The 57,671-nt window shown below is 26.9% G+C and carries 51 protein-coding genes (2 of these 51 cut by a window edge); 33 read left to right on the top strand and 18 right to left on the bottom strand.

Annotation, left to right across the window (positions count from 1 at the left end; genetic code table 11):
• Positions 1-579 carry the 3' portion of an OmpA family protein gene (locus BINT_RS08290; protein WP_014488124.1) on the top strand. 21 nt of this gene lie to the left of the window's left edge, so the window shows 579 of its 600 coding nt (coding positions 22-600); its start codon lies off the left edge, out of view; its stop codon occupies positions 577-579.
• A 2-nt stretch (positions 580-581) separates the two neighbouring features.
• On the top strand, positions 582-1,256 hold the full coding sequence (locus tag BINT_RS08285; RefSeq protein ID WP_014488123.1) for a hypothetical protein: 675 nt from the start codon (positions 582-584) through the stop codon (positions 1,254-1,256).
• Positions 1,257-1,317: 61 nt separating this feature from the next.
• Here the strand turns inward: BINT_RS08285 and BINT_RS08280 are convergent, their stop codons facing one another.
• The 4 genes from BINT_RS08280 to BINT_RS08265 all read right to left on the bottom strand — a co-directional run bounded on the left by BINT_RS08280 (position 1,318) and on the right by BINT_RS08265 (position 4,681).
• On the bottom strand, positions 1,318-2,433 hold the full coding sequence (locus tag BINT_RS08280; RefSeq protein ID WP_014488122.1) for a M24 family metallopeptidase: 1,116 nt from the start codon (positions 2,431-2,433) through the stop codon (positions 1,318-1,320).
• Positions 2,434-2,453: 20 nt separating this feature from the next.
• Positions 2,454-2,897 carry a type II 3-dehydroquinate dehydratase gene (gene aroQ, locus BINT_RS08275; protein ID WP_014488121.1) on the bottom strand — a complete coding sequence of 148 codons (444 nt, stop codon included), beginning with the start codon at positions 2,895-2,897 and terminating at the stop codon, positions 2,454-2,456.
• Between the two features lie 143 nt (positions 2,898-3,040).
• The gene (gene truB, locus BINT_RS08270) at positions 3,041-3,928 is read right to left on the bottom strand and encodes a tRNA pseudouridine(55) synthase TruB (protein WP_041177354.1); all 888 of its coding nucleotides are present in this window, start codon (positions 3,926-3,928) and stop codon (positions 3,041-3,043) included.
• Between the two features lie 9 nt (positions 3,929-3,937).
• A complete protein-coding gene (locus BINT_RS08265; RefSeq protein ID WP_014488119.1) occupies positions 3,938-4,681 on the bottom strand; it encodes a hypothetical protein in 744 nt (247 codons plus the stop codon).
• 88 nt (positions 4,682-4,769) lie between these two features.
• Between BINT_RS08265 and BINT_RS08260 the strand changes: the two genes are divergently transcribed.
• From BINT_RS08260 to thrB, 5 genes are all read left to right on the top strand, one after another.
• Positions 4,770-5,399, top strand: a complete 630-nt coding sequence (locus BINT_RS08260; RefSeq protein WP_014488118.1) for a hypothetical protein — start codon at positions 4,770-4,772, stop codon at positions 5,397-5,399.
• Between the two features lie 121 nt (positions 5,400-5,520).
• Entirely contained in the window at positions 5,521-6,330 is an 810-nt protein-coding gene (gene uppP, locus BINT_RS08255; RefSeq protein WP_014488117.1) for an undecaprenyl-diphosphatase UppP, read from the top strand.
• 24 nt (positions 6,331-6,354) lie between these two features.
• Entirely contained in the window at positions 6,355-9,945 is a 3,591-nt protein-coding gene (locus tag BINT_RS08250) for a DNA translocase FtsK (RefSeq protein WP_014488116.1), read from the top strand.
• A gap of 237 nt (positions 9,946-10,182) precedes the next feature.
• Positions 10,183-11,238: a threonine synthase gene (gene thrC / locus BINT_RS08245; protein ID WP_014488115.1), complete on the top strand. Its 1,056-nt coding sequence runs from the start codon at positions 10,183-10,185 to the stop codon at positions 11,236-11,238.
• Positions 11,235-12,179, top strand: coding sequence for a homoserine kinase (gene thrB, locus BINT_RS08240; RefSeq protein WP_041177353.1), 945 nt, complete (start codon positions 11,235-11,237; stop codon positions 12,177-12,179). The genes thrC and thrB overlap by 4 nt, the downstream gene beginning before the upstream one ends.
• Before the next feature lie 63 nt (positions 12,180-12,242).
• On the opposite strand, the gene BINT_RS08235 is transcribed toward thrB, so the two are convergent.
• From BINT_RS08235 to BINT_RS08215, 5 genes are all read right to left on the bottom strand, one after another.
• Positions 12,243-12,446: a TM2 domain-containing protein gene (locus tag BINT_RS08235; protein WP_008726867.1), complete on the bottom strand. Its 204-nt coding sequence runs from the start codon at positions 12,444-12,446 to the stop codon at positions 12,243-12,245.
• A 74-nt stretch (positions 12,447-12,520) separates the two neighbouring features.
• Positions 12,521-13,375, bottom strand: a complete 855-nt coding sequence (locus BINT_RS08230; RefSeq protein ID WP_041177352.1) for a prephenate dehydrogenase — start codon at positions 13,373-13,375, stop codon at positions 12,521-12,523.
• 34 nt (positions 13,376-13,409) lie between these two features.
• The gene (locus BINT_RS08225; RefSeq protein ID WP_014488112.1) at positions 13,410-14,507 is read right to left on the bottom strand and encodes an NYN domain-containing protein; all 1,098 of its coding nucleotides are present in this window, start codon (positions 14,505-14,507) and stop codon (positions 13,410-13,412) included.
• 84 nt (positions 14,508-14,591) lie between these two features.
• Entirely contained in the window at positions 14,592-16,754 is a 2,163-nt protein-coding gene (locus BINT_RS08220; protein ID WP_014488111.1) for an ATP-binding protein, read from the bottom strand.
• Positions 16,755-16,787: 33 nt separating this feature from the next.
• A complete protein-coding gene (locus BINT_RS08215; RefSeq protein ID WP_014488110.1) occupies positions 16,788-17,858 on the bottom strand; it encodes a metallophosphoesterase family protein in 1,071 nt (356 codons plus the stop codon).
• A 455-nt stretch (positions 17,859-18,313) separates the two neighbouring features.
• Here BINT_RS08215 and BINT_RS08210 point away from each other — a divergent pair, with 455 nt between their 5' ends.
• Both BINT_RS08210 and BINT_RS08205 read left to right on the top strand, forming a co-directional pair.
• Positions 18,314-20,011 (top strand): hypothetical protein, encoded by a 1,698-nt coding sequence (locus tag BINT_RS08210; RefSeq protein ID WP_014488108.1) that lies wholly within the window; start codon positions 18,314-18,316, stop codon positions 20,009-20,011.
• Between the two features lie 85 nt (positions 20,012-20,096).
• Positions 20,097-20,774 (top strand): N-glycosylase/DNA lyase, encoded by a 678-nt coding sequence (locus BINT_RS08205; RefSeq protein WP_014488107.1) that lies wholly within the window; start codon positions 20,097-20,099, stop codon positions 20,772-20,774.
• Here the strand turns inward: BINT_RS08205 and BINT_RS08200 are convergent, their stop codons facing one another.
• A complete protein-coding gene (locus BINT_RS08200) occupies positions 20,775-22,019 on the bottom strand; it encodes a tetratricopeptide repeat protein (RefSeq protein WP_014488106.1) in 1,245 nt (414 codons plus the stop codon).
• A gap of 179 nt (positions 22,020-22,198) precedes the next feature.
• On the opposite strand from BINT_RS08200, the gene BINT_RS08195 reads away from it, so the two are divergent.
• From BINT_RS08195 to BINT_RS08185, 3 genes are all read left to right on the top strand, one after another.
• A complete protein-coding gene (locus BINT_RS08195) occupies positions 22,199-22,969 on the top strand; it encodes a hypothetical protein (protein WP_014488105.1) in 771 nt (256 codons plus the stop codon).
• Positions 22,970-23,072: 103 nt separating this feature from the next.
• Positions 23,073-24,188, top strand: coding sequence for a sialidase family protein (locus BINT_RS08190; protein WP_014488104.1), 1,116 nt, complete (start codon positions 23,073-23,075; stop codon positions 24,186-24,188).
• A gap of 72 nt (positions 24,189-24,260) precedes the next feature.
• Entirely contained in the window at positions 24,261-24,695 is a 435-nt protein-coding gene (locus BINT_RS08185) for a hypothetical protein (protein ID WP_014488103.1), read from the top strand.
• 515 nt (positions 24,696-25,210) lie between these two features.
• On the opposite strand, the gene BINT_RS08180 is transcribed toward BINT_RS08185, so the two are convergent.
• Positions 25,211-26,278 carry a M42 family metallopeptidase gene (locus tag BINT_RS08180; RefSeq protein ID WP_014488102.1) on the bottom strand — a complete coding sequence of 356 codons (1,068 nt, stop codon included), beginning with the start codon at positions 26,276-26,278 and terminating at the stop codon, positions 25,211-25,213.
• 223 nt (positions 26,279-26,501) lie between these two features.
• Between BINT_RS08180 and BINT_RS14690 the strand changes: the two genes are divergently transcribed.
• From BINT_RS14690 to BINT_RS08155, 6 genes are all read left to right on the top strand, one after another.
• A complete protein-coding gene (locus BINT_RS14690; protein ID WP_148258787.1) occupies positions 26,502-26,783 on the top strand; it encodes a hypothetical protein in 282 nt (93 codons plus the stop codon).
• Positions 26,784-26,793: 10 nt separating this feature from the next.
• Positions 26,794-28,596, top strand: coding sequence for a hypothetical protein (locus BINT_RS08175; protein ID WP_049783502.1), 1,803 nt, complete (start codon positions 26,794-26,796; stop codon positions 28,594-28,596).
• 271 nt (positions 28,597-28,867) lie between these two features.
• Positions 28,868-30,520, top strand: coding sequence for a phytoene desaturase family protein (locus BINT_RS08170; RefSeq protein WP_148258786.1), 1,653 nt, complete (start codon positions 28,868-28,870; stop codon positions 30,518-30,520).
• 106 nt (positions 30,521-30,626) lie between these two features.
• Positions 30,627-31,127, top strand: a complete 501-nt coding sequence (locus BINT_RS08165) for a DUF2147 domain-containing protein (protein ID WP_014488098.1) — start codon at positions 30,627-30,629, stop codon at positions 31,125-31,127.
• A 320-nt stretch (positions 31,128-31,447) separates the two neighbouring features.
• Positions 31,448-32,155, top strand: a complete 708-nt coding sequence (locus BINT_RS08160; RefSeq protein ID WP_014488097.1) for a hypothetical protein — start codon at positions 31,448-31,450, stop codon at positions 32,153-32,155.
• A 149-nt stretch (positions 32,156-32,304) separates the two neighbouring features.
• Positions 32,305-32,814: a DUF2147 domain-containing protein gene (locus tag BINT_RS08155; RefSeq protein WP_014488096.1), complete on the top strand. Its 510-nt coding sequence runs from the start codon at positions 32,305-32,307 to the stop codon at positions 32,812-32,814.
• Positions 32,815-32,878: 64 nt separating this feature from the next.
• On the opposite strand, the gene BINT_RS08150 is transcribed toward BINT_RS08155, so the two are convergent.
• The 3 genes from BINT_RS08150 to BINT_RS08140 form a co-directional block, all read right to left on the bottom strand.
• The gene (locus tag BINT_RS08150; RefSeq protein ID WP_014488095.1) at positions 32,879-33,805 is read right to left on the bottom strand and encodes a DMT family transporter; all 927 of its coding nucleotides are present in this window, start codon (positions 33,803-33,805) and stop codon (positions 32,879-32,881) included.
• A 75-nt stretch (positions 33,806-33,880) separates the two neighbouring features.
• A complete protein-coding gene (locus BINT_RS08145; RefSeq protein ID WP_014488094.1) occupies positions 33,881-35,017 on the bottom strand; it encodes an MFS transporter in 1,137 nt (378 codons plus the stop codon).
• Positions 35,018-35,260: 243 nt separating this feature from the next.
• On the bottom strand, positions 35,261-36,031 hold the full coding sequence (locus BINT_RS08140) for an HAD-IIA family hydrolase (RefSeq protein ID WP_014488093.1): 771 nt from the start codon (positions 36,029-36,031) through the stop codon (positions 35,261-35,263).
• A gap of 849 nt (positions 36,032-36,880) precedes the next feature.
• Between BINT_RS08140 and BINT_RS08135 the strand changes: the two genes are divergently transcribed.
• Genes BINT_RS08135 through BINT_RS08120 form a run of 4 tightly spaced genes read left to right on the top strand, consistent with a single transcriptional unit; the run spans position 36,881 to position 41,445 of the window.
• Positions 36,881-38,857: a lysozyme inhibitor LprI family protein gene (locus tag BINT_RS08135; RefSeq protein WP_041177350.1), complete on the top strand. Its 1,977-nt coding sequence runs from the start codon at positions 36,881-36,883 to the stop codon at positions 38,855-38,857.
• 2 nt (positions 38,858-38,859) lie between these two features.
• Positions 38,860-40,029 (top strand): O-antigen polymerase, encoded by a 1,170-nt coding sequence (locus tag BINT_RS08130; protein ID WP_014488091.1) that lies wholly within the window; start codon positions 38,860-38,862, stop codon positions 40,027-40,029.
• 46 nt (positions 40,030-40,075) lie between these two features.
• The gene (locus BINT_RS08125) at positions 40,076-40,759 is read left to right on the top strand and encodes a hypothetical protein (RefSeq protein WP_041177348.1); all 684 of its coding nucleotides are present in this window, start codon (positions 40,076-40,078) and stop codon (positions 40,757-40,759) included.
• Between the two features lie 8 nt (positions 40,760-40,767).
• The gene (locus BINT_RS08120; RefSeq protein ID WP_014488089.1) at positions 40,768-41,445 is read left to right on the top strand and encodes a hypothetical protein; all 678 of its coding nucleotides are present in this window, start codon (positions 40,768-40,770) and stop codon (positions 41,443-41,445) included.
• A gap of 80 nt (positions 41,446-41,525) precedes the next feature.
• Here the strand turns inward: BINT_RS08120 and BINT_RS08115 are convergent, their stop codons facing one another.
• Together BINT_RS08115 and BINT_RS08110 are read right to left on the bottom strand one after the other, a co-directional pair.
• Positions 41,526-42,530 carry an aldose epimerase family protein gene (locus BINT_RS08115; RefSeq protein WP_014488088.1) on the bottom strand — a complete coding sequence of 335 codons (1,005 nt, stop codon included), beginning with the start codon at positions 42,528-42,530 and terminating at the stop codon, positions 41,526-41,528.
• Positions 42,531-42,808: 278 nt separating this feature from the next.
• Positions 42,809-43,204, bottom strand: a complete 396-nt coding sequence (locus BINT_RS08110; protein WP_014488087.1) for a secondary thiamine-phosphate synthase enzyme YjbQ — start codon at positions 43,202-43,204, stop codon at positions 42,809-42,811.
• Between the two features lie 93 nt (positions 43,205-43,297).
• On the opposite strand from BINT_RS08110, the gene BINT_RS08105 reads away from it, so the two are divergent.
• From BINT_RS08105 to BINT_RS08085, 5 genes are read left to right on the top strand one after another with little or no spacing between them, the layout of a single operon-like run.
• Positions 43,298-43,792, top strand: a complete 495-nt coding sequence (locus BINT_RS08105; RefSeq protein ID WP_041177347.1) for a pyridoxamine 5'-phosphate oxidase family protein — start codon at positions 43,298-43,300, stop codon at positions 43,790-43,792.
• Positions 43,793-43,825: 33 nt separating this feature from the next.
• Positions 43,826-45,214 carry a TldD/PmbA family protein gene (locus BINT_RS08100; RefSeq protein ID WP_014488085.1) on the top strand — a complete coding sequence of 463 codons (1,389 nt, stop codon included), beginning with the start codon at positions 43,826-43,828 and terminating at the stop codon, positions 45,212-45,214.
• Entirely contained in the window at positions 45,215-46,570 is a 1,356-nt protein-coding gene (locus BINT_RS08095; protein WP_014488084.1) for a TldD/PmbA family protein, read from the top strand. It abuts the gene before it with no gap.
• 50 nt (positions 46,571-46,620) lie between these two features.
• Positions 46,621-47,802, top strand: a complete 1,182-nt coding sequence (locus BINT_RS08090) for a two-component system sensor histidine kinase NtrB (RefSeq protein ID WP_014488083.1) — start codon at positions 46,621-46,623, stop codon at positions 47,800-47,802.
• Positions 47,803-47,805: 3 nt separating this feature from the next.
• Positions 47,806-49,155 carry a sigma-54-dependent transcriptional regulator gene (locus BINT_RS08085; RefSeq protein ID WP_014488082.1) on the top strand — a complete coding sequence of 450 codons (1,350 nt, stop codon included), beginning with the start codon at positions 47,806-47,808 and terminating at the stop codon, positions 49,153-49,155.
• A 55-nt stretch (positions 49,156-49,210) separates the two neighbouring features.
• On the opposite strand, the gene BINT_RS08080 is transcribed toward BINT_RS08085, so the two are convergent.
• Entirely contained in the window at positions 49,211-49,675 is a 465-nt protein-coding gene (locus BINT_RS08080) for a PTS sugar transporter subunit IIA (protein ID WP_041177346.1), read from the bottom strand.
• A 269-nt stretch (positions 49,676-49,944) separates the two neighbouring features.
• Between BINT_RS08080 and nagE the strand changes: the two genes are divergently transcribed.
• From nagE to BINT_RS08060, 4 genes are all read left to right on the top strand, one after another.
• Complete coding sequence (nagE, locus tag BINT_RS08075) at positions 49,945-51,405, top strand: N-acetylglucosamine-specific PTS transporter subunit IIBC (protein ID WP_041177345.1); 1,461 nt, start codon at positions 49,945-49,947, stop codon at positions 51,403-51,405.
• A 121-nt stretch (positions 51,406-51,526) separates the two neighbouring features.
• Positions 51,527-52,018, top strand: coding sequence for a PTS transporter subunit EIIB (locus tag BINT_RS08070; RefSeq protein WP_014488079.1), 492 nt, complete (start codon positions 51,527-51,529; stop codon positions 52,016-52,018).
• A 335-nt stretch (positions 52,019-52,353) separates the two neighbouring features.
• Positions 52,354-53,352 (top strand): PTS transporter subunit EIIB, encoded by a 999-nt coding sequence (locus BINT_RS08065; protein ID WP_014488078.1) that lies wholly within the window; start codon positions 52,354-52,356, stop codon positions 53,350-53,352.
• Between the two features lie 509 nt (positions 53,353-53,861).
• Complete coding sequence (locus BINT_RS08060) at positions 53,862-54,977, top strand: ABC transporter ATP-binding protein (protein ID WP_014488077.1); 1,116 nt, start codon at positions 53,862-53,864, stop codon at positions 54,975-54,977.
• Between the two features lie 88 nt (positions 54,978-55,065).
• Here BINT_RS08060 and BINT_RS08055 read toward each other — a convergent pair whose 3' ends face one another.
• Positions 55,066-56,037 carry a tRNA dihydrouridine synthase gene (locus BINT_RS08055; RefSeq protein WP_014488076.1) on the bottom strand — a complete coding sequence of 324 codons (972 nt, stop codon included), beginning with the start codon at positions 56,035-56,037 and terminating at the stop codon, positions 55,066-55,068.
• Between the two features lie 505 nt (positions 56,038-56,542).
• Here BINT_RS08055 and BINT_RS08050 point away from each other — a divergent pair.
• Positions 56,543-57,157 carry a TetR/AcrR family transcriptional regulator gene (locus BINT_RS08050; RefSeq protein WP_014488075.1) on the top strand — a complete coding sequence of 205 codons (615 nt, stop codon included), beginning with the start codon at positions 56,543-56,545 and terminating at the stop codon, positions 57,155-57,157.
• An 18-nt stretch (positions 57,158-57,175) separates the two neighbouring features.
• Positions 57,176-57,671, top strand: the 5' portion of a protein-coding gene (locus tag BINT_RS08045; RefSeq protein ID WP_014488074.1) for an ABC transporter ATP-binding protein. The gene runs 389 nt beyond the window's last position; 496 of the gene's 885 nt are visible here — the first part of the coding sequence; its start codon is at positions 57,176-57,178; its stop codon lies off the right edge, out of view.

Genomic DNA, 57,671 nt, shown 5'->3' with positions numbered 1-57,671 from the left:
TTTATTTTATTAATTCCTTTTATTTTAACTGCCTGCTTCATACCAGAAAGAAGATTATATTTTTCTTGGAATAGACCAACTGAACAAAAAGATCCATGCAATTATGAATTTAATATAAGCAGTAATATGAATTTGATTGAAACTGAAAGAGGAATGATGATAGATACAGATAAGGAAATATATTATAGATTGAATGAAGAGAAGCCTTATAATGTAGAAGACTATGTTTATGTTATGAATGAAATTATAAGTTTTATGAGTAATAATAAAAGCTGCATTTTAGTTGTAGAGGGGCATGCTGATATTATAGGGCAGGGTAAAGGAGATCGTAATTTAAAATTGTCAGAGAGAAGGGCTAGCGTTATAAGAGATGTTATACTTTCTTCAGGCTTTTCTCATAATAGAGTTAAAATTTTTCCATATAGTGATATAATGCCAAAATATACTAATGATATTAATAAAAATAGGAGAGTTAATTTTATAGCGCTTAAATGTGAAATGGATCTTGACAATTATGAAAAATACTATAATAATTATTACACTAATATTATTAATCAGTCAAACTATATGGAGAAATGATTATGTTTAAATCATATAAAATAATATTTATAAGTATTTTGTTTATTGTTTTAAGTCAAATTTCTTATGCCAATATTGGAGGCTTCGAGCTAATAGCCAATGTACCTATAGGAGCAGGTATAACACTTTATGAACCAGCTTCAAAATTTAAGGCAAACGGAAATTTTCAAATAGGAGTAGAAGCTAATATAGGATACATGTTCAATATAAAAGAAAATATGGGTATGAGTTTGCTTGGCTCTTTGGGGTATGGTTTTACAGGATTTAGCTATTCAAAAAATAATGATGCTAATTTTAAAAGTTCTGTACATGATATTTATATAGGGTTCTATCCTAAATTTAATATACAAGGATTTTCTATAGGTATAAATTCTGGAGTAAAATTTGATCTAGCTTCAACTTCTTCAATAAAAACTTCTAGTTCAGATTCAAAACTAGAAACTAAAATTCAGCCTAGAACATATATAAAAGGTACTTTTGATTATTCTTTATTTTTCGATGATAATAATGCTTTGAATATAGGACTTTATATCGGTTATGATTGGGGCTTTGCATGGGGACAAACTATAACAGATTCAAGTATTTCATCAGGTGATAAATATGGAAATTTAGATGTAGGTGCTCAAATAGGCTATAGATTCGGACCTAGATTTGGAGCGAATATATTGAATAAATAAATTTAAAACAATTAAGGCATATAGAAAAAACTATATGCCTTTTTTATTATATTTTTATAATTTATAAAACTATTAAATCTGTAGGAGTGTCATTTATAGAAACTCCTCCGTTTTTAGTTACTATTGCCATATTTTCTATTCTCACACCTCCTAAATTAGGTACATATATACCAGGCTCAACTGTAACTACACAGCCGCCTTCTAAAACATGATCAACAAGAGGTGAAAGTCTAGGAGATTCATGTATTTCAAGTCCTACACTATGTCCTAATCCATGACCAAAATATTGACCGTATCCATTATTTTTTATTATTTCTCTTGCAGCATTATCTACTTCTTTACCTGATACTCCGGAATGTATTGCCTCTATGCCTTTATGATGAGCTTCTCTCACTATATTATATATTTTACTCATCTCTTCAAAATTATTTCCTTTTCCGAAGAAGAAAGTTCTTGTTATATCGCTTTTATATCCATCTCTTGATAATCCAAAGTCCATAAGTATATTGTCACCTAATTTTAATTTTCTTTCAGAAGGTACACCATGAGGAAGGGAAGTTCTTTCTCCGAAAAGTAAAATTGTATCGAATGCTGTTTTATCTCCGCCTTCCTTACGCATTTGATATTCTAATTCTGCAGCTAGTTCCTGTTCAGTTACTCCTTCTTTTACGAATGCTAACATTTTAGTCATTGCTTTTTCTGCTCTGTTAAGATTATCTTTTATTATTTTTATTTCTTCTTTTTCTTTTATATTTCTTATTGTATCTATATCAGCCTTACTTATTCCTATTTTTATAGAATTATTAACCATTGAAGCTACTATATTTTCATAATCAGAAAGATAAAGTCCGTTTTTAGCAGTGTATATTTCTTTGATATTATTTTCTTTACAGAATTCAGCTAAAGCATCATGATAAGTTCCTGCTACAAGTATAACAGTAGTTTTATGAGTAACTTTAGATGCATGTTCACAGTATCTTGAATCTACAAATAAATATTTCTTGCCTTTGCTTATAAGAAGCCAGCCAGCACTGCCTTTAAACCCTGTCAGATAGAATATATTTTCATTTTTAGTGATAAGAAGATTTTCATTTGTTAATTTTAATAATCTTTCTAATCTTGCATCATAATTAAATTTTTTATTTTCTCCGCTTTCAGTTAAAGTTAATTTACACATTTTCAAACTCCGTAATATATTTAATTATTATTTCTTTTCTCTACTGATAATAAATGAGCCAAAGCTAATATATAACTATTATCACCAAATCCAGTAATTACTCCCAATGCTATATCTGATAAATAGCTTTTGCTTCTAAAATCTTCTCTTGCATAAACATTGCTCATATGCACTTCTATAAATGGTATATTAGTTGCTAAAAAAGCATCTCTTATAGCTATAGAAGTATGAGCATAAGCACCGGCATTTATTATTATATAGTCTATACTTTCATCATAAGCTCTATGTATTCTGTCTATAATAGCACCTTCATGATTTGACTGAAAGAATGATACTTTTGCACTTCCCAATGCTGCTTCTTTAATCTTATTTTCTATATCGCCTAATGTAATATTTCCAAAAATTTTAGTTTGAGCTACTCCTAACATATTTGTATTAGGGCCGTTTATAACTAATATATTCATATATGCTGACAGAAACCTTTGTTATAGAATTTTTATTAAATAATATAATATACCTATTACAAAAAAAATCAAATGTTGATTTTGTATTATGTTAATTCATTTTAAGTTATTGGAATATGAATATTGTTTTTTATAATTAAAATTTAATCAATATCTATGAATGCATATTTATTATTTTTATCAGTGCAGTTTTTTTCTATTATTGCAAGAAGGTTATTTTTATTATCTGTTAATGCCATATATTTATTATTAATTTTTATATCTTCTATTGTTTTTGTATTACCGCATAATATCTGCTTTATATCTGATTCATCTTCTATTATTGTTTTATCGAATTTTTTAAACATATCGAAGAATGATAATATTTTATTTTTATTTATATCTTCAATATTGCATGACATATCAATATTATAATTTCCTATTGAAACTCTTTTTAATTCTTTTGTGTAGGCTAGATTTCCTGTAATTTCTCCTATATCTCTTATTATTGATCTTATATAAGTACCTTTGCTTACTGAGGTTTTTATTTTGAAATAAGGATAATCATATTCTAATAATTCAATTTTTTCTATACAAACATCAACATCTTTTAATTCAAAGCTTTTATTATCTCTAGCTAAATCATAAGCCCTTTTACCATTTATTTTTTTAGCACTATATATAGGAGGCTTTTGCTTTATATTGCCTTTGAAATTTGTTTTTATAATACTTTCTAATTCTTCAAAACTTAATTTATTATTATTATCTGATTTTTTTATTGTATTACCTTCTATGTCATCAGTATCTCTGCTTTCTCCGAATATTCCTGATGCTATATATTCTTTATTTAAATCATCGAATAAGAAAAATAATTTAGTATATCTTCCAAATGCTAATATTAATACTCCGTCAGCAAAAGGATCTAATGTGCCTGCATGTCCCACTCTTTTTTCTAATATATTTTCTTTTTGCTTTAACATCGTTTTTGTTTGTTTTATGGCATCAAAAGAAGTTATGCCCACTGGTTTATTTAAAATACAAAATCCTTTCACTATATTTAATTATCCTCTTATTATCTGAAGTGAGTTAAAATATATATTCAAAATGTTTTCTGATATATTAGAAAGATTGCTGTATTTCTTTGAAAACAAATCATTTCCTATTGATTTAACTAAATCATCTATGGTTTCTATATTATGTTTCAAAGTTCCAAGTTGCTGCTGAGATAGATGAAGAAGATGAATATTACTTTTGTCAAATTCTGATATAGTAGTTTTTACAGCATCATCAAGAAGATAATATACCACTATCAATTTTTCTTCCTCTTCGGGTGAAAGTGTAGTATTAGAACCTGCATATATTTTTGAAAGCTCTCCGATTCTATATGCTATTTTATATATTGAGTTTAAATTGTCAAAAAACCAATTAACATTATTTCTTTTTCTCAAATCCGAAAGTACATATTTAATATCATGCAGTATAGAATATCCGGCACTTTCATCTTCTTTGCTTGATATATAATAATGTGATCTTATAAGTATATCCTGCAAAGAATCAAAATCTGCTTTCCATTGAGGATCTTCTGTATTTGAATTATAGTACTGTTTTTTAAAATCATTCCATATAACTATAAATTTTTCTATAGCTTCTTTTCTATTTGGATTATTAACATCTCTTATTATCAATAATGTATCCATATACGCTTTATCTAAAGAAGCCATATCTTCTAAAAAATTATCCTCTTTTTTCTGACATGATGAAAATATGAATACAGTTAATAACAATATAAATATCTTTATATTCAATATGAAATCTCCATATATTTATTTTACAATTATTAATATAATAAAGTTAAAATAATTAATATTATAAAGGGATAATTTATTATAATTTATGGAAAAAAACAAGCTCTATTTTATCATTATTTTATTATTATTTTATTTAATTTCATGTTCAAAGAATAATGTACAAAAAGGTAATTTCTATTCAAAAGTTTATACGGATGTAAGTTTTGAAGCCAGCAAATCAAAGGCAATAGATTCTATATACTATTATATAGCCAAGGAAACTTCATCAATAATCAATAGAACTGATTTTAATATAGTAGCAGTATCTTTAAAGGATAATAATTTGATAGATTTTGATAATAAGGATATAGCTAATATAAAAGAATACAAAAAAGATGATAATTTTTATGTTGAGATAAAGGTAAAAGACATAGATGTATATAATAGAACTTTGGCAATATTACAAAAATTAAAAAAAGAGGGAAGCGTAGAAGATAAATTTTTCAGAGCTAATGCTTCAATACAAATGCCTGATGCAGGAAATCTTAGTGCTTATACAAAACAAATGCTTACTCAAAATGCTTTAAAAAGGGCTTATGAATCATTATTTAAAATATTGAGAAGCAATGATATAGATGTTAACAGAGCCGTACAATTAACAAATGAGGCTTATATACTAGAAGAAAGCTATAGTTCTAATGAATATAATGTGGTTGTTGAAACTATTTTGGAGTGATGTTCTAATTATAAGCCATTATTCTAGATTATCATAATATAGTTGACATAATTTTTTACTATTGCTTTTTTTAAACTATCCGAAAATTATACAGATATTATGTAAACAACGGGGTAGTTTAATGATAAAAGCTGTAATACTTGGTTTTGTTCAGGCTATAACAGAATTTCTGCCGGTTTCGAGTTCCGGTCATTTAAGAATAACAGAATATTTTCTAAATTTTCATGCGGAAAACATATTATCATTTGAAGTTGCACTTCATTTCGGTACATTCTTAGCTACATGTTTAATATTCCGTAAAGATATAATAAATGCCATTGTGGGATTCTTTTCAGGACTTAAAGATGTTAAATATGCAAGCAAAAATAGCGAAGGCTTTAGAATATCTTTAATGGTGATAATAGCTTCTATACCTGTTGCTATAGTAGGCTTATTATTAGAACAATATTTAAGTAATTTGGATTTACAAAGAATAGGACTTAATCTTATTATAACAGGTTCTATACTTCTTCTCACTAGAAAATTAGATAAAAATACTTACAGCAATGATTTAAAAGATGTATTTACTATGACTTATAGGAATGCATTTATAATAGGATTAGCTCAGTCAGTTGCAATATTTCCGGGTATATCAAGATCTGGTATGACTATAAGTGCCGCTTTATTTTTAGGATTAAATAGAGATTTAGCAGGAAGATTTTCTTTCTTAATATCATTACCTGCAATATTCGGAGCTTTATTGTTATCAATAAAAGATATTGCTAATTTTGATATTACTTATGCTTTAGTAGGATTCTTTACAGCATTTGTATTTGGTATTATAGCATTGAAATTTCTTCTTTCATTTTTGAAGAAGGGAAAACTTTTCTATTTCGGATTCTATTGTCTTATAGCCGGAATGGCAGTTTTCTTCTATTTTTTGCAGGTATGATTTATTAGGTATTGGAGTTTTATTATGGGATTATTTAAAAGAAAATTAACAATACAAAAAAGAGCAGAACAAAAGAAATTTGAACAGAGATCAGAGAATCAAAATTTCGATGATTATATTCAGGAAGAATATGAGAATAGAAATCCTTTTTTTGATATAATGGGTTTCTTATGTCTTTTATTTGCAGGTATACTTCTTCTTTCATATTTTAGCATGAATATGGAAGATTTAAACTCCAATAATGAAATTAAAAATTTATTAGGTATATTCGGTGCTTATATATCAAGCTATTCATTTTTGGCATTTGGATTCGCATCTTATGTTATACCTGCATTTTTCATATATGCCGGAGTTAATATAATATTAAAGAACTCCACTGACAGAATATTAATATCGGCACTATCATCTTCTATATTGATGATACTTCTTAGCATACTATTAAATATATTCTTGGGAAGTTTAGATTTTTATAATAAGGGCGGTATGTTGGGTGAGTTTATAGGAGGTTCTTTAGTATCAATATTCGGTAAGACTGGTGCTGTTATGATCGTAATTGCAGGACTTGTAATAACTGCTATTATATTTGCTAAACTTTCTATAATGGATTTAGTTAATTATTTCAGAAATATGATGAGAAATGTTGATTTTGAGAAAATAAAAGATATAGAACAAAAAGTAGTTAATGGAATAAAAGATTTAGAAATAAAATCAATTAAAAATACTGAAACTTCTCTTCAGACTGATAATAAAGAAAAAACATACTCTAGAGATTATATTCCTTTATTTGATACTAAAGAGATTTCAGAATTAGAATTTAAAACTGTACCATTCATAGAAAAAGTAGAAAATAATAATTATAGTTTTGATGAAAAAAAATACAGAGAAAATTTATTGAGAAGAAATAACTCTGTAAATAGTTTCTTTACTAAAACTGATTCATTTAGTAAAGAAGCTGAGAATCTTACAAATGAATTAAAAAACATGCATTTTAATGGCGGAATAAATATAAATGCATTGGAAAATAGAGAGGAAGATTTGGGACTTACTTTGGCAGAAGTTGTTTTCGGAAAAGAAAAAGCCAATAAAAATCACCCTGTTCGCAATAGTAGTATGGAAATGGAAGATGAGTTCTATAGAAATTATTATAATGATTTCATAAATAAAAAAAAAAATGAAGAATTAGAAGAAACAGAAAATAATGATTTTAATGAATTTGAAGGACTCGATTATAATATAAATTATTTAAAAAAGTCAGATTTCAAAAGAGCTGCCTACGATGATTCATTTAATAATTATGCTAAATATAATGTTGAAGATCAATATATAAGAGCCAATAGTGTAGAAAGCTATGAAAATTATATGTATGATTATTCTAATATAAATAATACAAATAAAGAAGAAACAAATATTAATGAAAATGTTGAAGAAGAAGATAGTTTTGAAAAGCTTCAGAGATTAGTAGAAGAGAATAAAAGAAACAAAGAAATTGAATCAAATGAAATTTATGAAGTGCATAATAATATTGACAGCATTGTAGAAACTAAAAAAGAAGAAGAAAAAAAAGAATATGTTTTGACTTCAAATAATGTTGGAAACAGTATAAACAGCAGTAAGAAGAAAAAAGAAGCATTTGAATTTGGTATGGGATATGCTTCAAAAAGAGAATATAACAGAGCAGATCATATACCGAATTATAATAATCATGATAACAACAATTATATTGACAGTAAAATAGATGAGTTTGATTTGGACGAAGAAGAGCTTTATAATGCAGATTCCAATATAGAAGATATAAGATTAAAAACTAGAATTGTAAGTCATGAAAATAATATTAATAATGAAAACTTATTAGAATCTAATAATAATTTGAATAATGCTTTAGACAATAGTATAAAAGAAGATAATAATATAGAAAATCATAATAATATAATTGATACTCCTATACTAAAAGAATCAGAGGAAATAAATGAAACTGATAAAAAAATAGATAATAATGAAACTCATATAAATAATGCACCTCAAGAGGAAGCAGGATTTATAAATATAGAATCTCAAAAAACAGTTGATACATTAAAGCCTATGAAATCAGTTATAGGTACTAAATCAATTAAGAATTTTGACAGCGAGCGTATACAGTCTAATTTTGATACTAAATATGTTGATAAGCATTATAAGCATCCGCCTTTTGATTTATTAAATAGATCAATACCTGTAAATGACGGTGCTATGATGGAGTCTATTAAACAAACAGCAATGCAGCTTGAGCATACTTTATTAGACTTTAATATTGAGGCAAAAGTTACAGGAGTATCAAGAGGACCTGTTATTACTAGATATGAACTTGAAATTGCATCTGGAATAAGAGTTTCAAAGATATCAAATCTTACAGATAATATTGCTTTGGCTTTAGCTTCCGAAAGTGTAAGGATAATAGCTCCTATACCGGGACGTTCTGTTATAGGAATAGAGATACCTAATAAAGTGAGAAATGCAGTTTTCTTGAGAGATGTTTTGGAAAGTACCGATTTCAGACAGTCAAAACTAGATATACCATTCGTGCTTGGAAAAGGTATTTATGGTAATAATGTTGTATCCGATATGTCAGAAGCTCCTCACTTATTAGTTGCCGGTACTACTGGTTCTGGTAAAAGTGTTTGTTTATCTACAATAATACTTTCACTTTTATATAAGTTTAGACCTGATGAGCTTAAATTTATATTTGTTGATAAAAAGAGAGTAGAGCTTTCCATTTATAACGGCATACCTCATTTGATGTCGCCTGTAGTTTCAGATGAAAAGAAAGCTACAATAGTATTGAGATACATTGTAGATATAATGGAAAAGAGATACGAGAGAATGGAAAGATTCTTCGTTAGAAATGTTAAAACTTATAATGAGAAGGTAAGACAATTACTTAAAGAAGGTGAAACAGAATTTAACGGAGAGCCTTTAGAGTTATTCCCATATATAGTGCTTGTAATAGACGAGCTTCATAACTTAATGGTTGTTGCTTCAAAAGAGGTGGAAGATTTAATATCACGTTTGGCTGGTATGAGTAGGGCAGTTGGCATACATTTGATTATAGCTACACAAAGACCTTCTGCTGATGTTGTTACTGGAGTTATAAAGGCTAATCTTCCAACTAGAATAGCATTCCAAGTACCTAATAAAACTAACTCAAGAATCATTATTGATATGTCAGGTGCCGAACAGTTATTAGGTAAAGGAGATGCTTTATTCTGTGCTTCTGGAAGTCAAATGCCGGACAGAGTACAGGGAGCTTTCGTTTCTGATAATGAAGTTAAAAAAGTTGTTGATTATTTATCAGGTCAGATGTCGCCTATGTTTGATGAGAGTTTAATTGCTGCTTTAGAGGGCAGTGATGCTGATGATAAAAATACAGATGAGGAAGATATACTTGATGAAGAGCTTTGGGAGGATGCAGTTCAGTTGGTTGCTAGAACAGGTAAAGCTAGTGCTTCATTCCTTCAAAGACGTTTGAAAATAGGATATAACAGAGCGGCAAGGATAGTAGAGATAATGGAGCGTCAAGGTATAGTAGGACCAGAAAACGGCAGCAAGCCTAGGGAGGTTTTAATAACTTTAGATGAATAATTATTTATATAATAATTATGAATATTAATTAAATTAATTAGAAGCTATCAAATATTTATATATATGTTTATACCTATCTTAAAAACAGGAGAATTAAAAAATATTAATTCTCTTGTTTTTTATTAAATAAGTATTATTATTATATTAATTAATAACTTGAAAAATTATGATTTATATTATATTCTATATCAAATACTATCAAAGATAATTTTTAATTAAATTAAAAAGGATAAAACTATGAAAGCTTGGAAAGGACTTTTAAGAGAATACAGAAAATATTTACCTATTACGCATCAAACCCCATTAATAACCTTGCATGAAGGAAACACCCCTTTAATTAAAGCTGAAAGAATAGGAAGGGATTTAGACATAGAATTATATTTGAAATATGACGGACTTAATCCTACAGGTTCTTTTAAAGATAGAGGTATGGTTATGGCTGTTGCTAAAGCACTTGAAGGTAGAGATACTAAAGCTATAATGTGTGCTTCTACAGGAAATACTTCTGCATCTGCTGCTGCTTATGCTGCTAGAAGCGGTATAGATTGTATAGTGGTTATACCTGACGGAAATATTGCTTTGGGTAAATTAGCTCAGGCTTTAATGTACGGTGCTAAAGTTATAGCTATTAAAGGAAATTTTGATGAGGCTCTAAAGGCTGTGGTTGATATTACCAATAAATATCCTATTACTTTGGTAAATTCTATCAATCCTTTCAGACTTCAGGGACAAAAAACTTCCGCATTTGAAATTTGTGATGTTTTAGGAAAAGCTCCTGATTATTTAGCTATACCTGTTGGAAATGCTGGTAATATATCTGCATATTGGATGGGCTTCAAAGAATATAAAGAAAATGGAAATATAAATAATCTTCCAAAAATGATAGGTTTCGAGGCTGAAGGTTCTGCTGCTATAGTACAAAATAAAATAATAGAGAATCCTCAAACATTAGCTACTGCTATAAAAATAGGAAATCCTGCCAGCTGGAAACTTGCTGTTAATGCTGCTAATGAATCAGAAGGTTTTATTGACTCTGTTACTGATGATGAGATATTAGAGGCTTATAAAATGCTTACAATGGAAGAAGGTGTATTTGCTGAGCCTGCTTCTGCTGCTTCTCTTGCTGGTATAATAAAAAGCCGTAAAGCTGGAAAGATAAATAAAGGTGATACTGTAGTGTCTGTATTAACAGGAAACGGACTTAAAGACCCTGATAATGCAATTAAAATCTGCAATGAACCTATAAAAGTTGACAACAATATAGAAGAAATAAGAAAAGCTATAGGAATATGATAATGAATAAATCTCAAAATAAAAAACTTGTAACTTTTAAAATACCTGCTACATCTGCAAATATTGGTTCCGGATTTGATAGTGTAGGGCTTGCTTTAGATTTATATAATGAAATACATATATATTCTAATGATAATTCTAAAAAGATAGAATTTGAAATAAGCGGAGAGGGTGAAAACGAGATATCAAAAGACAATAATATGATACTCGATGCTATGAAATTAGTATACAAAAGATTAAAATCAAAGCCTGATAAAGGATATATAATAAAATGTATAAATAGAATACCTCTTTCACGCGGACTTGGAAGCAGTTCTGCAGCTATAATAGGAGGACTTCTTTCTGCTAATTATATACTTGGAAATAAACTTTCTATTGAAGATGATATATTGAATATGTCTGTTCAGCTTGAAGGACACCCTGATAATGTATCGCCTGCAATATTAGGAGGCATTATTTCTGGTGTAGTTCGTAAAGATGAAGATTTCAAATATGTAAAAATAAAGCCTCCTAAAGATTTAAAGGCAATAGTTGCAATTCCTAACTTTTATTTAAGCACTGAAACTGCTAGAAATGCACTTCCTAAAGAAATAACTTTTAAAGATGCTATATTTAATATTTCAAGGGCTGCACTTCTTACTTCTGCATTATCATCAAATAGATTAGATTTACTTGAGGTTGCTACAGATGATAAACTTCATCAGGATTACAGAGCTAAATTCATACCGGGGCTTAAAGATTTATTTAAGAATACTAAAGCTGCCGGTGCATATTCTGTTACAATAAGCGGAGCAGGTTCTTCAATACTTTCTCTTGTTAAGAACGATGAAAAGATAATCAAAAAAGTTTCTGAAGCTATGAAAAGCAGTTTCAATAAAAAGAAAATAGACTGTGAGATAAAAGTGTTGAATATACCTCAAAAAGGTGTCATAATAAAATAGATTTTAATTATTTATTTAATATTAAAAAAGGTTAGTACTAAAAATACTAACCTTTTTATTTTATTATTTTCTTAATTTTCTTCCTTCTTTATCAGTAAATTGATCTAATAGTATCATAACAATATCTATAATGTACCATATACCAAAACCGCCTGCTGTGAGCCAGTATAATATACCGGTTCCTATTTTTCCTACATAGAATCTATGAACAGGTAGGAATATTGCAAAAAGCAATGTAACAACCCAGCTTCTATCTGAAACTTCCATATGTTCTCCTTAAAAATTATTTATTTTAAATTATATATTAAGTTATAAAAAATATAAAGATTTTTTCTTTATATTTATAAACTATTATTTTTTATATCAATCCATTCTTTTTTGGTATTATTTGAATGCTGCATAAGTTTTTTTAATTCATCGCGGTTTTTATCTTTTAATGCCTTTTTAAAATCATCTAAGCATTTTATATATTTATCTAAACTATCATATAAATAATCACTGTTGTACAAAAATAATTCGCTCCACATATTAGCATCTATTGTACCTACTCTTGTATGATCTCCCAAACTGTTTCCCTCAAAACCAAGAGAAGGTAAAAAATGATCATGATTAACGATCCCACATGCTACTATATGCATAAGCTGACTAGTAAAAGCTATCATTTCATCATGTTTTTGTGCTGTTGTTTTTGTTATTTTATTGCAGCCTATATCTTTTGAGAGTTTCTCTATTATATTAATATCATTTTCATTGGCGTTTTCATTATTTACTATTATAGCATTTGAGTTTTTGAAAAGAGTTTCGGAAGAATTAATATAACCCCCTTTTTCTTTTCCTGCCATAGTATGAAGTCCTACATATTTTTTATCTTTTGTATTATTAAAAATATCAGTTTTTACTCCGCAGAAATCTGATAGTATTTTATTATTGTCAATTAAGTGTTTATATTTGTTTATAATATCTATTGCTATTGAGGGGATTGTGCATATCATAATAATATCAGATAATTCAATAAACTCTTTTATATTATCATAATTAGAATATCCTTTTAATATATAACCTTCTTTTAAAGCTGAATCTATGTTTTCTTTATTTGTATCTATGGCGTATATATTATAATTTTGATTGCTGTGTTTTAATGCTTTGATTAAAGAGCCTCCCATCAATCCCATTCCGATAACTGTTATGTTTGACATATTATACCTCTGTATTATTCATTATTATTTATTATTATTCATTGCAGATTGTTTCTATTATTTCCAACACTTTATTTTTATCTTTCATTATGAAAGCGTTTCCTTTATTAGTAAGTTCAATAGGAATATCCTTTTTAATTATATAATCTATAAATTTACTTGGTTTTTTAAATTTTGTATTTTTTACAGCACTAGAATTATTTCCTATTTTAAATTTTTTATTTATTTCATTCATAGTGTTAGCAAGAGAAATAACGGCATTTTCTTCATAATTAGAAATTATTTCTTTGAAAGCTAATATAAAATTTTTCTCACTAATTTCATTGCTGGTTAAATTCAAAATTTTAGACATTACATTTTTGAATGTATTTATTTGATTAATATAAAAATCATCATTATTAATTGCAGTTTCTATTCCATTATTATTTAAATATTTAAGAACATTTTTCATTTTTTTGAATTGTGTTTGTTCTATAGCACTTTTACCTTTTTCAAAATTAAAGTCTTCATTTATTTTATTGCATATATCTGATATTGACATCTTTACTGTTTCTGTATTTTGTATATTATATATTTCTAGTACTCTATTATAAAAGAAAGTTAAAAATTCCATTTTATCTATATTATTTTCTTCTTTCTTAGTTTCATTTTCATGCTTTTCTGCTAATTTATAATCCTCAATTTTGAATATATGATTGCATGAATTTTTAAATATACTTCTTTTAGCATTATCAAATACTGTAACTATTCCAACGATCGCACCATATCTTGAAAGTCTATCCATAACAACAGTATAATCAACATCTCTGCTTACAAATATCACAATATCAATTTTTTTATTTATTACAAAATCTTCAAATGCCTCTATTGACGATATCATATCAGCCATATTTTTTGCTTTATTAACAGGCACAGAATAAATGATATCTATATGCATATCCCTTAGTTTTTTAGAATATTTCTTTATGGATTTTGCATCCCCATAAGCTTTTTTTATAGAGTAAAGTATTTCTTTATCTTTTAAATTATTCTTATAAAAAGAAAATATATTATTAAACATTTGTTCAAAATTAACTTCATAGCTTAAATGAGATACATTTTCTAAGTCTATATATATACCTATTCTTTTCATAATACCGCCAATACTTGTATAAGATTATATATATATTTTATAAAGAAATCGATAAAAATACAATACTATTAAAGATAATAAATATTATTTGGATAATTCATGTATAATGGCTTCTTTATAATTTTTCATAATATCCCTTATGAATACATCTTTAGTAAATATTGCTATAGGAATATTATATTTTTTTGAATATTCTCTCATAAATGATAATGCTTCTTTTGTTCTGTTATTATCGAAAGTTATAAAAGGGTCATCTAATAATATTAATCTTCCTGTTTCATGTATTTTTGAAAGTATAGAAAGACGCATAGCTATATAAACGGCATCCTTTGTGGCTGAAGATAATAATTCTACATTTCTCATTTCATTCTGTTTATCTTTTACCATTATTTTATTTTTATCGAATCCAGACATTGAAATTCCATTATCGGATAAACTTTTACCAGTTATATGATTATATAGAAGTTCTGCATCATTTGAAAGAGAATTGAATATATCATCATTTTTTTTATTTATTTTTGAAAGCATATTTTCAAGAAGTTCTAATGCTTTTTTTCTTTTGTTTAAATTTTTTATCTCTTCATTGTTTTCTGCAAATTCACTCTCAAGATTTATTATTTCTTTATGAACATCATCGCTGCTGTTAAGTTCTCCCTGAATATATGAAGCATTGGATATAACTTTATTCATATTTTCTTTTATAGAATTGATTTCTCTTTCTAATTCTCTTAATTTATTTTCTAATGCTTTCATTTCCATTTCATTAAAATCATCAGGATTGACTCCTTTTTCATCAAGCTCTTTTAATATTCTATTGCAATTAGCTTCTAATGTTTTTATATCTTTGAATCCGAATTTTTTTGCTTCTATCATTAGTTTTTTAAATAATTCTTCAGTACTTTTGTATACATTATCAAAATTACTTTTTATTTCATAATAATTTTCTTTGTTTTTTACATTGAGTTTATTAAAGAAATTATTTAATTCTTTTTGATGATTTTCTAAATTAATTATAGCTTCTTCCAATTCTTTTTTATAATTATCTAATTCTTCATCATCATTTTTTTCTAGTATCAATTCTATTTTAGCTAACTCTCTAAGTAATATATCTTTTAAAGCAGATAGTTCTAAATTATCAGATGCTATATCAAGTTCAGGAAGTGAGTCTAATATATCATTTATAAACTTATCATTTTTACCTTCTTTTATAAGTAAGAAAGGTATAGAAGGAAGTATTATTAAAAACCAATATGGATTTTTAAAATATAAGCTAAGCAATGCTGATATTAAAACAACCGCTGCTAAAAATACTATCTTTGGTATTTTATTATTTTTTTCTTTTAATGCATCTATTTTTTTTATTGCTTTATCTATTCTAAGCATTATACTTTGATAGTCTGTTTTATTTCTTTCTTCTGAAGATTTTTGAAGAGATTCTATTTTTCCTTTTAAATATGATATTTTATTTTCGCTTGCATCTATTCTTCCGCTTAGATCATTAATTGTTTTTGAATGGTCTTTTTGAAGATTTATATTTTCTTTTATAAACTGATCTTTTTTATTGAATTCATTTATCATTGTATTGATATTTAATAAATTATTTTTTTCTTTTGCTTTATTTTTTTCTTCTCTTAAAGCATTTAATTTATTATATTCATCAATTTTTTCTTTTAATATACTATTAGTTTCTTTTAATAGTTCATCAAGTTCTTTTAATTTATCTTTTTTATTAACCTCTGTATTAGCTTTGCTGTATAAATCATTAAGTTCTTCTTTTATTTCTTCATTTCTGTATTTTGTATTTTTTAATTGTGCCGGTATTGCAGTTTGAGATTTTCCGGAATGTTCTGCTTTTATTTCTGATATTATTTTACCTACATCTATATCTGAGGCAAATAATTTTTTCTTTATCTCGCTTTCCCAATCTTTGGAATCTTTTTTACTGTCGGACATTTCAAATATTATTTCGCTTTGTCTTATTGAATATAAATTATTATAAGACTGAGGGTGAAGTTTTATACTTTCATCTATTTCAGGTTCTGTATTTATATCTATATCATCGCCGTATCTTAATTTTATTTGTTTAGCGAATGATGAAGTTTTTTTGTTTTCTGAAAATAACAACATCAAAGAATCAAATATAGTAGTTTTACCTGATTCATTTTCTCCGTAAAACAATGTGAGATTATCAGATATTTCAAAAGATTTATTTTTAAACTTTCCGAATTTATTTAAATTTAATATCATTGTAATTTTCCATTTAATATTTATTTTTAATTATTATCTTTTATTATTTTGTAATGCAGTATATAGTTTTTCTATGCCTATTCTTTTTGCAAGTTCAACTATTTCCAAATCTTCTTCATTATTACTATTGAACTCATATTCATCTGCTATAGATAAAAACTCTTTTATAATGCTTTCATTATAGGCATTTTCGAGTAAAAATATATCCGAAGTTTTTATATTAAAGTCCCTTACATATTTTGAATATTTATTTTTTATATTATTTATCTTTTCATCAAGTTCATTTTCATCTTCAGCTATTCCATAAATATTTATGTCTATAATATCGTTTATATCCCATTCTGATGCTTTTTGTTCTATATTTGATATATTATAAATATTGCTTTCATATACTCTATATACTCCGGCATTTTTTATATTTATAAATGTTTTTTTAATAGAATTATTGGCACTGTCAATAGCTAAACATCTTCTTATACCCATTTCTGATTTAGTTCTTCTCCAAACTCTTGCAGAACCTGTGTATATTATTTCTATATTTTCAATATTAACTTCCATTTGTTTATGTATATGTCCTACTATTGCAATGTTAGGATCTATTTTTTTTATTATATCTATTGGTATGCTTGCTGATTCTTCATTTTCCTCTATAGCCCATAATGTACCTTCAACTATTCCATGAGCTATTACTATTCTATTATCAGCATTTAAACTTTCTATCTTTTTGTTTATGTCATTATCTATAATATATTTTTCACTGTAGGGCAATGCTATAATATCCAAGTTGTCAATATTAAAAAAACTTATATCTTCTATCACTATGACATTTTCAGGAAATTTTAATTTACTTAATGTTATGCCTTTAGCCTTTAAGTTTTCATGATTGCCTTTAAGTAGGTACACATCTTTTTGATAATCTTCCATTTTTTTTGAGAATATATCTTTTAATTCCTGCAAATCTTCAAATGTATTGAAAGTATCTCCAAGAAGCATTAAAGCATCATAATCTTTTGCATATTCTATTATCTCATCTAGCACAGAAAGCGAATATTCTTTTTCCTGAACGCTAAGATGTAAGTCGCTTGATATTAATAATTTAGCCATAAAATTCTCTTTTATTATAGTTAATAATATTATAGTTAATAATGATTAATAATTTTTATTGAAACTGTATCTTTGTATTATAAATTAAATATATCAATTAATCAATATTATTTATTTAATATTATAGTTATTATAAACATATGAATTATATTATTATATATAATAATTAATTCTTAAATATACAAAAAATATAAAATATAAGTTGAAAAAATCATATTTATATTATAAAATGTAATTATGTTTGATTTGTTATTTTTTCATTCTCGCTTAGCTATCACAGCCAAGCCAAGCCAAGCCAAGCCAAGCCAAGCCAAGCCAAGCCAAGCCAAGCCAAGCCAAGCCAAGCCAATAATATGAACTCGGTTTATTATCAATCATTAAAAAAAATTTGCCTAAAATTTTTTCAAATATATAAACAATCAATCAATTATATTTAGCAATAATAGGATTGACATATGATAAAGAACTTAATTAATAAAAAATTATATTTGATACTTCTTTTATTGATTCTTATTATAGTTTTGATGATATCTTGTAAGAAGATAAATATACTAGGTCCAAACAATATACCGCCTCCAACTGATTTTAGATTGCCTGAAGACACAATACCCGGACATATAGATGTAAACCCAGTTCCTGCTAAAAACGGTGAAGTATTCGGAGGATTTAGTAAGAAATTCAAATATCAAGGCAAATGGTATATATTAGCTGACTATATGTATAACTATGACCCTAAAAGCAAAACATTAAATCAAATAGATAAAAATATAATTCTTCAAATAGATGATAACGGCAATATAAATGTATATGCTAAAAATGTTAATTATGATACTTTTAGCAGACTAAAATATAATATATCAGTAATAGAAAATGATAAAATTATATATGAACCTTATACATATGGAGGTTTCTCTATGTTACATATTCCTGTAGATTATGAGTTGATTATTACTTCTATACTGTATGACAGCATATATTATACATCATCAGATTTACTTAATTGGCAGACAAATGGTTCTACTAATAATGTACGATATCAAATGCCTTCTCCAAACCCAAATAATCCTAATGAAAGTTTTCAAGGTAAATTTGGTATGAATGTATCTGATTTTTTTCAATTTAAAGATTATATATATCTAATGGGGTTAAGAGAAACTTTTTTGGAGCAAAATCCAACCGGATATAGAAATGTAGATTTAGGACCATATACAGTAAGCAAAAATTATTATTACAGGATACATAAAAGCAAAGATATTTCTGTAGGTGCTAATTGGGAAAAAATAGATAATACTCCTTGGGGAGAAAGAGACAGTTTTATTATTCGTTATGATAAAGATAAGATATATGTTACAGGAGGAGATAGATATTATTATAAACATAATCCTTCTATTAATAAATGGGAGATAGTAATTGAAAGATTTGTCGATGATAAAAGAATATGGTCAACTACAGATGGTTTGAATTGGACTTTAGAGCCTAATTCAGATGCTTATAATAAATCAGAATTTATTTATTATAATCCTTTTAAAGGATTAGATAGATATTTACAAAACAGAGTAAGAACTCCTGAAGAACCTAATTGGATAAAACTTGATAATGGTATATATTATAAATCAGATAATATATATTCATCTTGGAATATTGACGGAAAAGAATATTATTATCCTGAACCTCCTTATGCAGAAATAGATGCAGCATATAATAGAGGCGAAGAATATTTTACTGTTTCAGAAACTCATTTGAAAGGAGCAGGTAAGAATCAATTTTTTGCAGCAAGAGAAAAACCTAATGAATCTGATAGCTGGAAGCTTATTACTCCAATAGATTATACAGATAATTTAATGGTATGGCAGAGCGGCGGTGAGAAAGTATTGCTTAATATTAATAATAAAGTAATACAGCTTGTAGATTATTATCAAATAGAGCTTATGCTTAAAAGCCCTCCTATTCAATCATATCCTGATGTAATTAATGATATTAGAAGAACAGCTAAAATGTACCGAGACGGAACTCATCCTTATGGTAAAGATATACTTAAAGCTATGTATAATGATGCTAGAGCTGATATAGTAGAGGCTTATATGAAGAATTACAAAGAGTATATTATGCCTGATGAGGCTGTTACGCATTATACTGTGGAGTTTAAATATTAATCTGCATGCAATATTGTATATATTGAAATTTAATTTATATAATAGTATCATCTATATGATTTTATATTCAATATAGGGGCTGATTATGGATAAGGAATACGCTAAACATTTGATGGGAATATACAAGGATAAAGTACTTCATGAGAGAATGAAAAGAAGACTTGAATATTTTGAAAGAGTTTTTAAAAGGGATAATGATAAAAGATTATTTGCTGAATTGGCATTCTGTATATGTACGCCTCAAACAAAGGCTAGAAGCGGTGCTGCTGCTATAATTGATTTATATAATAATAATCTGCTTTTTAAAGGAAGTGCTGAAAAAGTAGCTAATATATTAATAAAGCATGTAAGATTTCATAATATGAAAGCTGAAAATATAGTGCTTGCTAGAAAATTATATTTCCCAAATGAAAAGTTTGTATTAAAAGACAGAATTAATGAAGCTTTAAAAAATGATACTATGGTAGAATTAAGAAATGAACTTGCTAAAGAAGTTAAAGGCTACGGACTTAAAGAGGCTAGCCATTTTCTTAGAAATATAGGATTCGGACAAAAGATAGCTATACTTGACAGACATATAATGCGTGTAATGGATAAATTAAGCATTTTGCCTGAAGGTATGACTCCTAAAACAAGCCTTACAAAAAATAATTATCTTCAATGCGAATCTAATTTAGTGGAATATTCAAAAAGCGAAAAAATCCCTATGGAGTATTTAGATTTCGTATTTTGGTATGATGCCACTAATGATATTTTTAAATAATTAGGATATAATATTTTTAATCCTTTCAAATAATGATTGCTTTTCTTCTTTCTGCTGTAATGATTTATAATCTATATTTTCATTATCGCAGAATAGAATAGCAATTTCTATATTATTATTGGCAAGTTCTATAATGTTTTTTAGTATTAAATTCTTTATCTCATTTGATTTATTATTATTGTATAATGTTATAAGTTCAAATGCACATTTAGTATGATTGTTAACATAATAATAAGCTATTGCTCTGTTATATATTGCATGTGCAAAACTATTATTTAATTCTAAAACTTTATCATAATAAGATATAGAAGTGTTATAATCTTTATTATCGAATGCAGTATTTGCTAAATTATAAAGACTATTTATCTGTAAATTGTTTTCACTTTCTTTTTTTAGTTTTTTAAACTCTATTACTTGTTTTTTCATTGTATTTAATTTTTTATTGTATTCTCTATTAAATTTATTGATTCTTTTTTTGGAAGTTTTTATTATTCTATTATTTATTATTATTCCTACAAGAGTAAATATTATTATTATTACAGATAAAAAAGCAAACCAAAAATTTATAACAGTATTAGATGATTTTATAGTTTCATTTAATGAAGTTTGAAGATTTTTATTATAATTATCGAGTACATTTTTTAATGTTGCTTCTAAGTCATTAATAGAAGAGCTTTTTAGTACTATATTATTAGTAGATGTTTTATTGCTTGATATTTGTCTTATTATAGTGTTAGTATAATAATCTTCTTTTGCTATTATAATATTATCTAATGATGGAGCATAATTTGTAATTGAATAATTCAAACTTTTTTCTATTTCTCTATTATGATTGATGTATATATTTCTGAATACTAATATTGCGACTATAAATAGAATAGAAAAATTAAGTATATAATGCTTATGAAAAAAAATGAATAATCTGCTTATATATCTCTTTTTTGAATGCTCTTTTATTTTATCCATTCCAGCATTAGCCATGTTTTGCAACTTTCCTTTAAAATTTTGTTCATCCAAATATTTTTGAAATTTATCTATATTTTCTGATGTGAAATTTTTAGCCTTTTCAAATCCTTTTCCTGCTGTATCTTTTATTTTTTGTATATTTTCTTCGTTTATATATTCTTTGGCTTTATTTGTAATACTTTCTTGTAAGTTTTTTATTTTATTACTTTTTATATTCTTTTTATGATATTTTTTTCTTCTTTTTATATTATTTATTTTTCTTCTGTTTTTTTTATTCATAGAAGTACCCTAAAAATATTCTTATTACTAAAATGTATTAGATATTTACAATTTATGCAAATAAAATTTAATTTTTTTGATGTTATATAACTATTTTTATATTTAAAATATTATGCATTATTGATTTTTTTGTAATTTAATATATTATTGACTATGAAAATTTATAACGGAGATTTTTTATGAAGAAGTTGATTTTATCAGCAATGCTTATTTTTACTTTAAGCACTACATCATTATTTTCACAAAATATAGGAGAGCCAACAGGAAATGCATTTTTAGATTATATGCATGGCAGAAGTTTATTTGGTATTAACTTTGGGCCTACTTTGTATGCTGGTTTATTCGATATAGGTATTGGTATAATGGAGCCTACATTTCAAAATGTAATAAATGATTTTACAGGAGGTAATGCTGGAGCTTATGTTGATACAAAATTAAAGCATTATGCTTTTGGATTAGGATTCAGCTATGATTTTGCTCCTGTTGATTTTATGACTGTTGGGCTTGATATAGGATTTGCAGTTGGTGAAATAAAAATGGATAGATATAATGTTAGTTTTAGTACAGTACCATGGTCATTGAACGTGAAATTTTTCTTTTGGAGAAATGCCCCATTCGGATTTTTCTTATCTCCTAGATTCGGAGGTACAGCACTTTCTATAAGCGGCAGTGCATTAAAAGAAGGAGGTATTTCTGATATATACTCACATGGCGGTTTTTATATGTCTCTTGAACTTGGATGGAGAATACAGTTATTCCCTAAAACAGGAGCTAATTGGCCTGTACAAGTTGGTATAGATATTTCATTATTTGATATAGGTTACTATGTTGCACCTTGGACTTCTCCATTGTTTGAAATATCTCATCTTGCAAGCTTTAAACAGTATGAACCTTTTGCTAATATAAGAGCTTTACTGCTTCCTAGAATTGGTATAACATTGAGATTTTAATTTAATATATCTATCTATCATATTTTTTTGGGCCTGTATATATTTTTATATATGCAGGCTTTTTTATACCGAAAATTATTTTATAAAAAGATAAGGTATTTTTATGAAAATTAATATTTTAAATGAGAATGTTATATTTGAAAATGAAAATTTATACCCAGCTTTTCCTAGCATTATTAAACTTGATAATCATAGATGTATGGTAAGTTTTAGAACTGCTCCAAAAATAAAAAAGAATTATTCGCATCTGCATTCATTAAGTAAAGCAATGCTTGCAATTATTAATATAAATAAAAATAGTGTAGAAAAAGTATTTGAATTTGGCGAGTATGATGAAGCAGCAAAGCAGGATGCACAGCTTTTTAGAATAGATGATAAAACTATAATGGCATACTATTTTAGATATACATTTCATCCTATGAATGAAAAAGAATTATTTAAAGATTATACTTTTATAGAATATAATAATACAATAGCACTTTTAAGCGGAATAGGTATATGTATAAGCTATGATAATGGAAAAACTTTTTCAAAGCCATATATTATAGAAGCTGATAATATGAAGCATTTTGCCGTTAGAGGAAGTATATGCAAAATTAATAATGAAATACTTCTTCCTATATATGCTTATAAAAAAAATATTAATAAAAATAATTGTAAATATCAATGTCATATAATATCTTCTAAAGATTCAATTAATTGGAAGTTAAAAACTTTTTTATGCGAAACAGAGTTTAAAAAGATAAACGGAAAAAAATCAAGAATAGAATATGTTGAACCTTCTTTGCTTAATTATAAAAATAATATAATAGCATTTATAAGAACTCATATAAATAATGAATACGGAGTTACATCTATAAGCTATTCTAATGATAAAGGTAAAACTTTTTCAAAACCTATGTTTACAGATATTAAAGGATACCCTCTTAATCCTCTTATTTTAAATGATGGAAAATTACTTCTTACTTATGGATATAGATTAAAACCTTATGGAATGAGAGCCATTGTTTTTGATAATGCAGATGATATATTCGATATAGATAAAATTAATTACAAAGCGAATAATGAAGAAATTATAATAGATTCTGATATGAAAAGCACAGACTGCGGTTATCCTTGGTGTATTGAAAATAATGGTATAATATCATGCGTATATTATGGTTATAAAGATAAAAATAAAATTAGAAAAATATATATGAAAAGGTTTACATTAATTTAAAAATATTGTATAAAGTAAATATAACTATATAATAATTGATATTAATAGTGATTTGACAGGAGGTATTTATTTATGGATGATAAAGATATTATGGATCCTAATGTTTATCAAATAAAAGAAAATGATTGGAAAGTAGAAGAAAACGGAAACATTATCACTTATAAACTTTTAGCGTACAAATTATCATCTTGGAGCGAGGATACATATTTAGTTGTTAAAGTTAATAAAGAAAATAATAGTAAAGAAATTATAATAGATTGGAATAGTAAAGATTTTGTATTTGCTGAACATAAAGCATTTTTCAGATTCGATGATGATTTGCCTGATAATTTGGATTGTAAAGCTGGTGAGAATAGATTAAGTTCTATAGTTTTAAAACCTGATTATGTTTATGATAATCTTCTTGATTGCAATATGCTTATAATCAGGGCTTCACTTGAAAAGAGTAAAACTACTAGAATGTTTGATGTTTCAAAGTTTAGGGATATAGTAAAAAATAAATTATAAAATTTAAAATATAAAAATGGTATTAGTTTTAAAAACTTAATACCATTTTTATTTTGTATATACTGAAACGATTTCATTTTTCCGACTACTACACATTATGTAATTATTATCAACTTTTTTGCCGCACAAAAAAGTTGCTGCCATAGGCACGCTTCACGAAAACGCAATTCTTAGAACTTTATATTAAAAATATATGTATTAAATGTATGGTATAACCTAAATTTAGACTACACCTTGCCACAGGCACGCAGAGCGAAGGTGGACTTCGTCAAATGCAGTTCTTCGCCGTAGGCGTACTTTGTATGGTTCTCGCCTGCCGTAGGCACACTTCGTGAGGCGGGCTTCGCCTTATACCAATACCGAAAGGTACCTTTCTTACGGCACGCAGAGCGTCGGTAAAAGAACTGGGGTTACCCTTCGGGTACGCTTCGCGGGGGCAAAGCCCCATATATAAAAACAAAAATATAACTTTATTTTTTGACAAAATATAGTCGTTTAGGTATATTTATTAATTATTAAAATTCTTTTATTTTCTCTTTGTTTAAAGTCTTTATCAATGCTTTTGCTATTTCTACAGAAGCAACTATATCATCATAAGAACAATAGCAGTAATGACTGTGTGCATATCTTGTTGCAACACCCAATACCACGCTTGGAGAACCTAAATTAGTTTTATGATAAACAGCTCCGTTAGTAGAACCTTTTTCACGAACTATAACCTGATGAGCCAAATTATTTTTTTTAGCTATTTCTATTGTGTATTTATTTAATCTAGGATTTGTTATCATACCGCCGTCAATTACTCTAAGCTGAGAACCTCTTCCTATAGCACCATGAGCCCTATCACCATAGTAGAAAGTATCATCTGCAGGAGAACCTTCAAAAACTATAACTAAATCAGGCTTTACTTTATTAGCAGCAACGGCAGCACCTCTAGTACCAACTTCTTCCTGAGCTGTCATCATTCCTACTAAGTTAACATCTAATTTTTCATCCTTTAAAGCTTTTAAAGTTTCTATTACACATAAAGCACCGACTCTGTTATCTATAGCTTTTGCACATATGCTTTTAGTTCTGTCATCATATCTGAAATCAACATCAGGTACAATAGGATCTCCTATTTGTATGCCAAATATCTCTTCAGTTTCTTTTTTGCTTCTAGTGCCTACATCAATATACATGTCTTGCAAAGTAGGTAAGCGTCTTTTATCTTCATCAGTCATAAAGTGAGGAGGTTTTGAGCCTATTACTCCTTTAACATATTCGCCTGAAGAAGATTTTATTACAACAGAATTTGATACTATATTTGGTATATGCCAGCCTCCCAAAGGTATAAAAGATATTGTACCATTATCATTTATATGTTCTGCCATAAATCCTATTTCATCTATATGACAATCCAATCCTACTATAGGTTTAGAGCTGTCTATTTTTTGAAGCCCTAAATATAAATTATTGATTGAATCTCTTTCATTGTCTATAAATGAAGTATTCTTTTTTATAATTTCTATAACATCATCTTCAAAACCTGAAGGTCCGAATGCATTAGTTAAATCTTTCATTAAATTTAAAACATCATTCATAAAAAGTCCTTATATAAAATTAAAATTTAATTGCAAATATAATAAATCATTTGAATAAAATATCAATTATTAAAGTATAAATATTAATTTTTATAATAAAATGTTTCAGTAAAAATTATTGTATAATTATAACTTTTATAAATTATGTTGATTAATATAATATTATTCTCAAAAAATATGCAATATAAGTTGAAAAAATAATATTATAATATAAAATAAAATTATGTTTGATTTGTTATTTTTTAATTCTCGCTTAGCTATCACAGCCAAGCCAAGCCAAGCCAAGCCAAGCCAAGCCAAGCCAAGCCAAGCCAAGCCAAGCCAAGCCAAGCCAAGCCAAGCCAATAATATAAATTCTTTATACGATTATCAATCATCAAAAAAAATTTGCCTAATTTTATTCAAAATATTCTATAACATTAAGAATGTAAATAAGATTAATAAATATAAAATTTTAATAAAATTTATTGATAGTAATAATAAAAAATTGTATAATAATACTTGAGGGTTATATTATGAAAAAGAATTTTATTAACAAAAATAAGAAATTTTATTTTTTACTACTTTTATTAATTTTTATAATAGTGCTGATAATGTCCTGTAAAAAGGTAAATCTCTTAGGGCCGAACAATATACCTCCTCCAACGGCATTTCCAATCATAGATGATGAGAAGCCTGAAATACCAGACTACCCAGACCCAACACCAGTTCCAGACCCTCCAGACGAAGGAGATATTGAAGAGAAACCTATTGAAGTAAAACCTGAAGTAGTTCCAAACGGTACAGTATTCGGTGGATACGGAAGAAGATTTAAGTTTAAAAATGACTGGTATGTTTTAGCTACAAATGAATATGAATATAACCCTGAAACAAAAATGCTTAGACAATTAAATAAAGGTGCAGTATTAAGAATAGAGAAAGACGGAAAAACAATAACTAAAATATATAGTCTTAAATTAGGCGATAATTTGGAACAAGCAGAGTATTGGACTAATCTAAATTCAAAGAAATTGATAATAGAAGCAAATAAAGTATTAATACCATCAAACCCTGAACAAAAAGCATACGGATATGATTTATATGAAGTAAAATTTGAAAAACTAAATTTTGATAGTGTTATTTGTTTATATCCTTACTATCCTTTTGGTGTCTATTCAAATTATACTATAGATTTTATCAGCAGAGAATCAGACAGTCTTATAAATTGGGCATACTCGGCAAATAGAGAAAAGAAAACTTATAATATTCCTCAGCCTAATAAAGATAATCCTACTATACAGGGAAGATATGGTGTACATGGTTTAACTTTTTCATCACTATTTTATCTTAATGGCAGATTATTTCTTTTCGTTCAGGAAAGCCCTATGGATACACATCCTGAAGGGTACAGAGATCCTTCTGCACCTAAATTTTTTCATCCTGGAATGAGATATTATAGTGTTGATGTAAATAAAGATACTTCAGATAATAATAATTGGGTAGAACATGAATTTCCTCTACGCAAAGAAAGAGAATCAGATACATATATTTGGTATTATAAAAATAAATTATATGTATTTGAAACTCTCTATATTCATTATTATGAGTATAATAAAAATAATAATCTTTGGAGCAATGCTTTTGAACTTGCTGCAGATGCCACTAAAAGATGGTCAACAGAAGACGGTATAAATTGGAAGGAAGAAAAAGATGTAGATTTCTCTAAACTTAAAATATATAAAACAATAGATAATTATACAGTTCCTTTATTATCATACGAACCTCCTGACGGTACGCCTTTAGAGCCTTCATACACTGAGTTAAACGGCAAATACTACAGAACATTCAACAGCACTTATCCTATGCCTCCAATAAAAGAGATTATGGAAACTGTTGATAGATTTGAAACTAATTTCACCGTTACAGAGGAGCATATTAAAAAGTCTGGTTATTATCAATTACAAGTATCTTCAGTGCCTCCTGATAAAGCACAAGAGTCTGACTGGGTTAATGTTGTGCCTAATAATCAAACGACTTCCTCTATAGGTTGGGAGAGCGGCGGAGCTGATTTATTTACTTTTAATAATAAAATAGTGCGTTTAGTTGATTATGACAGACAGTTTAAACTTAATACTCAATATGAAACGGCCTTGAATCTTTCACAGAAATATTATGCTTTACTTCAGGCTGCAAAAACTATGGAAGATTATAAAAAATATGATTATTATTTCTTGTACTATAAGGCTATGGCTGATATGTTAAAGATAATTAAAGACAATGGCAGCGATTATTTCCGTCCTGATGAGGCTGTTACGCATTATACTTTTGAAATTAATTAATCTGTTATCTTTATAAAAAAATCATAGTGTATATATTATATTTTATATACATTATGATTTTTTTGTGTAAAAAAAATTAATAAAATTCAAATATATATACTACATTTACTACGATTATTTAAAAAAATGTAAATTTTCTAAAAAAAAATGAACTATATATACGCATTTTTTATAAAAAACGCTTGTATTTATCTCTGTATTTGTTATATTATATATATAAGCGAAAACAAAGAAAAACGCTTATAACTAGAAATAAAAACAATTATTAAAAATTATAAAGGAGTATATAAATATGACTAACAATAACAAATACGATATAGTAATAATAGGTTCAGGATTAGGAGGATTAACTTCAGGAGCTTATTTAGCAAAAAAAGGAAAGAAAGTTTTAGTTTTAGAAAGTCACAATATAGTTGGCGGATGTGCCACAGTATATAAAAGAAAAAATGTTAAGTTTGAAGTAGGTCTTCATGAAATGGATATGGCTAAAAAAAGCAGAGATGGAAAATATCCTATATTAAAACAATTAGGTATTTATGACAGAGTTGATTTTGTTAAATTGCCTCAAACTTGGAGAATAAAAACAGAGTCTACAGATTTAGTTATACCTGAAGGCTATCAGAATGTTATGAATACATTAGAAAAAGAATTCCCAGAGGAGAAAGGCGGTATTAAAAAATATTTCGGCGGGCTTTCAAGAATGATGTATATGATAAGAAGACTTCCTTATGACTTGAAGTTTTTTGATTTCTTATTTTATCCTATAACAACATTCCCAATGAATTTATATCATTTATTTACACAAAAGAAACTTGGAAATGTTTTGGATTCAATCATAAAAAGTGATAAGTTAAAAAGGATATTAAATATTAATATAACTTACTATCATGATAATCCTTATGAATTTACTTGGTATTATCATGCTTGTGCTCAAGGCGGATACTATAATCAAGCTTGTTTTATCAAAGGCGGAAGTCAAAACTTATCAAATGCTTTAGCTGATATAATAAGAGAAAACGGCGGAGAGGTGAGAGTTTCTTCAGAAGTGAAAAAAATAAATGTTAAAGGAAATATTGCTGAAGGTGTTACTTACTTTGACAAAAGAGCAAAAGAGGAAGTTACAGTGAATGCTGATTATGTAATAGCTAATGCTGCACCTAAAGTGGTATATGATGAGCTTCTTCCAAAAGGATATGAGGATAAGAGAATAAATAAACTTAAAAACTCTGTATCATTATACACAGTTTACATAATATTTAAGAAGAAATTTACAGAGCTTTATCCTAACAATGCATACTCTACTTTTATAAGTACAGAAAAAATGTTGAATACTCCATTTAAAGAAGATGCTAAAGGACAAAGAAACATACCAGTAGAAGATAGAAACTTTGTATTTGTTGATTATTCTACAATAGATAGCGGACTTGTAGAAGAAGGCGATGAACGTTCATTTGCGGTATTGACAGGGCCTTCATATTTAGATGAATGGAAAGATTTAAGCGATGAAGATTATAAAGCTAAAAAGAAAGAATTAGCAGAAAAATTGATAGACAGAGCAGAAAAGCATTATCCGGGATTCAGAGATAATATTGAGTATTATGAAGTTGCTACACCAAAAACAATAAAGAGATATATTAAAACTCCAGAGGGTACAGCTTATGGATTTGTTCAAGATGGTTATTTGAAAAAAAGCCGTTCTGTGAGAGTATCTCCTACAGTTAAGAATTTACATTTTGCTAGTGCTTGGGGATTTCCCGGCGGCGGATTTACAGGTGCTATAATGAGCGGATATTTAGCAGCAAGAAATATATTATTCCCTATAAAGCCTTATATAGTGTTGAGAATACTTCTTTGTTCAGCATTCGGAACTGCTGTGGGTACTATACATCACTGGCTTCCTGCTTTGATGAATTTGTTTAAGTAATAACTTATATATCACAGTCTTATTTTATCTTAATATTATAAGACTGTGAGTATTGAAAACATATGATAAAAAATAAAAACATATAAATAAGAAAGGAGAAATACAAATGAAAAATAAAATAATAACAATATTAATTTTTACAATGATATCAAGTATAATTGCTTTCGCACAAAATGCTGATGATATAGTAGGCTTATGGTACAGTCAGGCTGATGCAAAAAATAGAGTTTCTGTAGTTCAAGTATATAAAGAGAATAATAAATACTATGCTTATTCATTTGCCTATCAGAATTCTACTGATACTGTAAATGATGTTAATAATCCTAAAGCAGAATTAAGAAACTTGCCTTTAAAAGGACTTGTATATTTATATGATTTAGAGTTTTCAAAAGGAGAATGGAAAGGCGGTAAAATATATAATCCAGAGCAGGGCAAAACATATAATGCCAAAGCTAGTATTTCAGATAACAAGCAGGAGTTAAAAATAAAAGCTACTATAGATGGTGCAGGACTTTTTGGTAAAACTCTTACTTGGAAGAAAGTACCTAGCAATGAAGTTTCTAAATATACGCCATTAAATAAAAGTGAATTAAGAAAACTCAATTAAAAGACTCAATTAAAAATATATTATAGTCAGTGTATAGTAATTGCTGTACACTGACGGAAAGAATGCAAAATAAATATAGAAGAAATTATAAAGTTTACTAAATAAAAATAGGAGAATATTATGAAAAAATATTAGCAATTATACTCATTACAATTATAAATATACCGTTATTAGCACAAGAAGATGTAAAGCCTCAAAGAGATTTAACTGACAAGTCTGATGAAGGCTGGTATTTTTCAAACCACTTCTTAGGCAGATGGAATCACTTTGGGGCTCTATATCAAGGACAATTATTCTATAAAAAGGCTTTATTTAGAGAGATGAATAATTTCTTCTTCGCTGATTCTTATGTACTTGCCGGAATAGAACAGGAATTCAGCAGCTTTTCAAGAACTTCAGCTTATGTTGAATTTCAGCCTTTAATAGCATTGAAAATGTTATTTAAGTTTACTTATGAGGCAGGACTTGCCGATCCCGGAAGACCTGTTTTAGTTGATGGTAATACCAAAGAATTTAATCATGCACTTCCTCCATTTACAGGGCTTAATCCTATGAATAAAAAACCGCAGTATGTGGGAGGAAATACAATATATGTTCAGTTCGCTCCTACACTTACAATGGGAGGACCTGCAGGACCTGGTTTAATAGCTTTAATATATACACCTTATATAAATTATGTTAGAGCCTTTGGTGTAGACAAAAATGAATATGTTTATTTAGCAAGAGAATCCATAGTTGTAAAGGCTGAAGATGTATATTTCAATCATGATATAAAATTGGGATACAGCATGAAAGAATGGGGTATGTCTTTTGCTATCAATACAACAATAGAGCATATGCTTTCTTCTAGCAAAGATTTATACAGAGTAGGTTTATTTGCTGCTTATTCTTATAAAAAGGCTTTAAATAGTGTGCCTAGTCTTTCTCCATTCGTCAGCACTAAAATAGGTACTTGGCTCATTGAAAAGCATGCACAATATAAGTTTGTTATACAGTTAGATGCTGGTATAGAGTGGAAATTTCATTAATACATACATTTAATTACTGAATACTTATAAAACTTGCAAAGATTTACATTTCTTTGTAAGTTTTATAAAATAATTGCTATAAATATTTTACTAAAAGCTAAAACTTATGTTTTATAATACAAATAGTATTTGACAAATTAAGGTAAATCATGAAGAAAAAATTTTTATTTGTTTCAGCATTACTAATGCTTTCAGTATTAGTTTTAAATGCTCAAAATGTTAAAGCTAATGATGTGGTAGGCTTATGGTATGCTGAAAAAGATTCTCTTGGAAGAATACCTGTAGTAGAAATTTATGAAGAAAATGGAAGATATTACGGATATTCTTTTGCTTATAAAGAGCCATATAATGGACCTGATAGTTTAGATGAAAAAAATCCTGATCCTGAACTTAGAAAACTTCCATTAAAAGGTTTAGTTTATATCATGGGATTAGTTTTCGATAAAAAAGAATGGAATGGCGGAAAAATATATAATCCTTATGATGGAAAAACTTATAACAGTAAAATGTCTATAGATAAAGACGGCAAACTTGTTTTAAGAGGCTCTATTGATAAAGCAGGACTTCTTGGTAAATCTATGAAATGGACTAGAGTTCCTGATTCTGAAAAATCAAGATTTACACCTCTTAAAAAGTCTGAATTAAGAAAATTTAATTAATATTTCATAAATGTATAAACTATTTTTTATAACAGTAGGGGAAGCTTTAATTAGTTTCCCTTTTTTATTTTCTATTTTTTATTTTATCTGCTATTTTATCGCCTATGCTGCTGTATATTATACCTATAAGTATTAATATTCCGCCTAGTACTTGAGATAATAATAATTTCTCATTTAGAAGTATAACAGCCTCTAAAGATGAAAAGAAAGGAACAGAATCATATATTATAGCTCCTTTTATAGCACCTATTTTAGCAATAGCTATATTCCAAAATATAAATCCTAATGCTGAAGGAAAAACACCCACATATAAAAGTATTAATCCTGTTTGCATATTTAAAGCATGAGCATTATTAGAAATATATAAATATATCATTGCCGCCATTAAAGGTATAAATCCTATGATAACCATAAGATAAAAGAAAATATGATGAGGCATTTCTTTAGGTTTGATTCTTAGAATTAAAGTATATATTGAAAATATTATAACGGCTATTAGCATATAAAAATCACCTATAGCAAATTGAAGTTTCATTAGAACTTCTATGCTTCCTTTAGTGATTAAAATAACAACTCCTATTATTACAGCTAATAATCCTATTTTTTGATATATACTTAATTTTGTTTTCCATACAACTCTGCTTATTAATGCTATTACTATAGGAGATAAAGTGGCAAGCAAAGACATATTTGTAGCATTACTCGTATGTGCTGCCATATATACAAATGTATTAAACAGAGTAACACTTAATATTGAGAGTATTATAACTTGTATCCATATTCCTTTTATGTACTTAATAGTTTCTAATAGTTTTTTTATACAGAATGGAGTTAATACCAAAAAAGTAACTAACCATCTGTAAAAAGAAATTTCTATTGGAGTTAAGTTTACAAGAAATCTAGCAGCTACAAAATTACCGCTCCATATAATAACTGCTAGTATTGCGAATATATAACCTACATTATTATTTGATTTACTATTTTCTGACATAAAAAAATCCGTAAAAATTTAATGCAAATATACTATTATAAATTTTATTTTTTGCAATTATTTTTTATTATTTTGTTATTTTTTATATCTATTTCCCATATAATAAATAATTGAAATTACAGCAGATAATAAAGAAATTACAGCAAGTACAATGTATGCTATATTTATAGAGTACATATCTATTAATTTACCAGTTATTATAGGGAATATAAAAATACCGAATGAATATGTAGATTGGAAAAATCCCATTGCTGATGATTTCTTATTTGTATCTATTTCTTTTATTGATTCGCTTGTTAATAAAGAGGCTAGTATTCCTGAAGAAAAACCTCCAAAACTTTGAGAGACTATTATAACATATACATTATCGCTTAATATTACAGTAATACAGTATAAAGCCATAACAACAAAAAATATTGGTATATACTTCTTTATATTGTTTTCATTTTTTATTCTGCTTGGGGCAAAGGCTCCTAATATAGCAAAGAACATACCTGTTATTGATGCCATACCTACATTTTGATCACTTCCGCCAAGTTCTTTTATTCTATTTAAAGTGAATGATACAATAGCTGCCATCTGTATTCCCTGCATTACTATAGCAAGCACTGAAAATATTACTAATCTTTTATTTTTGATAACGGATAATAAGCCTTTTATTGATAATTTTTTACTGCTTTTTCTATCTTGAAGAAAAATACCCAATATAAAAACTAATACTCCTGAAACAGCACTTACATAAAGAAGAAATTTCATTCCGAATTTATTATAAGAAAAAGCTGCTATTAAAAATGCTAAAAACATACCGGATACACTTGCAACTAAAGATTTGCTTGTAGCTTTATATTCTTGGCTTTTATCAAAATAAGAGGCATATAAAACCATAAATACTGTCCAAATTGAAGCTGATATTCCGCATAAAATTCCGCCCATCAAAAATCCTACTGCATTTAAATTAAACAATCTTATAATAGCTCCAAGAAAAGTGAGAATTCCAGCCAGTAATATAAATACTTTGCATTTGCCTACATAATCATTAAGAATACCAAATGTGAATTTTAAAAACACTTGTGCACCGCCGTAAACACCTATAATAATTCCTATCATAGATGTACTTATATTGATAGATGATAAATAAGGAACCTGATATGGTATATAAACATATAATGAAAGCCATAAAAGAGTCATTATAATAAATAATAAATTAGACATGAAATTATCCCCAATTTTTTTATTAAATAAAAATAAAGCCGTCTAATAAAATTAAACAGCTTTAAAATCAAATACTAAAATAATAAATTGTAATTTTTTAATCGATAAACAAATATATAATAATTTTAGTTGTTAAATAATTTACAAATAAAAAATTGAGTGTCTATCAATTTTAGCTGATAGGTATTGTAAAACAAAATTTTTTATTATAATAAAAAGTTTATCGATATCAATAATAATAAATTATAATTTTTCTATATCTATTTCTGCAACAGAATTAAATATATAATTTGGTCTGTATGGAAACTCTTCCATTATTGCTTTTGTAGTAACTCCTGAAAGTACTAAAGCCGTTTTCATACCAGCACCAAGTCCTCCCAATATATCTGTATCCATTCTATCGCCAACCATCAATGTATTTTCACTATGTGCATTTATTTGATTTTTAGCTATAGACATCATAATAGGATTCGGCTTACCTACAATATAAGGCTTTTTACCTGTAGCTGTTTCTATTGCTGCAAGTATAGGACCTACTGCAGGTATTAATTCTCCATTAGGAGCAGGGTCTACTATATCCGGATTGCAGCCTATAAATTTTGCACCTTTATTAATAAGATGCACTGCCTTTTGAAGCATATCAAAATTAAAGGCATTAGTTTTCCCAACTACTACATAATCAGGATTAACATCATTGATACTATATCCCACATTATATAATTCGCTTACAAGTCCGCCTGTTCCTATTACATAAGCAGTACCGTTTGCAAGCTGTCTTTGTAGGAATATAGCTGTTGCCTGTGCTGCTGTGAAAAAATGTTTTTCATCTAATCCGTTTACGCCCAATGATTCTAATTTTCTTTTTAAATCTCTAGGAGTTTGTTCGGCATTATTTGTTAAAAATAGAAAAGGTACATTTTTATACAATAACATTTTTATGAAATCTTCTGCACCTTCTATTAAATTATTGCCTCTGTATATAACTCCGTCCATATCTGATATTATACTAATCATTTATTACCTCTATTATTTATAAAAATTGTTCGCTAAAAGTATATTACAAGTAAACTTGTAATATGCTCACAATTTTTATTTAGTTATTTATAAAAATTGTTCGCTCGCTTTGCGTGCCTTCGGCAAAGGCTCTGTCAAGTAAACTTGCGAGAGGCTCACAATTTTTATTTAGTTATTTATAAAAATTGTTCTCTAGTTTTATATGCCTTCAGCAAAGGCTCTCTAAAGTAAACTTGCGAGAGGCTCACAATTTTTATTTAGTTATTTATAAAAATTGTTCTCTAGTTTTATATGCCTTCAGCAAAGGCTCTCTAAAGTAAACTTGCGAGAGGCTCTCAATTTTTATTTAATTATTTATAAAAATTGTTTTCTAGTTTTATATGCCTTCGGCAAAGGCTCTGCCAAGTAAACTTGTAATATGCTCACTATTTTTATTTAGTTATTTATAAAAATTGTTCTCTAGTTTTATATGCCTTCAGCAAAGGCTCTCTAAAGTAAACTTGCCATAGGCTCACAATTTTTATTTAATTACTTATAAAAATTGTTCTCTCTCTTTTGCATGCATTCGTCAAAGTATATTCTAAGTAAAATAGATATTTTCACTTACTTATATATAAAAATGCTCAATAATAAAATATTTAAAATAACTTACATACAAGTATTTACTATGAAAAATTATACATTTTTATAACCTATAAATTGTATAAATATAAAACAAAAAGTCAATTACAATTTTTTATTTTATTTGTATAAAAAGTAGTGTAGATTATAGTGCTTGTAAAAAAAGATATTTTATATATAATATACAAAAGGTAAACATGTTTTGTTGGAATGGATTATGGGGGAATTATGTTTAAGAAAATAATTTATATTATTATCTTGTTTTATGTATTAATTTTTTCAAGCTGCAGTAAAAATGAAACTATAAATAATAATTTAAATACAAATGATATCAATACAAATAATATAAATGCAGATAATTTACAGACTAATGATTATTCTGATATTGTTTATAAAAATGATAATGCTTTTTTTGATATGAAATATGTTTATAAATCAATAAGAGTTGATAAAGAAGCCTTCAGTAATATTTTGATTAGTTATTATCAAGATTCCAAGTACAGCAATATAATAAATAGAAATAAAGATTTCCTCAATAAGAAACTTGTAGGCGATAATGATATAAAAAAATATGCTATAGATTTTATATCTAATACATATCATAATCATTATAGTGATAATGTGCATAGTGATAATTCAGTTTTTTCTTATGCTTCTGAGTATAATTATGTTGAGCAAAATTTAGCTTTAAAAAAGGCTAGAGAACTTCTTTTAAGTATAAAGAATAAAGATGCAGATATTTACTTGGCTTTATTTTTATCACATTTTGCTACTGATTCTTTATATTATTTTAATGATATGCAAAATTATTTGAAAGAATGGAAAAAATTAGGTTCTACAAATATAAGTATGATGATTGGCATTGTAGGTGAGGGTAATAATATAAATAATATATATTCAAATAAAATGAAATTAATAAATTATATAATAGAAGCTCCTTCCGATTTAGGACCTGAAAAATTAGTTGCTGATGCTTATGAAAATGGTTTTTTAAGTGATATCTCAAAGGATACAGGATATTTAGATATATATAATGAAAACAATTATAATTTATCTTCTGTTATATATAATAATGATTCTAATATATCATACTTTACTGTGGCAAGAGATATAGTAAATACAAACATAATTAATAAATATATTAGAACTTATACAGGAAAAACTTTAACTAGAGATAAGATGGCTTCGCCTGTATATTATGAAAATTTTTATTATACATATAATCCTTCTTTAGATCAGAAATATGAAGATTTTGCTGATTTATATTTTCTTGAGTTTAATAAAAATACATTTATTTATTCAATTAAAGGAAACAAACTTCAAGGTGTATATTATTTGAATCCTATGTTTATAGGTAATATTAAATATGCTGATTATAAAATAGAAGAAATATTTAATTTCCATCTTGGAGATGATTCAAAATTGGAGAGTGCTAAAATATCTGCTATAAAAACAACTGATTTAAAAAATATAGCTACAAATTCACAATTTATATTAGAAGGAAAATTTGATAAAAATAAATATGCGGAATATTTAGATGATATACTTTCTTTCCCAATATATAACCCTGAATTCTTCTTATGCGATATAAATAATGATGGAAAAGATGAAATAATGGTTAGAGGTACTTATAAACATTCGGGTGAAAGGAGCGGAATAGCTTCATATACTTTACTTTTAAAAGATAATTTGGAATTAAATTTGGAAAGCACCATTGGAAAATCTATAAATGGAAGTAGCAAACAAGGACTTAATAATTTTCAAAAAATGTATTTAGAAGATGGTAAAAATAAAATACTTCTTATTGATCCTAATGCTAATACAGCACAGGATATATTTGCTGAAAATGGTGTTGTAAATGTATATGAGTTTACATACAAAACATATAAATATAATCCTAGAGTTGTTTGGAAAGGAAAAATTGTTAATGGTGTTCCTGACGGAGTTTTGAAAACAGATGCTGGATTTGATATGTATAAAGCAAAAAGTGATTCTGATAAAGCTATAGTATCAGATAAAACTTTAAGAGTGGCTGATAAACTTATGAGTGATGAATATGATAAAGAATCTGCAAGATTATCCAAAGATAAACAAGAAGAGCTTTTAGAAAAAAAACGTTCATATACAAAGGCTATTCAGGATAAGTATGGAGATATATTAGAAATAGAAAATGAAATGATTAAAATATTGGGTATAGATAAATAATAGTGAATAATGATAATGTAAATACATCTGCTTATAAAAATATAATTAGGAATTTTAATATAGCTATAGGTATTGCTTTTATATTACTAGTTTCTGCAATATATGTTACTTATATTTTTAATATTAATATTCCTCAATTAAATTCTAATACTAATTTAGCAGTATTAGAAGGTATAGCAATAGAAAGTTTTATCTATAATATAAGGATATTTTTTTCTTTTTTAATTCCTTTATCATCTTTCATATTTATATTTCTTTTTGTACTTAATCCTATTAGCATGAAATCAATATTAATATCATTTGTATTGATTTTTTTAATGGCTTTTTATTTATACAAACTTCCTTATGATATATTAGTCAATCCATTTGAGAATTTATATGCGTTCATTTCTTTAATAATAAATCTTATATCAGCAAATTTAATTATACTTTTTATAGCAGGTTTATCTTTTATAAGATATGATATAAAAAAGTTTAATGCTTTATATGATTTTTATACTATGATTACTGAAATTATAATATGGAGTTTTTTAATATTATTTGTAATTTCATTAATAGTATTTTCTATAATTGCTGTATTATATTTCAATGATAAAATAGATGCCAAGAGAATTTTTAGATTTTTAATAAGAAATGATATGAAAAATTTAAAAATACTTTTATCTGTTTTTGCTGTATTGAATACTCTTATAATCTATTTTTCATATTTATTATATAATAAAATGGTTAATACTAAATTGTCTATAAGTGTTTCAAGAGTTATCACTCCTTTGGTATCTGTATTATCTATTGTTATTATAATACTGACTTTTAGATATCATATTATAAATAATAATCATTTTAGATTTTTATTCTTATTATATATTTTATTTATGATATTTTTTATATTGAATATTTTTCTATTTAGGATAGATAAAGAACATAATAAAATAGAATATTATATATATATAATTTCAAATGTATTTGGTATTATATTTTCTATATTTTTATTGTATATATCTTTTAATCAATTTTCGTACTATTATTTTATTATATTGAATTTAATAGCAATGATTAATTTTTTATATAATATATTTGTTTCTATTATGAAAAAATACATAAAATTCATGTTTTTATATAATTTTATATATATAATATTTTTTATTATATTATTATTTATTGACTTTATATAACATTTTGCTATACTATATATATGTATGATAATATATAGGAGCTAAATTGAGAAATAGAATATTTTTAATAATTATTTTTATTCTTGTTATTTCTTTTAACTTGAAAGCTGTAAATTTGTCAGTTGGATTTACAAGCCAGTTTGGTCTTAGCGGTGCAAACACAAATGCATCAAAAGTATTTCCATCTGGATTTAGAGATTTTGATTCTGGGTTTGCATTTTCTATAGGTATTAATCAGCCTGTAGCATCTTCTATGTCTTTTTCTGTACTTCTTGATTTAGGATATTATCATGATTCATATGATTTCAGATATAATATAAATGGAAAAAGAGTAACAGAAAATTATCAATTTGATAGTTTTTTGGTAGGCGGATATGGAAGATTTAATTTTGCATTTTTATCAATAGGGGCAGGTGGCGGAGTTAAAATTCCTGGAATGGCTACATATAGAGTAAATGGATATAATATAGGGGGAAGATATAGATTTTCTTTTGGAGATTTGAATGATATATTTGAGAGTGCTGTTATACCTTATGTAAGATTTTCTCTTGATTTTAGTATATTTAATTATTTACTTATAGGTGTATATGTTAATTATGATTTTCCTTTGTACTTCCAGCATAATAATTATATGGATAATGTATTTGTTAATAAAGATTCCATTAGTGCTTTTGATATAGGAATTCAATTTGGATATTATCTTAATATTAATTTTAATAGAGATTATTAGGAGTTATTATGAAAAGGATATTTATATTATTTATCTTATTATTATCTTTTAATGCACTTTATTCTGCTGATTTTGTAGCTGGTTTTGTAGGTCGTATTGGAGGAAGCAGTGCTACTACTGACAGAAGCAAAGTATTTACATCAAATTTTAGGGATTTTGATAATTCCTTCTCTTTTCAGCCAGGTGTATTTTGGGGTTATGATGATTTCTTATCTGCAGCCTTACTTTTGGATATAGGATATAGTAAGGATAGATATGAAATTAAATATACTATAAATGGAAAAAGGGTATTGGAAAATTATAATTTTGGAAGTTTTTCTATAGGAGTATTTCCTAGATTTAATGTAGGTTTCTTCTCTATAGGTTTTGGAGGAGGAATTAAATTACCATTATCTTTGAAATATACTAAAGAAGGAGATGAATTTAGTAAAAATAGATATTCATTAGATTTTGGAGATATACAAGATGCTTTTACAACTTCATATATCCCTTATATAAAGGTTTCAGCAGATTTTCTTATAAAAATCAATAGAAAATTTATGATGTCATTAGGTGTATATGCTAATTATGATTTCCCTATTGATATAGATAAAAATGGTATATTCAAAGATTTTACAATCAATCAGGATTCTTTAGCTTCATTTGATATAGGCTTCCAAATTGGTATGTACTTTTTAAGTAGATAATTCGTTTTTCACACTGTTAATAAAATAATGAGGGCTTTATTTTTCAATATTGCCCTCTTTTTTTATTTGATTCAATTTTATTATATTAAACTAAATTTGTATATTGTTCTATGATTATATTCTCTGTCAGGATAAAGTATAATGCTTGGGAAATGATTAAAATTCAATGCACATGATAGACTTTGAGTTTCTAAACAGAATGCTTCATGTCTATTTAATATTTGATCTCTCACTTTGAAGTTATTGAAATGATTAGCTGTATAGAATAATACAGAAGGCTGAGTAGTAAATACTTCTAAAGCTATATTTGTTTTTCTTGATAATATTTTTACTCTTTGTTTATTTATATCATTATCATCAAAAATAAAACAATTATCACAGCCGTCTTTTGCTTTTATTATATCATCAACTTTCTTTAATGAAGTGAAATCATAAGGAGTATTTTTTGTTTTTAATATTTCTCCTGAAGTTATACCATTTTCATCGGCAAGATAGTATTTAGCATCTATGAACATTTCATGATCTTTAATATTTCCGCTGCCATTTAAATTAAAATATGAGTGATTCATTACGTTTAAAGGAGTTGGTTTGTCTGTAGTGGCAATATAGTCTATTATTATTTCATTTTCATCTGTAATTGTATATTTTACTATTAAATTAAGATTTCCAGGATATCCTTCTTCTCCGTCTTTAGAGACATAAGAAAATAATACTTCATTGTCCTTTTTTTGTATTGACTTGTACATTACATAAGAAAGTCCGTTTGTCCCTCCATGTGTATGATCAGGAGCTTTGTTTGCTGTTATATTATATTCTTTATCATCTATTTTAAATTTAGCGCCTAAAGTTCTTCCAGCCACTCTTCCTACTGTAGCACCCATATGTCCGTTTTTAGCCTTATCTGTATAAAACTCTATATCATCAGAACCAAATGCCACTTCTACTTCTTTTCCTTCTTTGTCTTTGAAAAATATTCCTGTTATAGTTGCTCCAACTTCTGCCAATTTTACTTTTAAGCCCTTATCATTTTCCAATGTATAGATATAAGAATTTTTTCCGAAATCTTCTTTTTTTGATCTAAACATAATAATATCCTTATAGTAATTTATTTATATATTATACATTATTTTTATTTTTTTATATAAAATATTTTTAAAATTGATTTATTTTTAATACTTGTATAGGGTATATTGACAATTTCTTTTTTATTTATATACTTTAAAATAAATATTTAAACTTACGGAGTAAATATGTGAATAATAATAGAGCTAATTGGTTCAATTGCTAACTTTATAAAAAGAAAATTTTTTACTAGTAAAGCCCAAAATACTAGAGAGGAATAAAATTATAGTATTATGTATTTTTATTTTGAAATGATCTGTACATAAACTTTTCTGTTTCTAGCACCATCGAATTCAAAAAAGTATATGTCTTGCCAAGTACCTAATACTATTTTTTTATTTTCTATTATTACTGTCAAACTAGGGGCTACCAAAGATGATAATACATGAGCCTGTGAATTACCTTCTCTGTGTTCATAATTATCATGCTGAGGTACTAATTTATTAAAAGCATTCTTCATATCAAAAACAACATCAGGATCAGCATTTTCATTTATTCCAACAGCTGCAGTTGTATGCGGTACAAATATAACAGCTATTCCGCTTTCTATATTTTCATCATTTATGCATTTTTGAACTTCTCCTGTAATATCAACTATATCGAATCTAGCTTTAGTTTTTACATTGATAGTATGCATTATAATATCCTTTTTATTATTTTGTTATATATTATATGATAATAAAATACTTGTCAATTTGATTATTTTTCTATTAATGTATATAATATTATTATGTTTAGAGAAATGAGAAGGAAAAATCAATTATTATCAAATTCGCAAAGCATTTCAATATTAGAAAAATGCAGCTCTGGAGTGTTGGCTGTTTTAGGTGATGATGATTATCCTTATGCTGTTCCTTTAAGTTATGTTTATTATGATAATAAAATATTTTTTCATGTTGCTAAAAGCGGATATAAATTAGATGCTATAAAAAATAATAATAAAGTTTCTTTCTGTGTTATAGAAAAAGATGATGTAAAGCCAAAAGAGTATACAACTTATTATAGAAGTGTTATTGTTTTTGGTAAGGCTTTCATAATTGAAGATGATAATCAAAAAAGAAAAGCCATTGAAAAACTTGCATTGAAATATTATCCTAATGATAATGAATCAAATAGAAATAATGTAATTGATAAAGAGTACGATGCTTTTTATATTATAGAACTGCATATAGAATATATGACAGGTAAAGAGGCTATAGAGTTAGTTAATAATGCTTTTAAATAGTTTTAATTGAAACTTAATAAAAAAGGAGAATAAATGAAATATTTTAATTTTGATGAAAATTTTTTGCATACAGTTTTGGAAGAAGCTTTAAAAAATGGAGGCGAGTATGCTGATTTATTTTTTGAAGATACTAAAGTTAATTCAATAAGTTATTTAGATTCAAAAGTTGATGATATGAGTCTTGGAAATAATTATGGTGTAGGATTAAGAATTATAGTCAATAAAAAAACAATATATTTATATTCTAATGATACAAGCAATAACAGTTTAATTAATTTAGCAAAATCTGCTGCTTCTATTGTAAATGATAAAAAGTATATGGTTAAAGATTTTATTCAGTCAAAAGAAAAAGATAATCACCCATTACATATAAATCCTTTCGATGTAAATTTTGATGATAAGATAGAAGTTCTTTCATATTTAGATAAAACATCAAGAGGAGTATCAGACAAAATAAAACAAGTTAATGCTATGTATTCAGAAAAGCAAAGAAATATTTTGGTATGTGCAAGTAACGGAATATTAAAAGAAGATTCTCAAACATATACAAGACTTATTATGATGGCTATGGCTAGCGATGGAACAAATACTCAAACAGCACGCAGAACAAAAGGAGCATTAGACGGATTCCAAGTTATAAAAGATATTAATTTAGAAGATATGGCAATGGAAACTGCTAATTCAGCTATAAAGATGCTTAATTCTAAATATCCTAAATCCGGAAAATATCCTGTTGTAATAGATAATGCATTCGGCGGAGTAATATTCCATGAGGCTTGCGGACATGCTTTGGAGGCTACATCTGTTGCTGATAATGCCAGTGTATTCTGCAATAAATTGGGAGAGAAAATAGCTTCCGATGTTGTTACTGCTGTAGATGACGGAACTATAAAAAATGCTTGGGGAAGTTATAATATTGATGATGAAGGTAATGAGGCACAAAGAACAGTTTTAATAGAGAATGGAATATTAAAAAGTTATTTAGTTGATGAGCTTGGTTCTATGAAGATGAATCAAAAAATAACAGGAAGTGCTAGGAGAGAAAATTATAAATATCCTCCTACTTCAAGAATGAGAAACACATTTATAGATAAAGGCAATGCTAGTTTTGATGAACTTATATCAGGAATAGAGTATGGACTTTATGCTAAAAAAATGGGAGGCGGTTCAGTTGATCCTGCTACAACAGATTATAACTTTGCTGTTTCCGAAGGTTATTTAATAGAGAACGGAAAAATTACTGAACCTGTAAGAGGTGCTACACTTATAGGACGTGGAGATGAAACACTTATGAATATTGAAGCAGTTTCATCAAATTTAGAATTGGCTGATGGAATATGCGGAAGCATTTCAGGTTCTGTTCCTACTACTGTTGGACAGCCTGCTATTAAAGTTAAAGAGCTTACTGTTGGAGGAAGATAAATGTCAGAGAATAGTTTTATGAATAGAATAAAAGAGATATATAATGATATAAAAAATAAGGCAAAAGATATTGATGAAATAGAAATATATATGTCAAGTAGCGGAGAAGAGGAATTTACTGTAAGGGAAAAAGATTTAGATAAATATACTTATGCTGAATCCGGAGGCATAGGTTTAAGATTAATTAAAGATGGTAAGGTTGGAATAAGTTTTACAGAGAAGATAAGTGCTGATATTAATATAGATGATCTTATCAATAATGCAAAAACTTCATTACATTATGCTGATTCTGAACCTGAATACAATAAACTTATAGATAAAGATGATGATGAAAAAAGTTATGATATGATTAATAAAGATATAGTTAATCTCTCTAATGATAAACTTAAAGAAATTTCATTATCTATAGAAGATAAATTATATTCTCTTGATAATAGAATTGTAAATGTACCGTCTGCAGGATTAGCCAGATATAATTTTAATAAATGTATAATAAATAGCAATGGTATATGCAAAGAAGAGAAGAAAAACAGTATAGCATATTATGGTGAAGTAATAGCAAAAGAAAATGATACAGTAAAAACTTTTTTTGATGTTTATTCTTCAACAGATGCCGTATTTGATATTGATTCTTTTACAAAAAATATAGTTGATAATGTTGTAAATAAATTATCTGCAAAGCCTATAGAAAGCGGAAAATATAAAACTGTATTCACGAATAAAGCTATGAGAATAATTATAGGTGCTTATTTAGGTTTATTTTCTTCAGAGGCAGTTCAAAAGAAATTATCACTTCTTCAGGGAAAATTGAATCAGAAAATAGCTAGCAGTATAATAAATATTAAAGATATTCCTATGTATGATAAAGGTTTGGCAAATACAAATTTTGACGGAGAAGGCTCTAAAACTAAGGATTTAAATATAATTACTAACGGAGTTTTAAATAGCTATCTTTATAATAATTATACTGCTAAAAAAGATGGTATAAAAACAACTTCACATGCTTCAAGAGGATTCAAAACTTCTATAGGCATATCTTGTCATAATTTTATTTTGGAGAATGGAAATAATACTCAGGAAGAATTAATTTCTCAAATTCAAAATGGTGTATTAGTGAATTCTTTGACAGGAACTCATGCTGGAGTTAATGCTATAAGCGGAGATTTTTCTTTACAGGCTGAAGGTATAAAAATAGAGAATGGTAAATTATCTTATACAGCAAGTCCTTTCATTGTTTCAGGTAATATATTAGACCTTTTGAGCAATGTAGAAATGCTTGCCAATGATACTGATTATCATCATTCATCTATATATGCACCTAGTGCTTTGATTAAAGAACTTTCATTTGCTTCATAATTTTTATTTATAGTATTGAAGTTTTTTTTATTTTTAATATACTTTATAAAATGAATAGAAGAAATCAGTTTTTTGATAAAATACTGCAGAATTTCGATAAAGTTTCTGATAATGAAAAGAAGAAAGTTTTTAAAAGGCTGTCAACTCTTTGGTATTCTCAAAACATTATTTTAGAAAATCTTGAAGAGGGTATAATAGCAATAGATGATAAGAATGCCATACAAGGAATAAATAAAAAAGCCTGCTTTCTCTTTTCAATACCTAGAAACTCTGAAGGTAAGCCTCTTTCAAAATATATGTCATCAACTGATATAGGAAGATCTATATTAGAACTTATGAAAGATAATATTTCAGATACAAAATTATTAAAAGATGATGAAAATGAAAGGATACTCCAGATAAATATACTTCCAATAGGAGATAGCGGAAGAATAATAGGTACGCTTATAAAGGCATTCGATATTACTAAAACATACGAAAGTGCACAGAAACTTAAAAGAGCCGAACAATTAGCTTCTCTTACAACACTTGCTGCAGGAGTAGCACATGAAATAAAAAATCCTCTTGGTTCTATTTCGATATATGTACAACTTATAGATAAGATAATAAAAAAGAACATGGATAATGAATGTCAATGCTATAAAGATTTTAAAGAGTATTCGGATATTATCAAAGAAGAAATAAGCAGACTTGAGGAAACTATAAATTCATTTTTATTTTCTGTGCGTAAATTGGAGCTTAATATTGAAGATGTTAATATAAATGAACTTATTTTATCTACTATAGCATTTTTGAAATATGAGATAGAAAAGAATAATGTTAATATTGATGTTAAATTTGATAAGGATAATCTTATATTAAAATTGGATGAAAAATATATAAAGCAGTCTTTAATTAATATAATACAGAATGCTATAGATGCTATGAGTGATAATGCAGATGATAAAAAGAAAGAAATTTTTATAAAACTTAAAACCGTTGATAATTATGCGGTTATAAGTATAAAAGACACAGGTGTCGGAATAAAAGAAGAATCTCTTGGTAAAATATTCGAGCCTTATTTTACAACTAAAAGACATGGTACAGGTTTAGGACTTACAAATGTAGTTCGTATAATAGAAGCACATAATGGAAATGTAACTATAGAAAGCGAATATGGTAAAGGAAGTGAGTTTATTATAAAACTTCCTTTAAAGCAGGAGAATCAAAAATTTTTAGAAACGGATTTATAAATTATGCCTAAAATATTAGTAATAGATGATGAGAAAAATATAAGAGATGGTATTAAAAAATCATTGGAATTCGAAGGTTATGAAGTTGTAACTGCTGAAAACGGCGAGAAAGGAATAGAAATCGTTTATAAAGGCGGAATTGATTTAGTTATAACTGATTTAAAAATGCCTGAAAAAACTGGTGAGGAATTTTTAAAAGATATTTTAGACTTTGACAAACATATACCTGTTATAGTGTTAACGGGGCATGGAAATGTTGAAACTGCTGTTGAAATGATGAGGCTTGGTGCTTATGATTTTATGACGAAGCCTTTCAATCTTGATAAGATGCTTCTTATTATAGCAAGAGCTTTAGAAAGTAAAAATATTAAGAAAACTAATGAAACTCTTGAAAGCAGAGTGGATTATCATGAAAGTTTTTACGGTATGATAGGGCATAGTCCTAAAATATTAAAGGTTTATGAGGCAATAAAACAGGTTGCGAGAACTAAAGCTACAGTATTGATAGAAGGTGAGAGTGGAACAGGTAAGGAATTAGTTGCTAATGCTATTCATCAAATATCAGACAGAGCCAAACAGCCTTATATAACTGTAAACTGTGCGGCACTTTCAGAAGGTGTTTTGGAAAGCGAATTATTTGGACATGAAAAAGGTTCTTTTACAGGAGCTATTGATAAAAAAATCGGAAGATTTGAGGCAGCAAATAAAGGCACTATATTTTTAGATGAGATAGGTGAGATTAATCAGATTGTACAAGTTAAATTATTGAGGGTGTTGGAAGAAAGAGTTATAGAGAGGGTAGGTTCTAATACTCCTATTGAAGTTGATATCAGGGTAATTGCTGCTACAAATAAAAAATTATCAGAGGAAATAAAAGAGGGTAAATTCAGAGAAGATTTATATTATAGGCTTAATGTTATAAAAATAGAAATGCCTCCTCTTAGAGAGAGAAGGGAAGATATACCTCTTTTAATAGATAATTTTATTAAGGAGTTTTCTAAAGTACATTCTATAGAAATAAAATCGGTTGATAAAAAGGTATATAAAATATTATCTTCATTGCAATGGGAAGGAAATGTCAGAGAACTTAGAAACACAATAGAAACTATGGTTGTTATGTGTAAAGACGGAAAAATTGATGAGAGCAATATACCTGATTGGGCTTTGAAAAACAGCGAAAGCAATTTTGTAGTTGAAAATGATGTTACATTAGAAGAACTTGAAAGAATGTATATTAATCATTTGCTTAGCAATAATAATTTTAATAAGGCACAGGTTGCTAAAATACTTGGAATTGAAAGAGCTACTTTATATAGAAAATTAAAAGAAGATATTAAAGATAATAAAGAATAAAAATAAAGAGGAGCTTTTATCACTCCTCTAATAATAACTTAATATATATTATTTTTTATTTAACAGCAGTCATTATGACATCATCTGTAGAAACATTTCTAGGAGCTGTTTTAGTTAATGATTTTAATTCAGAGAAATTAGGTATTATAACAGGGGAAGTAATATCATATTCTTTTTCTACTTCTTCTTTATCAAATTCTATTAATAAGGTACCTACTTTAACTTTATCTCCTTCTTTAACATGTGCTTTGAAGTGTTTACCGCCCAATTTTACAGTGTCCATTCCAATGTGTATAAGTATTTCAATTCCTTTAGAAGATAATCCTATGGCATGATTACTATCAACCATTGTTATAACTTCGCCGTCAACAGGAGAGTATACTTTTCCTTCCTCTGGTACAATAGCCATTCCATCGCCAAGTGCTTTTGTAGAGAAAGCCTCATCTTTTACTTCTGTAACATCAACCAATCTGCCTTTTATAGGACTTTTTATTTCGATTTTTTTAGAGAATAATCCCATTATAAATACCTCCACTAAATAACTTTGTATTTTTATTTTATCACAAATGTTTATAAAGTAAATAACTTTATCCTAAAAAATATTATAATAGTTTTTATGTTCAAATATCGTATATAATATAAATAATTTAGGTTTTTTATTTACATAAATGATAAAAACTTGTAAAAAATGAATTAATAAATTGTATAATACTTGATAATATAATAAATAAGTATTATACTATGTAATATAAGTAAAATAATTACTTTTTTAATTTTTATGGAGGATATATGTTTAATTATCTACAAAGAATAGGTAAGTCCCTAATGGTTCCAGTTGCTGTATTACCTGCAGCAGCTATTCTTTTGGGTATTGGTTATTGGATTGACCCAAATGGATGGGGCGGCGGAAGTCCAGTTGCAGCTTTCTTTATTAAGGCCGGCGGTTCTATTATAGACAATATGCCTATACTTTTTGCTATTGGTGTTGCTTTCGGTATGTCAAAAGATAGAAATGGTGCTGCTGCTTTAGCTGGTCTTGTTGCTTTCCTTGTTGTTACAACTCTTTTAGCCCCTGCTACAGTTGCTATGATTCAAAGTAAACCTGTTGAGCAAGTTCCTGCTGGTTTTGCTAAAATTAATAACCAATTTATAGGAATACTTTGCGGTGTTATAGCAGGAGGTTTATATAATAAATTTTCTGAAATTAAATTGCCTGAATTTTTGGCATTTTTCAGTGGAAGAAGATTTGTACCAATAATTACATCTGTAGTTATGATGGTAGTATCTTTCATCTTAATGGTTATTTGGCCTGCTATTTATGGCGGTTTAGTAGCATTTGGTGAAGCTATAATAGGTCTTGGTCCTATAGGAGCAGGTATTTATGGTTTCTTCAATAGATTATTAATCCCTGTTGGTTTACACCATGCTCTTAACTCAGTATTCTGGTTTGACGTTGCTGGTATCAATGATATACCTAATTTCTTAGGCGGTCAGGCTTCTATAGATGCTGGTACAGCTACAATAGGTGTTACTGGTATGTATCAGGCTGGATTCTTCCCTATTATGATGTTTGGTCTTTTAGGTGCTTGTTTAGCTTTCATCAAAAATGCTAAGCCTGAAAATAGAAATAAAATTAAATCTATAATGTTGGCTGCTGGTTTTGCTAGCTTCTTTACTGGTGTTACTGAGCCTATAGAATTCTCATTCATGTTCGTAGCTCCTGTATTATATGTAATACACGCTTTACTTACTTGTATTTCTTTAATTATTTCTGCTAGTATGAAATGGATGGCTGGATTCGGATTCTCAGCTGGTTTGATAGACTTACTTCTTTCTACTAAAAACCCATTAGCTGTTAATTGGTATATGTTGATTATTCAAGGTATAGTATTCTTTGTATTATATTTTGTTATATTCAATTTTGCTATACAGAAATTCAATCTTAAAACTCCTGGAAGAGAAGATGATGATGATGTAGAAGTAGAAGTTAGTGTTTCAGGCGATGCTTCTTATGCAGAAAAAGCATTAATGCTTCTTCCTTTACTTGGCGGTATAGAAAATATAGTTGATATTGATAACTGTGCTACTAGATTAAGATTAGAAGTAAAAGATAATACTATAATACAAGCTGCTGAAATTAAAAAAATGTTCCCTGGTGTATTAACTCCTGGAAAAACTTCTGTACAAGTAATTGTAGGCCCTAAAGTGCAATTCTTAGCAGATGAGTTCAAGAAAGTAGCTAAAAAATAATTGTTTATATAGCATTATATAATAATATGATAGCCTGCAATTTATATTGCGGGCTATTTTTTATAGAGATAAAATAAATATTATGTTAGTATTATAAATCATAATATTATGAGGTTTAACAATGGAATCAAATAAAAAAGATGTTAAATTTATACTTCCTATGAATTTGCTAGGCGGAAGAGAAAATATAGTAAAAGTAAATAACTGTGCTACTAGATTAAGACTTGAAGTAAAAGATGCTAATAAAGTTGATGAAAAAGAAATAGAAAAATATTATCCTTCTGTACAAAAAATAAGTCCTACAGAAGTTCATATAATAGTTGGTACTAATGCCAATTTAATTGCTGAATCTTTAGAGAAAATATTAGCTTCTGATTATAGTGTTTACAATAATTTATCAGATATTATTTCTTTGCTTGGAGGCAGAGAAAATATAGTAAATATAAATAATTGTGCTACAAGACTTAGATTGGAAGTTGTAAATGCTGATAAGATTAATGAAGAAAAATATTATCCAGTAGTACAGAAAATAAGTCCTACAGAAGTTCATATAATAGTTGGTACTAAGGCTTTTGAATTAGCTGATGAATTAAAAAAATTATTGAATAAATAATTATTTTTTTTATTGTATTTCATATGTTTTAATGCTTGCAGTATTTATTATTGCCGAGCTTTTTATATGAAAAATTAATTAAAATAAAGTTTATAGAAAACATTTTTCAGTTTTATTTTATTAAAAAATTATTAACTTTAGTTAAATATATACAAACAATATTTAATATGATTATAAAAGATAGTCTTTTATAAATTTACATGTTAGTTTTCTAACATATTTTATTTATATCATTTTTAATAAAAAATCCATAAACTATGGCATTTCAATATATACTAGAAATAAAATACATATTATGTTAGTATTGTACATTATAAATATTATGAGGTTTAACAATGGAATCAAATAAAAAAGATGTTAAATTTATACTTCCTATGAATTTGCTAGGCGGAAGAGAAAATATAGTAAAAGTAAATAACTGTGCTACTAGATTAAGACTTGAAGTAAAAGATGTAAATAAAGTAAATGCTGAAGAGATAAAAAAATATTATCCAGCAGTACAGAAGATAAGTGATAAAGAAGTTCATATAGTAGTTGGTACAAATGCAAGCGAATTAGCTGAATCTTTAGAGAGAATAATGGCTTTTGATGATAATGCTTCTAATAGAGCTATGACTCTTCTTCCTTTACTTGGAAATAGAGAAAATATAGTAAAAGTAAATAATTGTGCTACTAGATTGAGACTTGAAGTAAAAGATGTTAATAAAGTAAATACTGAAGAGATAAAAAAATATTATCCAGCAGTACAAAAGATAAATGATAAAGAAGTTCATATAATAGTTGGTACTTCTGTAAGCGAGCTTGCTGAGGATTTAGAAAAGTTAATTACTTCTTATGAAACTAATGATAGAGATATTACTTATGCTAATGATGCATTAATGCTTATTCCTTTGATTGGCGGAATAGAAAATATAGTAAAAGTAAATAATTGTGCTACTAGATTAAGACTTGAATTGAAAGATGTTAATAAGGTTAATGCTGATGGAATAAAAAAGTATTATCCGGCAGTACAAAAGATAAATGATAAAGAAGTGCATATAGTAGTTGGTACTTCTGTAAGTGAGCTTGCTGAAGATTTAGAAAAATTGCTAGGAAGTCAAACTTTAAAAACATCATTACTTCTTCCATTAGTTGGAGGTATAGATAATATAACTAAAGTTACTAATTGTGCTACTAGATTGAGATTGGAAATAAAAGATATTAATAAAGTTAATATTGAAGAGATAAAGAAATATTATCCTGCAGTTGAAACAATAAACAATAATGAAATTCATATAGTAGTTGGTACAGATGCTAGTGAACTTGCAAAAGAATTCAAAAAATTCGTAATTTAAAATAAAAATAGAGGGCGTTATAGTAATGCCCTCTTATAATATTCATACTTTCCGTCATTTTATATTATACAAATATTAAAGTCCTACAAATTTAATTACCGCATTAATACTGTAAAATTGTTTTTTGAGTTTTTTTATATTATTGATATTATAAAGTAATAAATATTTTTGCACTTTGAATAAGATTATATTGATTATCAAAATAAAAAGTATTTTTATAAGCTATAAATATATTAATATTTTTGATATATAATAGTTTTATTTGTTGAAAATAATATTTCATAATTTGATTAATAGAATATATACTGTTATGATTTTTATTAAAAACATTTTATAGTATATAAAATAATGTGAAAATTGCATATTAGATATTTATTTGGATATATTAGAAAATAGGGTATTAAACTTATTAAAAAAATTATAAAGGAGGTTTAAGAACCTAAATAATTATATTTTATAATGTAAAAAATTAAAATAATTTTAATAAACAAATAAAAAGGAAGGGAATTATGTCTAGTATTAAATTTGAGCATATAAGAAAAGTATATGATAATAATGTGGAAGTTGTTAAAGATTTTAGTTTAGATATAGCAGATAAAGAATTTGTAATTCTTGTTGGTCCATCCGGATGTGGAAAATCTACAACTCTTCGTATGATAGCAGGACTCGAAGAGATTACAGATGGTAAATTATATATTGGAGATAGACTCGTTAATGATGTGGCACCAAAAGATAGAGATATAGCTATGGTGTTTCAGAATTATGCTTTATACCCTCATATGACAGTATTTAAAAATATGGCTTTTGGACTTGAACTTAGAAAAACTCCAAAAGATGAAATAAAGAAAAGAGTTGAATGGGCAGCAAAAGTTCTTGATATATCACATTTATTAGATAGAAAACCTAAAGCATTATCAGGAGGTCAGCGTCAAAGAGTTGCTTTAGGAAGAGCTATGGTAAGAAACCCTTCCGTATTTTTATTAGATGAGCCTCTTTCCAACCTTGATGCTAAATTAAGAGTTCAGATGCGTACAGAATTAATAAAACTTCATAAACAGCTTCAAACGACTTTTGTATATGTTACGCATGACCAAGTTGAAGCTATGACTATGGGTACTAGAATCGTTGTTATGAAAGACGGTGATATCATGCAAGTTGATGATGCTAAGACTCTTTATAATAGCCCTAAAAATTTATTTGTTGCTGGATTCATTGGAGCACCTCAAATGAATTTTATAAATGCAAAACTTTCTAAGAAAGATGGAAAATGGTATGCTTCTTTCGGAAGATATGAAATTGAATTAAATAATGAAAGAGTTTCAAAGATAGATGATTCATATAACGGAAAAGATGTTATATTGGGAATTAGACCTGAAAATATTACTTTATATAAAGATAAATCAGAAACTAATTCAAATAATTTAATAGAGGCTATCATTGATGTTATAGAGATGATAGGTTCTGAAAGCTATTTGTATATGAATTTTGGTGATTTACAGGTTACAATAAGAATCAATACCAGCGATGATTATGAAAGAGATCAGCGTGCATATATGGAATTCGATTTGAATAAACTTCATATATTCGATAAAGATACGGAAAAGAATATTTTGATAGAACAGTAATAAATATTGATCTATTATAAAAAATAAGTTCCTGTTATAATATCAGGAACTTATTTTATTTTATTTTTTGATTATTTATATTATCAAATTATTCTGTTATAATATTATCCAATATTTTAAATAATTCTTCTTTGTTCTCGCATTTCATAAGTTCTATTTTATTTTCCATTCTATATCCAGTTAAATATTTCATAATGAACTTACGCATAAAATGTATTCCGCTTATTTCTCCATAAAGCTCACAGCATCCATCAATATGTTCTCTTATTATATTTTTTAAATTATCTTCTTCTTTTAATTTGTACTCATCATTATCTTCAAATATAGTATTGAGTTCTGCAAATATCCAAGGGTTTCCTATAGCACCGCGTCCAACCATTATTCCATCAACTTTAGAAATATCGAATGCCTTTATAGCATCTTCTTTGTTTTTTATATCTCCATTTCCTATTAAAATATAGTCTTCGCCCAATGCTTCTTTTACTTTTGCTATAGATTCCCAATCAGCAGTTCCTCTATACATATCACTTGCATATCTTCCATGCAATGTTAAAAAGCATGCTCCATTTTCTTTCATAGCTAAGGCTCTTTCTATTTCTCCGCCTTCACCTCTTTTAAGTCCTAATCTTATTTTAACGCTTACAGGTAAAGGAGATACACTTTTTACAGCTTTTAATACCGAAATCATTTTATCAGTATCTTCTAAAAGTCCTGCTCCTCCATTATTTTTTACTACTTTTTTGGTAGGGCAGCCCATATTAATATCTATAAAAGAAAAACCGCTTAAATCTGTTATTTCTATAGCTCTTTTATAATCATCTTCATTTGCTCCGAATAATTGAAGTGATATAGGGTATTCATCTTCTTTATGTTCCATATACCTATATGTCTTTTTTACTTGTCTTGCTAAAGCAGCGGCACTTACTAATTCGGTTATTAAAAGTCCTGCTCCGAATCTTCTTGATAATCTTCTAAATACATGGTCAGTATACCCAGCCATAGGTGCTAAAAAAAATCTTGATGGTATATCGACACCTTCTATTAATATATTTCTTTTCATATTTTCCTTTAATTAAATGCATTAAAATTTTGATATAATATAAACAATTAATTAAAAAACTTCAAGGGCATAAAATAAAATTAATAAAATCGTATAATAAAATATATTTTTTATAAAAAGGACTTATTTTATATTGACAAAAAAAGTTTACTATGTTAATTTATATAAGTTATGAATCATTTATTTATTAATACAATCGACAATCGACAATCGACAATCGACAATCGACAATCGACAATATTTTAAATTATTTCCACAATATAATGTAATTTTTCTTTTATTTATTATATATCTATATGCCTCATGTTATATATTTTTTGTTAAGATATAAAAATATCTAAAACCCTAACATCATTTTATTTTAACAAAACTCCTGATAAATGTATAATATGAGGCACTTTTATTTATAATTTTTTTATTGACAATTTTTTATTATATTCTATAATAAAAATATACTGACTAACTTAGTCAGTCAGTATGTAAATTATTAGTTTCAAAGTTAATTATGAGTAAAAATGCCAATATACCAGAAGATAAAAGGGAAGCTATTATCAATGCTTCTATAGAAGAGTTTTCAAAGTATGAATATAAGCATGCTATTTTAGAAAATATTTCTAATAATGCTAATATATCAAAGTCGCTTTTATTGTATCATTTTCAAAATAAGAGGAATTTATATTTGTATGTTTATGAGTATGTATATGAATATATAGGAAAGATTATTGCTGATTCTGATTTTTTCAAGATTACAGATTTTTTTGAACTTATGGAATATTCTTTTTATAAAAAATTAGAAATGATGGAAAAATATAAATCTATATTTGATTTTTTAATACGGGGATATTTTGATGAAAGTGAAGTTGTTAAGGAAATAGTTAATAATTATAAAAATAAAAAACAAATTGATATAAGCAGTTATTTTAAAAATATTGATACAACTAAATTTAAAGATGATGTTAATATGCAAGATATTATAGAAATGATAACATACACATCGGAAGGTTATTTACAGAGCAGAAAAAAAATGAAAATCAAAATAGATAAAGATGACATGATAAAACAGTATTCTAAATGGATGAAGATGTTTAAGCAGATTTCATACAAGGAAGAATATTTATAAAGACATAGGAGGATATTTATGTCTGTAATAAAAGTAGATAATATTACTAAAGATTATGGAAGCAGCAGAGGAGTATTTGATTTATCCTTTGAAGTGAATAAAGGCGAAATATTTGGAATGCTTGGCCCTAATGGAGCTGGTAAGACAACAACTATAAGACAATTAATGGGATTTATAAAATCTGATAAAGGCAATGCTAAAATATTAAATATGAATTGTTTTTATAAAAGAGAAAATATACAATCAAAACTTGGATATTTACCCGGTGAAATTGCTTTTATGGATGAGATGAAAGGCGATGATTTTATAAATTTTATTGCTGATATGAAATCAATAAAAAATAAAAATAGAATTAAAGAGCTTATAGATATTTTTGAATTGGATGCTAACAGAAAAATAAATAAAATGTCTAAAGGTACTAAACAAAAAATAGGTATAGTATGTGCTTTTATGAATGAGCCTGAAGTTGTTATATTAGATGAGCCTACTAGCGGACTTGATCCTTTGATGCAGA

The sequence above is a fragment of the Brachyspira intermedia PWS/A genome, from assembly GCF_000223215.1.
In the GTDB taxonomy this organism is placed as follows: Bacteria; Spirochaetota; Brachyspiria; order Brachyspirales; family Brachyspiraceae; genus Brachyspira; species Brachyspira intermedia.
Note: the sequence above shows the minus strand (reverse complement) of the source record. Positions and strands in the feature narration are given on the sequence as shown.

Excerpts from the sequence above, each read along its gene's own strand:
- BINT_RS08120 (WP_014488089.1), top strand. The coding sequence starts at position 40,768 with ATGAAAAGGATATTTATATTATTTATCTTATTATTATCTTTTAATGCA.
- BINT_RS08230 (WP_041177352.1), bottom strand. The coding sequence starts at position 13,375 with ATGTCAAACATAACAGTTATCGGAATGGGATTGATGGGAGGCTCTTTA.
- BINT_RS08055 (WP_014488076.1), bottom strand. The coding sequence starts at position 56,037 with ATGAAAAGAAATATATTAATAGAAGGTGTCGATATACCATCAAGATTT.
- BINT_RS08175 (WP_049783502.1), top strand. The coding sequence starts at position 26,794 with ATGAAAAAGAATTTTATTAACAAAAATAAGAAATTTTATTTTTTACTA.
- BINT_RS08280 (WP_014488122.1), bottom strand. The coding sequence starts at position 2,433 with ATGTGTAAATTAACTTTAACTGAAAGCGGAGAAAATAAAAAATTTAAT.
- BINT_RS08140 (WP_014488093.1), bottom strand. The coding sequence starts at position 36,031 with ATGATTAGTATAATATCAGATATGGACGGAGTTATATACAGAGGCAAT.
- BINT_RS08260 (WP_014488118.1), top strand. The coding sequence starts at position 4,770 with ATGGAAAAAAACAAGCTCTATTTTATCATTATTTTATTATTATTTTAT.
- BINT_RS08215 (WP_014488110.1), bottom strand. The coding sequence starts at position 17,858 with ATGGCTAAATTATTAATATCAAGCGACTTACATCTTAGCGTTCAGGAA.
- BINT_RS08235 (WP_008726867.1), bottom strand. The coding sequence starts at position 12,446 with ATGGAAGTTTCAGATAGAAGCTGGGTTGTTACATTGCTTTTTGCAATA.
- BINT_RS08155 (WP_014488096.1), top strand. The coding sequence starts at position 32,305 with ATGAAGAAAAAATTTTTATTTGTTTCAGCATTACTAATGCTTTCAGTA.
- BINT_RS14690 (WP_148258787.1), top strand. The coding sequence starts at position 26,502 with ATGTTTGATTTGTTATTTTTTAATTCTCGCTTAGCTATCACAGCCAAG.
- BINT_RS08110 (WP_014488087.1), bottom strand. The coding sequence starts at position 43,204 with ATGCATACTATCAATGTAAAAACTAAAGCTAGATTCGATATAGTTGAT.
- BINT_RS08090 (WP_014488083.1), top strand. The coding sequence starts at position 46,621 with ATGAATAGAAGAAATCAGTTTTTTGATAAAATACTGCAGAATTTCGAT.
- BINT_RS08210 (WP_014488108.1), top strand. The coding sequence starts at position 18,314 with ATGATAAAGAACTTAATTAATAAAAAATTATATTTGATACTTCTTTTA.
- BINT_RS08095 (WP_014488084.1), top strand. The coding sequence starts at position 45,215 with ATGTCAGAGAATAGTTTTATGAATAGAATAAAAGAGATATATAATGAT.
- BINT_RS08220 (WP_014488111.1), bottom strand. The coding sequence starts at position 16,754 with ATGATATTAAATTTAAATAAATTCGGAAAGTTTAAAAATAAATCTTTT.
- BINT_RS08160 (WP_014488097.1), top strand. The coding sequence starts at position 31,448 with ATGAATAATTTCTTCTTCGCTGATTCTTATGTACTTGCCGGAATAGAA.
- BINT_RS08190 (WP_014488104.1), top strand. The coding sequence starts at position 23,073 with ATGAAAATTAATATTTTAAATGAGAATGTTATATTTGAAAATGAAAAT.
- BINT_RS08070 (WP_014488079.1), top strand. The coding sequence starts at position 51,527 with ATGGAATCAAATAAAAAAGATGTTAAATTTATACTTCCTATGAATTTG.
- BINT_RS08085 (WP_014488082.1), top strand. The coding sequence starts at position 47,806 with ATGCCTAAAATATTAGTAATAGATGATGAGAAAAATATAAGAGATGGT.
- thrC (WP_014488115.1), top strand. The coding sequence starts at position 10,183 with ATGAAAGCTTGGAAAGGACTTTTAAGAGAATACAGAAAATATTTACCT.
- BINT_RS08080 (WP_041177346.1), bottom strand. The coding sequence starts at position 49,675 with ATGGGATTATTCTCTAAAAAAATCGAAATAAAAAGTCCTATAAAAGGC.
- BINT_RS08060 (WP_014488077.1), top strand. The coding sequence starts at position 53,862 with ATGTCTAGTATTAAATTTGAGCATATAAGAAAAGTATATGATAATAAT.
- BINT_RS08250 (WP_014488116.1), top strand. The coding sequence starts at position 6,355 with ATGGGATTATTTAAAAGAAAATTAACAATACAAAAAAGAGCAGAACAA.
- BINT_RS08115 (WP_014488088.1), bottom strand. The coding sequence starts at position 42,530 with ATGTTTAGATCAAAAAAAGAAGATTTCGGAAAAAATTCTTATATCTAT.
- BINT_RS08135 (WP_041177350.1), top strand. The coding sequence starts at position 36,881 with ATGTTTAAGAAAATAATTTATATTATTATCTTGTTTTATGTATTAATT.
- BINT_RS08225 (WP_014488112.1), bottom strand. The coding sequence starts at position 14,507 with ATGAAAAGAATAGGTATATATATAGACTTAGAAAATGTATCTCATTTA.
- uppP (WP_014488117.1), top strand. The coding sequence starts at position 5,521 with ATGATAAAAGCTGTAATACTTGGTTTTGTTCAGGCTATAACAGAATTT.
- BINT_RS08185 (WP_014488103.1), top strand. The coding sequence starts at position 24,261 with ATGGATGATAAAGATATTATGGATCCTAATGTTTATCAAATAAAAGAA.
- BINT_RS08050 (WP_014488075.1), top strand. The coding sequence starts at position 56,543 with ATGAGTAAAAATGCCAATATACCAGAAGATAAAAGGGAAGCTATTATC.
- BINT_RS08100 (WP_014488085.1), top strand. The coding sequence starts at position 43,826 with ATGAAATATTTTAATTTTGATGAAAATTTTTTGCATACAGTTTTGGAA.
- BINT_RS08105 (WP_041177347.1), top strand. The coding sequence starts at position 43,298 with ATGTTTAGAGAAATGAGAAGGAAAAATCAATTATTATCAAATTCGCAA.
- thrB (WP_041177353.1), top strand. The coding sequence starts at position 11,235 with ATGATAATGAATAAATCTCAAAATAAAAAACTTGTAACTTTTAAAATA.
- BINT_RS08180 (WP_014488102.1), bottom strand. The coding sequence starts at position 26,278 with ATGAATGATGTTTTAAATTTAATGAAAGATTTAACTAATGCATTCGGA.
- BINT_RS08165 (WP_014488098.1), top strand. The coding sequence starts at position 30,627 with ATGAAAAATAAAATAATAACAATATTAATTTTTACAATGATATCAAGT.
- BINT_RS08195 (WP_014488105.1), top strand. The coding sequence starts at position 22,199 with ATGAAGAAGTTGATTTTATCAGCAATGCTTATTTTTACTTTAAGCACT.
- nagE (WP_041177345.1), top strand. The coding sequence starts at position 49,945 with ATGTTTAATTATCTACAAAGAATAGGTAAGTCCCTAATGGTTCCAGTT.
- aroQ (WP_014488121.1), bottom strand. The coding sequence starts at position 2,897 with ATGAATATATTAGTTATAAACGGCCCTAATACAAATATGTTAGGAGTA.
- BINT_RS08285 (WP_014488123.1), top strand. The coding sequence starts at position 582 with ATGTTTAAATCATATAAAATAATATTTATAAGTATTTTGTTTATTGTT.
- BINT_RS08150 (WP_014488095.1), bottom strand. The coding sequence starts at position 33,805 with ATGTCAGAAAATAGTAAATCAAATAATAATGTAGGTTATATATTCGCA.
- BINT_RS08200 (WP_014488106.1), bottom strand. The coding sequence starts at position 22,019 with ATGAATAAAAAAAACAGAAGAAAAATAAATAATATAAAAAGAAGAAAA.
- BINT_RS08145 (WP_014488094.1), bottom strand. The coding sequence starts at position 35,017 with ATGTCTAATTTATTATTTATTATAATGACTCTTTTATGGCTTTCATTA.
- BINT_RS08205 (WP_014488107.1), top strand. The coding sequence starts at position 20,097 with ATGGATAAGGAATACGCTAAACATTTGATGGGAATATACAAGGATAAA.
- BINT_RS08065 (WP_014488078.1), top strand. The coding sequence starts at position 52,354 with ATGGAATCAAATAAAAAAGATGTTAAATTTATACTTCCTATGAATTTG.